The 40968-nt window shown below is 68.8% G+C and carries 34 protein-coding genes, 2 tRNA genes and 2 pseudogenes; 29 read left to right on the top strand and 9 right to left on the bottom strand.

Features of this window, described 5'->3' with window-relative positions:
- Window positions 1-138: 138 nt before the first annotated feature.
- Window positions 139-1665 (top strand): lysine--tRNA ligase, encoded by a 1527-nt coding sequence (gene lysS / locus IPV10_RS13340; protein WP_207484628.1) that lies wholly within the window; start codon window positions 139-141, stop codon window positions 1663-1665.
- Here lysS and IPV10_RS13335 read toward each other — a convergent pair.
- A complete protein-coding gene (locus tag IPV10_RS13335; protein WP_207484626.1) occupies window positions 1658-2788 on the bottom strand; it encodes a DUF4192 family protein in 1131 nt (376 codons plus the stop codon). The two genes, lysS and IPV10_RS13335, sit on opposite strands and share 8 nt — an antisense overlap.
- A gap of 110 nt (window positions 2789-2898) precedes the next feature.
- Between IPV10_RS13335 and IPV10_RS13330 the strand changes: the two genes are divergently transcribed.
- From IPV10_RS13330 to IPV10_RS13320, 3 genes are all read left to right on the top strand, one after another.
- Window positions 2899-3072 (top strand): hypothetical protein, encoded by a 174-nt coding sequence (locus tag IPV10_RS13330; RefSeq protein ID WP_207484625.1) that lies wholly within the window; start codon window positions 2899-2901, stop codon window positions 3070-3072.
- A gap of 99 nt (window positions 3073-3171) precedes the next feature.
- A complete protein-coding gene (gene cls / locus IPV10_RS13325) occupies window positions 3172-4632 on the top strand; it encodes a cardiolipin synthase (RefSeq protein ID WP_207484623.1) in 1461 nt (486 codons plus the stop codon).
- A 175-nt stretch (window positions 4633-4807) separates the two neighbouring features.
- The gene (locus tag IPV10_RS13320; protein ID WP_207484622.1) at window positions 4808-5539 is read left to right on the top strand and encodes a hypothetical protein; all 732 of its coding nucleotides are present in this window, start codon (window positions 4808-4810) and stop codon (window positions 5537-5539) included.
- A gap of 25 nt (window positions 5540-5564) precedes the next feature.
- Here the strand turns inward: IPV10_RS13320 and IPV10_RS13315 are convergent, their stop codons facing one another.
- Window positions 5565-6563 carry a diacylglycerol kinase family protein gene (locus IPV10_RS13315; RefSeq protein ID WP_207484620.1) on the bottom strand — a complete coding sequence of 333 codons (999 nt, stop codon included), beginning with the start codon at window positions 6561-6563 and terminating at the stop codon, window positions 5565-5567.
- Window positions 6564-6620: 57 nt separating this feature from the next.
- Here IPV10_RS13315 and serS point away from each other — a divergent pair, with 57 nt between their 5' ends.
- From serS to IPV10_RS13295, 4 genes are all read left to right on the top strand, one after another.
- Window positions 6621-7904, top strand: coding sequence for a serine--tRNA ligase (gene serS / locus IPV10_RS13310; protein ID WP_207484619.1), 1284 nt, complete (start codon window positions 6621-6623; stop codon window positions 7902-7904).
- Window positions 7901-8734, top strand: a complete 834-nt coding sequence (locus IPV10_RS13305; RefSeq protein ID WP_307861135.1) for an HAD family hydrolase — start codon at window positions 7901-7903, stop codon at window positions 8732-8734. The genes serS and IPV10_RS13305 overlap by 4 nt, the downstream gene beginning before the upstream one ends.
- Window positions 8735-8832: 98 nt before the next feature.
- Window positions 8833-8917, top strand: a tRNA-Ser gene (locus tag IPV10_RS13300).
- A gap of 51 nt (window positions 8918-8968) precedes the next feature.
- Window positions 8969-10204: an LCP family protein gene (locus IPV10_RS13295; protein WP_207484617.1), complete on the top strand. Its 1236-nt coding sequence runs from the start codon at window positions 8969-8971 to the stop codon at window positions 10202-10204.
- 23 nt (window positions 10205-10227) lie between these two features.
- Here IPV10_RS13295 and IPV10_RS13290 read toward each other — a convergent pair whose 3' ends face one another.
- A complete protein-coding gene (locus IPV10_RS13290; protein ID WP_207484615.1) occupies window positions 10228-10791 on the bottom strand; it encodes a TetR/AcrR family transcriptional regulator in 564 nt (187 codons plus the stop codon).
- A 95-nt stretch (window positions 10792-10886) separates the two neighbouring features.
- Between IPV10_RS13290 and IPV10_RS13285 the strand changes: the two genes are divergently transcribed.
- Window positions 10887-13175, top strand: a complete 2289-nt coding sequence (locus IPV10_RS13285) for a glycoside hydrolase family 3 C-terminal domain-containing protein (RefSeq protein WP_207484614.1) — start codon at window positions 10887-10889, stop codon at window positions 13173-13175.
- A 143-nt stretch (window positions 13176-13318) separates the two neighbouring features.
- Here IPV10_RS13285 and IPV10_RS13280 read toward each other — a convergent pair.
- Window positions 13319-13549, bottom strand: a pseudogene (locus tag IPV10_RS13280) (FGGY-family carbohydrate kinase); the annotation flags it as partial.
- Window positions 13550-13703: 154 nt separating this feature from the next.
- Window positions 13704-13985 (bottom strand): annotated as a pseudogene (locus tag IPV10_RS13275) (bifunctional rhamnulose-1-phosphate aldolase/short-chain dehydrogenase); the annotation flags it as partial.
- A 165-nt stretch (window positions 13986-14150) separates the two neighbouring features.
- Between IPV10_RS13275 and IPV10_RS13270 the strand changes: the two are divergent.
- From IPV10_RS13270 to IPV10_RS13245, 6 genes are all read left to right on the top strand, one after another.
- A complete protein-coding gene (locus IPV10_RS13270) occupies window positions 14151-15176 on the top strand; it encodes a LacI family DNA-binding transcriptional regulator (protein ID WP_207484612.1) in 1026 nt (341 codons plus the stop codon).
- Between the two features lie 110 nt (window positions 15177-15286).
- Entirely contained in the window at window positions 15287-16609 is a 1323-nt protein-coding gene (locus IPV10_RS13265) for an ABC transporter substrate-binding protein (protein WP_207484611.1), read from the top strand.
- A 70-nt stretch (window positions 16610-16679) separates the two neighbouring features.
- Window positions 16680-17606 (top strand): carbohydrate ABC transporter permease, encoded by a 927-nt coding sequence (locus tag IPV10_RS13260; protein ID WP_207484609.1) that lies wholly within the window; start codon window positions 16680-16682, stop codon window positions 17604-17606.
- Complete coding sequence (locus IPV10_RS13255; RefSeq protein WP_307861134.1) at window positions 17603-18499, top strand: carbohydrate ABC transporter permease; 897 nt, start codon at window positions 17603-17605, stop codon at window positions 18497-18499. The genes IPV10_RS13260 and IPV10_RS13255 overlap by 4 nt, the downstream gene beginning before the upstream one ends.
- 41 nt (window positions 18500-18540) lie before the next feature.
- Window positions 18541-19638: a glycoside hydrolase family 172 protein gene (locus IPV10_RS13250; protein WP_207484607.1), complete on the top strand. Its 1098-nt coding sequence runs from the start codon at window positions 18541-18543 to the stop codon at window positions 19636-19638.
- A gap of 115 nt (window positions 19639-19753) precedes the next feature.
- The gene (locus IPV10_RS13245; protein WP_207484606.1) at window positions 19754-22384 is read left to right on the top strand and encodes an AMP-binding protein; all 2631 of its coding nucleotides are present in this window, start codon (window positions 19754-19756) and stop codon (window positions 22382-22384) included.
- Between the two features lie 39 nt (window positions 22385-22423).
- Here the strand turns inward: IPV10_RS13245 and IPV10_RS13240 are convergent, their stop codons facing one another.
- The 3 genes from IPV10_RS13240 to IPV10_RS13230 form a co-directional block, all read right to left on the bottom strand.
- Window positions 22424-23563: an ABC transporter ATP-binding protein gene (locus tag IPV10_RS13240; protein WP_207484604.1), complete on the bottom strand. Its 1140-nt coding sequence runs from the start codon at window positions 23561-23563 to the stop codon at window positions 22424-22426.
- Entirely contained in the window at window positions 23560-25035 is a 1476-nt protein-coding gene (locus IPV10_RS13235) for an iron ABC transporter permease (RefSeq protein WP_307861133.1), read from the bottom strand. The genes IPV10_RS13240 and IPV10_RS13235 overlap by 4 nt, the downstream gene beginning before the upstream one ends.
- A gap of 77 nt (window positions 25036-25112) precedes the next feature.
- A complete protein-coding gene (locus IPV10_RS13230) occupies window positions 25113-26141 on the bottom strand; it encodes an iron ABC transporter substrate-binding protein (RefSeq protein ID WP_207484602.1) in 1029 nt (342 codons plus the stop codon).
- A 166-nt stretch (window positions 26142-26307) separates the two neighbouring features.
- Here IPV10_RS13230 and IPV10_RS13225 point away from each other — a divergent pair, with 166 nt between their 5' ends.
- From IPV10_RS13225 to IPV10_RS13210, 4 genes are read left to right on the top strand one after another with little or no spacing between them, the layout of a single operon-like run.
- Window positions 26308-26514, top strand: a complete 207-nt coding sequence (locus IPV10_RS13225; RefSeq protein ID WP_207484601.1) for a heavy-metal-associated domain-containing protein — start codon at window positions 26308-26310, stop codon at window positions 26512-26514.
- Entirely contained in the window at window positions 26514-27437 is a 924-nt protein-coding gene (locus tag IPV10_RS13220) for a heavy-metal-associated domain-containing protein (protein WP_207484600.1), read from the top strand. The genes IPV10_RS13225 and IPV10_RS13220 overlap by 1 nt, the downstream gene beginning before the upstream one ends.
- A gap of 46 nt (window positions 27438-27483) precedes the next feature.
- Window positions 27484-29766: a cation-translocating P-type ATPase gene (locus IPV10_RS13215; protein ID WP_207484598.1), complete on the top strand. Its 2283-nt coding sequence runs from the start codon at window positions 27484-27486 to the stop codon at window positions 29764-29766.
- On the top strand, window positions 29763-30089 hold the full coding sequence (locus tag IPV10_RS13210) for a metal-sensitive transcriptional regulator (RefSeq protein ID WP_207484597.1): 327 nt from the start codon (window positions 29763-29765) through the stop codon (window positions 30087-30089). The genes IPV10_RS13215 and IPV10_RS13210 overlap by 4 nt, the downstream gene beginning before the upstream one ends.
- 41 nt (window positions 30090-30130) lie before the next feature.
- On the opposite strand, the gene IPV10_RS13205 is transcribed toward IPV10_RS13210, so the two are convergent.
- A complete protein-coding gene (locus IPV10_RS13205; protein ID WP_207484595.1) occupies window positions 30131-30349 on the bottom strand; it encodes a hypothetical protein in 219 nt (72 codons plus the stop codon).
- Window positions 30350-30488: 139 nt separating this feature from the next.
- Between IPV10_RS13205 and IPV10_RS13200 the strand changes: the two genes are divergently transcribed.
- The 10 genes from IPV10_RS13200 to IPV10_RS17400 all read left to right on the top strand — a co-directional run bounded on the left by IPV10_RS13200 (window position 30489) and on the right by IPV10_RS17400 (window position 40748).
- Entirely contained in the window at window positions 30489-31496 is a 1008-nt protein-coding gene (locus tag IPV10_RS13200; RefSeq protein ID WP_207484593.1) for a LacI family DNA-binding transcriptional regulator, read from the top strand.
- Between the two features lie 184 nt (window positions 31497-31680).
- Window positions 31681-31772 (top strand) — tRNA-Ser (locus tag IPV10_RS13195).
- 426 nt (window positions 31773-32198) lie between these two features.
- On the top strand, window positions 32199-33374 hold the full coding sequence (locus IPV10_RS13190) for an ROK family transcriptional regulator (RefSeq protein ID WP_207484591.1): 1176 nt from the start codon (window positions 32199-32201) through the stop codon (window positions 33372-33374).
- Window positions 33371-34348, top strand: a complete 978-nt coding sequence (locus IPV10_RS13185) for a carbohydrate ABC transporter permease (protein ID WP_207484589.1) — start codon at window positions 33371-33373, stop codon at window positions 34346-34348. The genes IPV10_RS13190 and IPV10_RS13185 overlap by 4 nt, the downstream gene beginning before the upstream one ends.
- Window positions 34341-35162: a carbohydrate ABC transporter permease gene (locus tag IPV10_RS13180; RefSeq protein WP_207484587.1), complete on the top strand. Its 822-nt coding sequence runs from the start codon at window positions 34341-34343 to the stop codon at window positions 35160-35162. The genes IPV10_RS13185 and IPV10_RS13180 overlap by 8 nt, the downstream gene beginning before the upstream one ends.
- Window positions 35163-35220: 58 nt before the next feature.
- Window positions 35221-36471 (top strand): sugar ABC transporter substrate-binding protein, encoded by a 1251-nt coding sequence (locus IPV10_RS13175; RefSeq protein ID WP_207484584.1) that lies wholly within the window; start codon window positions 35221-35223, stop codon window positions 36469-36471.
- A 123-nt stretch (window positions 36472-36594) separates the two neighbouring features.
- Window positions 36595-37746, top strand: a complete 1152-nt coding sequence (locus IPV10_RS13170) for a glycoside hydrolase family 15 protein (RefSeq protein ID WP_207484582.1) — start codon at window positions 36595-36597, stop codon at window positions 37744-37746.
- Window positions 37743-39992: a TIM-barrel domain-containing protein gene (locus tag IPV10_RS13165; RefSeq protein ID WP_207484580.1), complete on the top strand. Its 2250-nt coding sequence runs from the start codon at window positions 37743-37745 to the stop codon at window positions 39990-39992. The genes IPV10_RS13170 and IPV10_RS13165 overlap by 4 nt, the downstream gene beginning before the upstream one ends.
- A 99-nt stretch (window positions 39993-40091) precedes the next feature.
- The gene (locus IPV10_RS13160; protein WP_207484578.1) at window positions 40092-40415 is read left to right on the top strand and encodes a nucleotidyltransferase family protein; all 324 of its coding nucleotides are present in this window, start codon (window positions 40092-40094) and stop codon (window positions 40413-40415) included.
- 102 nt (window positions 40416-40517) lie between these two features.
- Window positions 40518-40748 (top strand): HepT-like ribonuclease domain-containing protein, encoded by a 231-nt coding sequence (locus IPV10_RS17400; protein WP_207484575.1) that lies wholly within the window; start codon window positions 40518-40520, stop codon window positions 40746-40748.
- The last annotated feature ends 220 nt before the right edge of the window (window positions 40749-40968 follow it).

Genomic DNA, 40968 nt, shown 5'->3' with positions numbered 1-40968 from the left:
CGCGTAGGTGCGTCGAAGCGGCGATTTCGGGTACGCGATGGGAGGTGGATGAGGGCGCTCGGGCTACATCGAGCATCCGCCGCGAAGGCCGGGGACTCCACCTCGGTAAACTGGGAGCGACTTTCCAAGGAGCCCAGAATGACTGACGCGTCTGCCGCGCCCGAGACGACCATCGACGCCACTGAAGAGGACGTCCACGAGCAGAAGGCCGTGCGTCTCGCGAAGCGCGAGCGCCTGATCGCGAAGCGCGCGGATGCCGGAGGCGGGGCATTCCCCGTCGGCGTGCCCGTGACGCACTCGATCCCGGCGCTGCGCGCCGAGTACGGCGAGCTCGATGCGGGCGCCGAGACCGGCGTCGTCGTCGGCGTCGCAGGACGTATCGTGTTCAGCCGCAACACCGGCAAGCTCTGCTTCGCGACGCTCCAGGCCGGCGACGGATCGCGCATCCAGGCGATGATCTCCCTCGCGAACGTGGGGGATGAGTCGCTCGCGGACTGGAAGGAGTACGTCGACCTCGGCGACCACGTCTTCGTGCACGGCGAAGTGATCTCCAGTCGCCGCGGCGAGCTGTCGATCATGGCGGACGGCTGGGAGATCGCGTCGAAGGCGATCCTGCCGCTGCCGAACGCCTACTCCGAGCTCAGCGAGGAGGGCCGGGTCCGCAGCCGCTACCTCGACCTGATCGTCCGCGAGCAGGCGCGCAGCACCGTGCGTGCCCGTGCCGCCGTGAACGCGAGCCTGCGAGCCACCTTCGGCAGCCACGACTACCTCGAGGTGGAGACGCCGATGCTGCAGGTGCAGCACGGCGGAGCATCCGCTCGTCCGTTCGTCACGCACTCGAACGCGTTCGACACCGAGCTGTTCCTGCGCATCGCGCCCGAGCTCTACCTGAAGCGCGCCGTCGTCGGCGGCATCGAGCGCGTGTACGAGATCAACCGCAACTTCCGCAACGAGGGCGCCGACTCGACGCACAGCCCCGAATTCGCGATGCTCGAGGCATACCAGGCCTACGGCGACTACAACCAGATGGCGGCGCTCACTCAGGAGCTCGTCCAGCAGGCCGCGATCGCCGTCGCGGGCTCCACCACCGTGACCTGGGCCGACGGCACCGAGTACGATCTCGGGGGCGAGTGGGACCGCATCTCGATGTACGAGTCGCTCTCCGCAGCATCCGGACGCACCGTCACGCCGCAGGATGCGGTGGAGGACCTGATCGCCTTCGCCGAGCAGAACGACGTCGACCTCCCGGCACAGGCGACCCACGGCAAGCTGGTCGAAGAGCTCTGGGAGCACTTCGTGAAGGGCGACCTGGTGCGCCCGACCTTCGTGATGGATTTCCCGGTCGACACCTCGCCCCTGGTGCGCGAGCACCGCTCGATCGAGGGTGTCGTGGAGAAGTGGGACCTGTACATCCGCGGCTTCGAGCTGGCCACCGGGTACTCCGAGCTCGTCGACCCGGTCATCCAGCGTGAGCGTTTCGAGGAGCAGGCGAAGCTCGCCGCCCGCGGTGACGTCGAGGCGATGCCGGTCGACCAGGAGTTCCTGCGGGCGCTCGAGCACGGCATGCCGCCGTCCGGCGGCATGGGCATGGGCATCGACCGCCTGCTGATGGCCATCACCGGCCTCGGCATCCGCGAGACGATCCTCTTCCCGCTGGTCAAGTAGCGGCGGAGTCGGTCCGGCCCCGCCGGAACGCCCACTCCGGAAGCATCGCGGCGCCGATCATCGTCTCCAGGAGCGCCGCCAGGCCGTACTGCGGATCGATCTCCCGAACGAGCTCGAGATAGTGCCCGGCGTGCGTGGCGCGTCCGAGCGCCCACGACAGCCAGGCCGCGGCGGTCAGCGGGCCTCTGCGCGACATCCGCGGTGCCTTCGCGGCCGCGAGGCGGACCACGGCGAGCGCAAGCCGGAGCCGGTCAGGATCCGGGGCGGCACCCTTGCCGAGGAAAACGCTGCCGAGCTCGTCGGGGATCATCGTTCCGGTCTCGGAGAAGGCGAGCTGCGCGTCGAGAGTGCGCAGGCCTCCGGCGAGATCGGTCGCCCACTGGGTGAGGGCGACGTCCCGGAGCAGCGGCCTGTCCATGCACCACAGCAGCGCCGCGGTCGCGAAGACGGGCAGGTCCGCCGGTCGCTCCAGCACCGACTCGAGGAAGGCCGGGATGTCCTCCAGCATCACGAGCGCGGCGATCGCCTGCGGGTTCTCCCGGCCGGTCAGCCGCCCGTTCTCGTCGTGCTCCAGCAGCTCGGCGAGCTCGAGGAGCGCCCGGCCCACCCGTTCCTTCTCGGCCAGGTCCGCATGCGGAAGCTCGGTGCCGGCCAGCTGGTCGCCCGACACATCGCCGACACCCGGGACGACGGGCACCTCGCCGACATCCGCGAGCGGGCTGAGCTCGGGTTCGTCGTCGAGGTAGCTCGACCAGCCGGCGGGGGTCACGCAGAGCGCGTCGACGATGCGGAGCCCTGCCTCGTCGGCGCAGCCGAGAAGCTCGTCGACCTCGACGGCGAACGGGAGCACGAGTCCGTCTCGGGTCGGCTGCGGCGGGTCGTCCGTGTACAGCACGAGGGCCACGGCATCCGTCCCCTCGACGCGGGCGATGAGGCCGACCGCGGCATCCGCGTACTCCTCGATGTCGACCTCCGCCTGCGGGAGGTCGAGGCGCATCGCGCCGTAGGTGCGTTTTCCCTGGAACGGGAGCAGCACGACGCTCTGTCGCGGCGTGAAGCCGGCCAGGGCGGGAACGATGCTGAGGAACTCAGCGGAGTCGGAGGCTCGGAGGAGTGTTGTCATTCCGCGAGTGTGCGAGAACGGCGCCGCCGGTGGCGCGATTCCACAGCGACGGAGCCCGATTCCCGGGAATCCCGGGATGTGCAGGGAGAGTGGGCGCGTACCATGGAGGCATGGAGAACTTCTGGCTCGCAGCGGCATGGTCGATCCTGCCGACCATCGGCGTGAGCCTGGTCTTCTTCTTCGTGCTCCGCGGCATCCTGCGCTTCGACCGCACCGAGCGCAAGGTGCACGCGAAGATCGAGGCGGAGGAGCGGGCGGCTCGCGGCCTGCCGCCGCGCTCCTGAGCGACGTCCGCAGCATCGGTTACTGTGTAGCCAGCGCACCCTCAGCGGTGCGCGCTCCGGCGGCGGCTGTCGCCGCGCCGACTCGCCGAGAGGACCCGGATGACGCCTGACGCCTGGGGATGGTGGGTCGCGGCGTTCCTTCTCGTCCTCGACATCGCCATCCGCATCACGGCCGTCATCATCGTTCCGCGCAATCGGCGCCCCACGGCGGCGATGGCCTGGCTGCTCGCCATCTTCTTCATCCCGTTCGTCGGGGTCCTGCTGTTCCTGCTGATCGGGAATCCGCGGCTGCCGCGCGCACGCCGCCGCAAGCAGGACCAGATCAACGCCTACATCGCCGAGACGAGCGAGCATCTGCACTTCGGCACGCTGCGGCCGGAGGCGCCGAAGTGGTTCCCGCCGCTCGTCGAGATGAACCAGCGGCTCGGCGCGCTGCCGATCTCGGGAGACAACGGCGCGCACCTCATCTCCGGATATCAGCGCTCCCTCGACGAGATGGCGGACGCGATCCGGCAGGCCACCGACTACGTGCACGTCGAGTTCTACATCCTGCAGGCGGATGCCGCCACCGACAACTTCTTCCGCGCGCTGGAAGAGGTGGCGGAGCGGGGCGTCGAGGTGCGGGTGCTGATGGACCACTGGGCCAACCGCTGGAAGCCGCGCTACCGGCAGACCATCCGGAGACTGAACGCGATGGGCGCAGACTGGCACCCGATGCTGCCGGTGCAGCCGTTCAAGGGGCGGATGCAGCGTCCCGATCTGCGCAATCACCGGAAGCTCCTCGTGGTCGACGGCGACGTGGCGTTCGTCGGATCGCAGAACATCACCGACTCGACGTACAACCTCTCGAAGAACATCAGGCGAGGTCTGCACTGGGTCGATCTGATGGCGCGCTTCGACGGACCGGTCGTGCTGAGCGTGAACGCGATCTTCCTCGCCGACTGGTACAGCGAGACGGATGAGGTGCTGTCTGAGATCGACATCACCCATGCGCAGGTCGGCTCGGGCGACCTCGACTGCCAGGTGGTGCCGTCCGGGCCGGGCTTCGAGCTGGAGAACAACCTCCGGCTGTTCCTCGGCCTGCTCTACGCGGCCAAGAAGAAGATCATGATCGTCAGCCCGTACTTCGTCCCGGACGAGGCGCTGCTGCTGGCAGTGACCGCGGCGGTCGACCGCGGGGTCGAGGTCGAGCTGTTCGTCTCGGAAGAGGGCGACCAGGCGATGGTCTACCACGCGCAGCGCAGCTACTACGAGGCGCTGCTGCGCGCCGGCATCCGCATCTGGATGTACCGCAAGCCGTACATCCTGCACACCAAGAGCCTGACGATCGACGACGATGTCGCCGTGATCGGCTCCAGCAACATGGACATGCGCTCCTTCGGTCTCAATCTCGAGGTGTCGATGCTCGTGCGCGGCGAGGAGTTCGTCCGCGAGATGCGCGTCGTGGAGGACGAATACCGGGAGCTCAGCCGCGAGCTCACGCTGGAGGAGTGGCTGCAGCAGCCGCTGCGATCGACCATCCTCGACAACCTCGCCCGGCTCACCTCGGCGCTGCAGTAGTTGCTCGGCCGTTCGGCGCGGAGGATGCTGCGCGGCAAGGCGGATGCCGCGTCAACCGACACTTTCTGCGTGAGCCGCCATGCGCCGCACGGTGTCTCACGCGCGACCGGTGGGTTCACGCTGTGAATGTCGGTTCACGCCGGAAATGTCGGCCGCCCGCAGGTAGCGTGGCAGCATGACCTCCCCGACTCGCCTCGTCGCCGCACTCTCCGCGCTCGCCGCCGCTCTCCTGATCGCGGGCTGCACGACGACCCCCGGAACCGACAGCCCGACGAGCTCGGCGACGCCTTCGGATGCGCCGACATCGGACGGCGACGATGACGCGCAGGACATCGAGGGCGCCCTGCTCGAAGACGGACGCATGTTCGCCGTCGTCACCTGGGGCTCGTCGACGTGCGTGCCGCAGCTCGAGGAGGCGTCGGCCGAGGGGCAGACCGTGCGGGTGAGCGTCGTCGACCCGGAGGGCCAGGACGTCTGCACGATGGACCTCGCCCCGCGCGCGAGCATCGGCGCGCTGCCGGAGGGCGTCGACCCGACGAAGGAGATCACGCTTCAGGTCAAGTACGGGGACATCTCGGACGACGTGGATCTCGACGGGGATGCCGCGTTCGCCGGGACCCCGGGGTCTTCGACCGACTACGCGCCCTCCGCCGGGTGGATCGGCGACGGGACGCTCGTCCTGCTGACCTGGGGATCGTCGGGATGCCCGCCCGTGATCGAGTCGGTCGACGGCGCCGGGAACGCCGGGACGGTCACGTTCGTCACCGACGAGACGCGGATGTGCACCATGGACATGGCCCCGCGCGCCACTGTGATCGCGTTCGGCGATGACCAGGTCGAGGACGACGACTTCACGCTGACCCTGGTCGGCGACGGTCTCGACGGGACGGTGGCGGTTCGCGGCTGAGTTCCCGGCGACGAGAGCAGTCGAGTCAGAGGTTCGCGACCGGGTGCCCTGCCGGCAGCGCCAGCAGTAGTGCGCCGGGGTCGATTCGGCAGCTGATCTGCACCGCCGCCCCGAACTCGTCGCCGTCGAGCTCGATCGGAACCGGCTTGGCCGCAGCGGCCTCCGCCGCCCCGCCGTGGAAGTAGTGCACCGAGGCGTCCTTGCCGCGGCGCTCGAGGACCCGGCGACCGGCGCGGGAGCGCCGGAGCACCGAGTTGTCCCACCAGATCTTGCGCCAGACGCCCAGCCAGCCGAAGGCGCCGGTGGGCTGGATCACCGCGATGTCGAGCACGCCGTCGTCGATCGAGGCCTCCGGGATCAGCGCGATGCCGGCCGGCAGCGTGCCGCAGTTGGCGAACAGGATGCTCTGCACCTTCGTGGTGTGCAGCCGCCCGTCGTCGATCTGGAAGACCGCCCTGAACGGCTCGGCCGTCGCGAGCGAGCGGGCGGCGCCGTCGACGTAGGCGATCCAGCCGACAGACCTCTTCAGGTCCGCTCGCGTGTTCGCGATCATGTCGGCGTCGAGGCCGATGCCGGCGAGCACCACGAACGCGTGCTCCGCCTTCGTCCCGTCGGCGCGGGTCACGTGCGCCCAGCCGATGTCGATCGGATGCCGGAAGTCGCCCAGCGCCGCGCGCACCATCTCGGCCGGGTCCCCGAGAGGAAGCCCGAGGTTCCGCGCGAGCAGGTTGCCGGTGCCGCTCGGCAGGATCGCGAGCGGGACCCCGGTGTTCGCGATGGCCTCCGACACCGCTCGCACGGTGCCGTCGCCGCCTGCGACCAGCACGACGTCGACTCCTCTGGCGAGAGCATCCGCTGTCGCCTGCTGGCCCGCGTCGTCGAGCGTGGTCGGATAGAACGCCGGATACTCCCACCCCGCATCCTTCGAGAGGGCGCGCACCGTGGCCCGCAGCTGCTTCTCGTTCACCTTGATCGGGTTGTAGATGAGCGCCGCCTGTCGCGTGGCGGAGGGGCGCGTCGTCATGGCGCTACTCTAATCCCGGCATCCGGGCGCCTCAGGCGAACCTCGTAGAATCGATGGATGATCGACCTCGCTCTTCTCCGCGACCACCCCGAGATCGTCCGCCGCTCCCAGGCGGCCCGCGGCCACGACCAGCTCTCCGTGGACGTGGCGGTCGAGGCCGATCGATCGCGCCGCGCGGCGCTCGCCGCCTTCGAGGAGCTGCGCGCCGAGCAGAACGCGTTCGGCAAGCAGGTCGCCAAGGCGCCCAAGGACGAGAAGGCGGCGCTCGTGGCGCAGGCCAAGGACCTCTCCGACCGCGTCAAGCAGGCGCAGCAGGCCGCGCACGAGGCGGCGGATGCGGCATCCGCCGCGCTCGCGAAGATCGAGAACGTCGTGATCGACGGCGTTCCGGCCGGCGGCGAGGCCGATTTCGTCGAGCTCCGCCGCGTCGGCGAGGTGCCGGCCTTCGACTTCGAGCCGCGCGATCATCTGGAGCTCGGTGAGATCCTCGGCGCGATCGACATGGAGCGCGGCGCCAAGGTCTCCGGGGCGCGGTTCTACTTCCTCCGCGGCATCGGCGCGCGTCTCGAGATCGCGCTGATGAACCTCGCGCTCGACAAGGCGCTGCAGAACGACTTCATCCCGCTGATCACGCCGACGCTCGTCCGGCCCGAGATCATGCAGGGCACCGGCTTCCTCGGTGAGCACGCCGACGAGGTCTACCACCTCGACAAGGACGACGACCTCTATCTCGTCGGAACCAGCGAGGTCGCGCTCGCCGGCTATCACAAGGACGAGATCGTCGATCTGTCCGACGGCGCCCTGCGCTACGCCGGCTGGTCGACCTGCTATCGCCGCGAGGCCGGCTCGTACGGCAAGGACACCCGCGGCATCATCCGCGTGCATCAGTTCAACAAGCTGGAGATGTTCGTCTACACGACGCCGGAGGATGCCGAGGCCGAGCACCTTCGTCTCGTCGCCCTGCAGGAGGAGATGCTCACCTCCCTCGGCCTCGCGTACCGCGTGATCGATGTGGCCGCGGGCGACCTCGGCTCGAGCGCCGCGCGCAAGTACGACATCGAGGCCTGGGTCCCGACGCAGAGCGCGTTCCGAGAGCTGACGTCGACGTCTAACTGCACGACGTTCCAGGCGCGGCGGCTCGACATCCGGCACCGGCCGGAGGCGGTGGACGGCCAGACCGCGAAGACCCAGCACGTCGCGACCCTGAACGGCACGCTGGCCACCACCCGCTGGATCGTCGCTCTGCTCGAGACCCACCAGCAGCCGGACGGCTCCGTGCGCGTGCCCGAGGTGCTCCGGCCCTACCTCGGCGGACTCGAAGTGCTGGAGCCGCAGGCGTGACGGCGCCTTCGATCGACTCAGGGACCCAGTGGCTCATCGGGCTCGATGTCGACGGCACCATCCTGCTGCAGGACGAGACCATGAGCCCCGGCGTGCCCGAGGCCGTCGCGCGCGTGCGTGACGCCGGGCACGAGGTGACGATCGCGACCGGCCGAAGCTGGATGGCGACCAGGCGGTACGTCGAGGAGCTCGGCCTGATCGCCCAGTATGTGGTGTGCTCGAACGGCGCCGTGACGATGCGCCGGATGGACGACGGATGGGAGCGCTGGAACGTCGAAACCTTCGATCCCTCTCCCGTGCTCGAGCTGCTGCGCGAGCGCCTGCCCGACGCGAGGTACATGGTGGAGCTCGCCTCCGGTCAGCGGCTGTACACCCAGCAGCTCGACGACTGGACGCTCGACGGCGGTCGGCAGGTCGACTTCGACGAGCTCAGCGCGCTCCCGGTCTCGCGCATCGTCGTGGTCTCGCCCGGTCACGATGAGGACGACTTCCACAAGCTGGTGGCGGATGCCGGCCTCAACGAGGTCTCCTATGCCATCGGCTGGACCGCCTGGCTGGACATCGCGCCGCAGGGCGTCGACAAGGGCACCGCGCTCGAGCAGGTGCGTGTCGAGCTCGGCTTCGGCGAGGAGCGGGTGCTGGTCGCCGGCGACGGCCGCAACGACATCGGGATGTTCGGCTGGGCGCGCGGGCTCGGAGGGCGCGCCGTCGCGATGGGTCAGGCGCCCGACGAGGTGAAGGATGCCGCGGGGGAGATCACCGGCCCTGTCGAGGACGGCGGCCTGGCCACCGTTCTTGCCACGGTCCCCACGCCGGCACTGACCGACTGACTCACGGCCTGAGGCTATCGGGTCCAGGTCCCGCTCAGGTCAGCGCGGGAGAATGGAACTCGGCTAGACTCACGGCTTGTCGGCAGATGCGTCTGTCGGGAGGGTTGTCCGAGCGGCCGATGGAGCTGGTCTTGAAAACCAGTGGGCAGAGATGTCTCAAGGGTTCGAATCCCTTACCCTCCGCATCATGGAGTGCGGTGTCCCCGCACCCGCCGCAGACCTGAAGGGCCCCGAGTGAGTCAGAACCCCCGACGTCGTCGCACCATCGCACGTCACGGTCAGCTGCGCACTCCCACCCCGATCAGCCAGCTGCTGAAGTTCATCGCGATCGGCCTGGCCGTCGTGCTCGTCAGTGGGGTCGGCGTCGCGGCCTACGTGCTCTACGACCTCTCCAGCACCGTGACCGCGAACGCGGTGGAGCTCGACGGCACCGAGGACCTGCCGCCGGACATCGGCGAGTTCGAGGGCGGCTTCAACCTCGTCCTCACCGGCGTCGACACCTGCGAGGACGCGTACAAGCAGTACTTCGGAGCCCGCTGCACCGGTCCGGACTCCGAGGGCACGCTCAACGACGTCAACCTTCTCGTCCACGTCTCCGAGGAGCCGCGGCGCATCACGGTCGTCAGCTTCCCGCGCGACCTGCAGGTGCCGATCCCGGAGTGCGAGGACGCGGAGGGCGACGTCCACTCGGCGATGAGCAAGCAATCGATCAACGTCGCGTACACCGACGGCGGCCTCAACTGCGTCGTCAAGACGATCTCCGAACTCACCGGGCAGGAGGTCCAGTTCGCGGCATCCGTCACCTTCGGCGGCGTGATCGAGATCACCAACGCGATCGGCGGCGTCGACGTGTGCCTCGCGACCCCGATCAAGGACAAGTACACCAGCCTCGACATGGCGGCAGGGACGCACACGGTGCAGGGCATCGAGGCGCTCCAGTTCCTGCGCACGCGGCACGGTGTCGGCGACGGCAGCGACCTCGGCCGCATCGGCAACCAGCAGCAGTACATGTCGAGCCTGGTGCGCAAGATGATCAGCGGCGAGACGCTCGGCAACGTGCCGGTCATGCTGAAGCTCGCGAACACGGGTCTGCAGAACATGGAGACCAGCACCTCGCTCGCCAACAACCCGATGACGATCGTGCAGATCGCCCTGGCCGTGAAGTCGGTGCCGTTCGAGGACATCGTGTTCCTGCAGTACCCGTCGCTCACCGATCCGGAGAACGAGAACAAGGTGGTGCCGAACCGTGAGGCCGCCACCGCGATGTGGGACGCGATCAACCAGAACGCGCAGCTGCAGGTGACGCACGAGAACACCGAGACCGACGGCGTCGTCGTGCAGGATCCCGCGCCCGGCACTGTGGCGACTCCGGACCCGACGGCCACACCCGAGAACGTCGTGGCGCTGCCCGACTCGATCAAGGGCAACTCCGCCGCGCAGCAGACCTGCTCCAACGGCAACATCCGCTGACCCTCCCCGACGGTCGGGGCGGCTCAGTGTCGCGGATGCAGCGCGTCGATCAGCTTCTCGACGATGCCGGCCATGTCGACGGTGGGGTCGATCATCCACTGCAGCTGCAGGCCGTCTGTGACGGCCTGCACGACCCGCGCCGTGGTGTCGGCATCGAGAGGTCCTGAGTCGTCGCCGAGGTTCTTCGCGACCACCTCCCGCATCTGCGCGCTGCGCTCGAGGAAGTACTCGTGCGCCGGATGCTCGGGGTCCGCGGCGTCCACCGCGAGCCGGGAGAACAGTTGCACGAGACCTGGCACCTCGGTGTTGTGCCTGATCACCTCGATGAGGCCGGCGCGGGCGTCCTTCGCACCGATGGCCCCGTGGTCGAGCTCGTCCCTCTCGTCGCGCTTTCGCAGCACGGCGGTGAACAGCTCCTCCTTCGTGCCGAAGTAGTGCAGGAGCGCGGCGGGGGTCACGCCGACCACCTCGGCGATCTCCTTGAGGGAGGCGTTCTGGTAGCCCTTGCGGCCGATGACGTCGAGCGCGCTCTCGAGGATCTCCTCGCGCCTGGCGACGCCCTTCGCATATGAACCCCGTCTTGCCATGTCTTCGAGCGTAATCCTGAACAACGTTTGAAATCTAATACTTACCGGCATATAGTTTTCGCAGGACATCGCCGTCGCCCGCGAAAGGAACCCACATGACCGAGATCTCGGCATCAGACCTCACCCTCGAGGAGAAGGCATCGCTCACGAGCGGCGCGGACTTCTGGACGACCAAGGCCGTCGAACGCGCCGGCATCCGGTCGATCATGATGACCGATGGGCCGCACGGCCTTCGCAAGCAGGCCGGCGGCACCGATCACCTCGGCCTCGCGAGCAGCGTGCCCGCGACGTGCTTCCCGCCGGCGGTGGGCATCGGCTCCTCCTGGGACCCCGAGCTCATCGAGCAGGTCGGCGCGGCGATCGGCGTCGAGGCCGCGATCGAGGACGTCGCGGTCGTGCTCGGCCCCGGCATCAACATCAAGCGCTCCCCGCTGTGCGGGCGCAACTTCGAGTACTTCTCCGAGGATCCGATCGTCTCCGGCCTCCTCGGCGCCGCGTCCGTGCGCGGCGTCCAGTCGCAGGGAGTCGGCACCTCGCTCAAGCACTTCGCCGCGAACAACCAGGAGTTCGACCGGATGCGCGCGAGCTCCGACATCGATCCCCGGCCGCTGCGGGAGATCTACCTGCGCGGCTTCGAACGGGTGGTGAAGGATGCCGCGCCGTGGACCGTCATGTGCTCGTACAACCGGCTCAACGGCGTGTGGACCTCGGAGGACCCGTGGCTGCTCACCCGGGTGCTGCGCGACGAGTGGGGCTTCGACGGCCTCGTCGTCTCGGACTGGGGGGCCGTGAACGACCGCGTGACCGGCATCGCCGCGGGTCTCGACCTGGAGATGCCGGCGTCGGGCGGGCGGACGGATGCTCAGCTCGTCGCCGCCGTGCGCGCCGGCGAACTGGACGAGGGCGTGCTCGACACCGCGGCGTCCCGCGCGATCGACCTCGTGCACAGGGCGGCGTCGCGTCCGGCCGCGGACGGCCCGCTCGACGTCGACGCCCACCACGCGCTGGCCCGCGAGGCCGCAGGCCGCTCGATCGTGCTACTGAAGAACGACGGCGCGCTGCTGCCGCTCTCGGCGGACCGGACCGTCGCAGTGATCGGGGCGTTCGCCGCCGAGCCACGATTCCAGGGCGCGGGATCCTCCCTGATCAACCCCACCCGCGTGGATGCCGCGCTCGAAGCCCTCCGTGAGGTCGGCGGCGACCGGGTCGCCTACGCCCCCGGCTTCGCCATCGCGGGCGGCGCGGTCGCGGCATCCGGTCGCACCGCCGAGGAGCTGCAGGCGGAGGCCGTCGAGACGGCGTGCGCCGCCGACGTCGCTGTCGTCTTCCTCGGGCTGCCGGCCGCGGAGGAGTCTGAGGGCTTCGACCGCGATCACATCGACCTGCCCTCCGTTCAGCTCGCCGTGCTCGACGCCGTGCTCGAGGCGAACCCGCACACCGTCGTCGTGCTCTCGAACGGCGGCGTGGTCGCGCTGCCCTTCCACGAGCGCGTCCCCGCGATCGTGGAGAGCTGGCTGCTCGGCCAGGCAGGCGGCAGCGCTGTAGCGGACGTGCTGTACGGCGAGGTCAACCCGTCGGGCAAGCTCACCGAGACCATCCCAGTGCGCCTCGAGGACAACCCCTCGTACGGCAACTTCCCCGGCGAGTTCGGGCACGTCCGCTACGGCGAGGGGCTGCTCGTCGGGTACCGCTGGTACGACGCCAAGGGGCTCGAGGTGACCTACCCGTTCGGGCACGGGCTGTCGTACACGACGTTCTCGTACGGGACGGCCACCGCGTCGGTGACCGAGGCCGGCGACATCGCAGTGCAGGTCGACGTGACCAACACCGGCGACCGTGACGGCCGCGAGGTCGTGCAGGTGTACCTCGCGCCCGTCCGCTCGATCGCGCAGCGCGCGCCGCGCGAGCTGAAGGCGTTCTCGTCCGTGGCGCTCGCCGCGGGGGAGACCCGCACTGTCGGGCTCACCGTGCGCCGAGAGGACCTCGCCTACTGGGACATCCGCGTCGACCGGTTCGTCGTCGAGGGCGGCGACTACACGGTCGAGGTGGCGGCATCGAGCCGCGACATCCGCTCGGCCGTCGTCGTGCCGGTCGAGGGCGACGCGATCAGCCTGCCGCTCACGATGGACTCCTCGGTCGGCGACGTCGTCGCGCACCCGGTCGCGGGTCCGATCGTGATGGGTGCGCTCGGCGGATTCCTGGGCGAGCTGAACGCCACCGACTCGTCGGCGGCTTCGATGATGCCGAACGACGACGCGATGGAGAAGATGATGGCGTCGTTCCCGATCGGACGCCTCATCGGATTCCCCGGCATCGACGTGACCTACGAGCAGGTCGAGCAGCTGCTGGCCGCGGCGAACGAGGGCGTCGCGGTTCCGGCGTGATCGGCGGTGGGCGGCGCCGATGCGCGTAAGCGTGCCTTCGCCACGGCTCTGTCGGCGGAGATCACGGAATGTCGGTCGAGAGAACGATTTCTCGACCGACAATCGTGATTCCGGGCCGACGGATGCGCCGGCTGCCGGCGGTCTCAGCGCTGCGGGTCGAAGCGCAGAGGTGCGTGCGTGCGGGCGACCAGGGCGCGCAGCCCCTCGAGCGTCGCCGGGGCCGCGCCGAGCGCACGCGCCTGCACGAGCACGTTGCCGAGCGCGGTCGCCTCGACCGGCCCCGCCAGCACGGGGAGTCCCGAACGATCCGCCGTCGCCTGGCAGAGCAGGCGGTTGAGCGAGCCGCCGCCGACCAGGTGGATGCGGTCGAGCTCGAGTGAGTCCTCACCGACACGACCGATCATGACACGGCCGCTGGTCGCCCCGAGGTCGACGGCTGCGACGGCGGTCATCGTGAACTCTGGTCATGCGGACGAGAGGAGCGTTTCGTCTCGCTTCGCTCGCTCAACGACCGGGTGGGGAGGGGGGTCATAGGAGAAATGCGGCGGCGACGCCGGAATCGACCGGGATGTGCATGCCGGTGGTGCGACTGAGCTCGGGACCGGTCAGCACGTACACGGCATCCGCCGCGTTCTCGGGCACGACCTCGCGCTTGAGAATCGTGCGGTTCGCGTAGTACTGGCCGAGGTCCTCTTCGGCGACGCCGTAGGTCGCGGCCCGGTTCGCTCCCGAGCCGGAGGCGAAGATGCCAGAGCCGCGGACGACGCCGTCGGGGTTGATGCCGTTGACGCGGATGCCGAACTCGCCGAGTAGGGGTGGCTCCTGATTGTGCAAGGCCGGGACGAGACGGCGCCTTGATCACGTTCATGTAACAACGCTTTGCGTCAACGCGTTTGACGTCCGTACGGTCGCATCAAACGATTGACGCGACTTCAGAACCCGAGCGTCAAACGATTGATGTCGAAGGAGCCGTCCGTGATCACTCTGAAGGACCTCGCCGCTGCGGTGGGCGTATCCGCGTCCGCGGTCTCGCTGGTCCTCAACGATCGTCACGCGGGACGGGTGAATGCAGCGACGGCCGAGCGCATCCGCACGACCGCGGCAGAGATGGGCTACATCCCGAACGTGCTCGCCCGCGGGCTGAGAACCAAGCGCACGCACACGATCGGGCTGCTGTCAGACGGCGTGGCGAGCATCCCCTTCGCGGGAAGGATGCTCGAGGGCGTGCAGACGGCCGCCTGGGATGCCGGCTACCTCGCGATGATCATCGACACGACCAACCGTCCCGAACTGATCGCCCAGTCATCGAAATCACTGCTGCAGCGTGACATCGAGGCTATGATCCTGGCCGCGGAATATCATCGGGTAGTCGAGCTGCCACCTGTTCCGCCGACGATCCCTGTCGTGGTGCTCGACGGCATCCCCGATGATCCGCAGGCGGCGGACAGTGTGGTGCCTGACGAAGCGGGGGGAGCACACGCCGCCGTCAGCCGGCTGATCGCCGCCGGACACCGCCGCATCGGCTTCTGCACTGTCGGGGGTGACCGTTTCATCGCCTCGCGCCTGAGGTGGGACGGATACGAGTCAGCGCTGGCGGAGCAAGGAATCGACCTCGATCCGAAGCTCGTCCTCGCGCTTCCGGACCCGAGCACCTCCCATGCGGTCGAGCCGCTGCGGGAGTGGCTCGCGTCATCCGGCCGTCCGACCGCGCTGTTCTGCTTCTCGGACCAGATCGCGTTCGCGGCGTACCAGGTGTGCGCCGACCTCGGCCTGCGCATACCTGAGGACCTGTCGATCATCGGCTTCGACGACCAGGAGTTCATCGCCGACGCCATGCGGCCGGGGCTGACGACCGTGCGGCTCCCGCATCGTGCCATGGGCGCCTGGGCGGCGCAGCGCGCGATCGACCGCATCCACGGTGACGCCTCTGGCCCACCGGTATCCGTCCGTATTCCGTGTCCGCTCGTAGAGCGAGCGTCTGTCGGCCCGCCGGCCCACTGACCTCACCCTTCCCGACTCCCGGAGACGCACCCGTGTCACCGGTATCCGGCGCGCCCCGGCACGCCACCCCACCGCTCCACCCATCCACCAATCCACCAACGGAGGAAAGCATGGCAACCATCACGCGCACGGCGCTGCGGGTCGCAGTCGGCATCGCAGCAGCTGCCGTCGCAGCGACATCCCTCGTCGCCTGCGGCTCGTCTGACGACGCGGCAGGCGGCGACACCTTCACGATCCTGCAGTACGAGAACCCCGAGACGGCCCAAGGGCAGGGCTGGCAGCTCGCGCTGGAGATCTTCAAGAAGAAGCATCCCGATGTGAAGGTCGACTTCCAGACCACGAGCTTCGACGCGATGCGGCAGAACGCGAAGATCACTCTCACCGGCGACGACGTCCCCGACGTGATCGAGTTCAACAAGGGCAACGCCGACGGCGGCCAGCTCGCCGGGCAGGGGTTGCTCAGCCCGCTCACCGAGCAGGTCGAGAAGTACGGCTGGGACGAGAAGGTGAAGGGCTCGATGCAGGCCTTCGCCCAGTACGACGAGAAAGGACTCGCCGGCTCGGGCGACTGGTACGGGGTCCCCAACATCGGCGAGTACGTGATGTTCTACTACAACAAGGACCTCTTCGCACAGGCGGGAATCACTGCGGAGCCGACGAATCTCGATGAGTTCGAGGCGGCGATGGACAAGCTCCTCGCCGCCGGCGTCACACCGATCTCGTCATCGGCATCCACCAGTCAGGGCTTCAACCAGATGTGGATCTGGTACTCCCTGGTCGCCGCCGAGGCCGATCGCACCGCCATCGACGACTTCATGTTCCTGCGCGAGCCGGTCGACTTCTCGAAGGCGCCCTGGAAGACCGGCGCCGACCGCTTCCAGCAATGGATCGACAAGGGCTATGTCGGCGAGCAGCTCGGCGGCCTGAACTTCGAGCAGGCGACCGTCAACTTCCTCAGCGGGGAGAAGGCGATGCTGATCTGGAACCAGGGTGAGTTCTTCCGTATCCGCGAGCAGGCGACCTTCGAGTGGGACTACTTCACCCTGCCGGGCGCGCACATGCAGATGGGTTCCAGCGGCCACCTGTGGGGCGTTCCCGCGAACGCGAAGAACAAGGAGCTGGCCTACGACTGGATCGACATCACCCTCAGCGAAGAGGTCCAGAACAAGATCGGCCAGCTCGGCGGTCTTCCCCTCGCCGGCGATGCATCGAGCATCGAGGACGAACTGACCCGCGAGTACACCGAGCGGTTCAACGAGCTCGTCGAGGCGGACACGCTGGCGTTCTACCCGGACTACCCGGTACCCGGCTTCCTCGATTTCATCCAGTCGCACATGCAGGCGACGGCGAATGGCAATGAGACCGCCGACGAGTACACGGAAGACCTGCAGAAGTTCTACGACGAGGGCCGCGAAGCCGCGCTCGCAGGCTGATCGCCCGTGGGGCCGCCGGATGAACGGCGGCCCCGCACACTCGCTGAGACCCATTCCGAAGGAGACCTCGATGTCGACGACATCCGTCAGACGCCGTGCACTGGAGCGGCGCGGCACGTACTGGCTCTATCTGCTCCCGCTGGCAGGCGGCTTTCTCGCCGTCGTCGCCGTTCCGTTCGCGATGAACATCTACACGAGCCTGTTCCATTGGAAAGGCGGCCTCGCTCCGATGCGCTGGGCAGGGCTCGAGAACTACACGGACCTCTTCACGGACGACTCCTTCTGGCGCTCGTTCCAGAACACCTTAGCGATGATCGTGGCGATCACCGTCGTCCCGACCATCATCGGGATCCTGCTCGCCGCCCTGCTGTTCGACTACCTCGGCCGCAGGTTCGGCGACAACGTCATCTCCGTGCTGCGCGCGACGTACTACCTGCCGCAGGTGCTGCCCATCGCGGTCGCGGGCTTTCTGTGGGCCTGGATCCTCGACACCCAGAACGGCTCCATCAACCTGTTCCTCAAGTCGGTCGGGACCTCGAGCCTGCCCGACTGGCTGGGCGACTCCCGCCTGGCGATCTTCGGCGTCATGCTCATGCTCATCTGGTTGCAGATCGGCTACCCGGTGGTGATCTTCATGTCTGCGCTGCAACGCGTCGATCCTGAGCTCTACGAGGCGGCCGAGCTCGATGGAGCCGGCTGGTGGCGGCGCTTCGAGGCCATCACGGTCCCGCAGATCCGTCCGGAGATCTTCGTCGTCGTGCTGACCGCGACGATCGCGGCGCTCAAGGTCTTCGCCCCCGTCCTGATCCTGACAGGCGGCGGTCCGGAGGAGTCCACGATCGTCCCGTCGTACTACGCCTACCGGAACTTCTTCGAGCTGTCCCGTGTGGGGTACGGCTCGGCGATCGCCACCGTGATGTCGGTCGTGATCTTCATCGTCGCTGCGGTGATGCTGTGGTGGCAGCACCGCGATAACCGGAATGAGGGCCGATCGTGAGCACCACCCGCGCTGTCATCACCTCCGCAGGCACGAGCTCCCGCATGCCTGATGCCGAGAGCAGGCGCGTCCGGCGCACGCCGATGAACTGGCTGATGCTGGGTCTCGCGATCGCGGTCGCGGTTGCGATGGCGTCGCCGTTCCTGCTGCTCGCGCTCAACGCGTTCAAGACCGGTGCCGACTACTCCACGCATGGCCCGCTCGCCTGGCCCACGACGTTCACGTTCGACGCCTTCGCCAGCTATCTGCAGCGCGTCGACTTCCCGCGGGCGCTGTGGAACTCGATCCTCAGTTCGGCGGTGATCGCCTTCGCCGGCACCGGCCTCGCCCTGCTGGCCTCGTACGCGATCGGGATCGGCCGGATCAGGGCGAACACCGCCATCACCGCCATCCTCCTGATCGCGACGATGATCCCACATGAGGCTCTCATCTACCCGCTGTTCTACGGCGCTCAGGCGACGAAGACGCTCAACACGATCTGGTCGATCGTCATCGTGTTCACCCTGCTGTACGCGGCATTCGGCACGTACATCCTGTCCAGCGTCATGTCGACGTTCCCGAGGGCGCTGCTGGAGGCCGCGGCGATCGACGGCGCGGGGCGCTGGCGGATCCTGTGGCAGGTCGTCTTCCCGATCGTGCGGCCGACCCTCTCGGTGCTTGTCGTCTTCATCTTCATCTGGAGCTGGAACGAGTTCTACATCCCCCTGATCCTGCTGTCCGATCCCGCCTCGCAGACCGTTCCGATCGCCCTGTCCACCCTGCGCGGGCAGCATTCGATCGACATCACCGTGATCAACGCCGGGTCGCTCCTGTCGCTGCTGCCGACGGTCGTCTTCTTCTTCCTCTTCCAGCGGACCATCAGCCGCGGCGTCTCCGCCGGCGCGGTGAAATGACCGCGATCCACCCTTTCAGAACCACAGAGAAAAGAGAGAGAATGCTCACGCAATGGAACCGTCTGCGCAATGACGGGAAGCTGCGCAGCCGCGCGATCAACGCCGAGAACCCGAGGGGCCAGGCCGGCGCAGCGGGCTCCGCGAGCTCGAACCTCGGCCCCGGACGCAAGGGCAGCGCGTGGTACGAGCTCCCGGCCGGGGCGACGCTGACGCTGGCCGACATCGACGGTCCTGGTGTCATCCGGCACATCTGGATGACCGTGACCGATCGCACCGCGGCAGGGCCCTTCGTGCTCCGCGACCTCGTACTCCGGGCGTACTGGGACGGTGCCCCGCATCCGCAGGTGGAGGTGCCACTCGGCGACTTCTTCTGCAACGGGTTCGGGCAGCGTGCGCTCGTGACCTCGGAGCCGATCGTGGTCGCGCCGACCGGCGGCATGAATTCCTACTTCCCGATGCCGTTCCGGACCGGAGCGCGCATCGAGATCGCGAGCGAGCATGGCGCCGCGATCGGGCACGTCTTCTTCCAGATCGATTACACGACCGGAGACGACTTCGACGACTGGCCCGGATACTTCCACGCCCAGTGGAGACGGAGCAACGGGACCACCGCTCTCGGCGAGGACCACGTGATCCTCGACGGCGTCGAAGGCACCGGAACCTACATCGGAACGTACGTGGCCCTCGCCTCGCTCCAGCGCTACTGGTGGGGTGAGGGCGAGGTGAAATTCTTCGTGGACGATGACAGCGACCTGCCGACCCTGTGCAGCACCGGCCTGGAGGACTATGCGGGCGGGGCGTGGGCGTTCCAGGATGCTCTGCGCGCCGAGCCGGAGCCGCAGCCGATCAGGTTCAGCGCGCCGTACTTCGGGTACCCGTTCGCGAGCGGGAAAGACGAGACGAAGGCCTCCGAGTTCTGGACGCCCATGCTTCCGATGCACGCGGTGTACCGCTGGCACCTGCCCGACCCGATCTACTTCCACGAGCGGCTCAAGGTCACGGTGCAGCAGATCGGCACTTGGGACCACGGGCTCTTCGAACGCACCGATGACATCGCGACGACCGCCTACTGGTACCAGACAGAGCTCGGCGGTCGGTTCCCCGACTTGCCGTCGGCTCGTGAGCGCATTCCGCGCTGAGGGGCGGTCCGAGCCGGGGTAGCACTCCGACATCTTCAGGGAGCCGCATCCGCTTTAGGTTATGCTTACCTTGCTTTGCTCGAAGCGCTGTTCACCCCCGAAAGCATCAGCAGCCATGCTCCCGAAGCCGCTCACCCGTGGTCTCTCCCTGCTCGGCGGTCGCCCCGACGCGACCGCGCTCGTCGTCGACGGCATCCCGCTCACCTATGCCGACCTCTCGGATCGTGTCGCCGAGCGCGCAGAGTTCCTCGGCGAGACTCGCCGGCTTGTCATGATCGAGGCGGCCAACGCGCTCGAGCCGATCGTCACCTACCTCGCCGCACTCGAGGGAGGACACCCGGTGCTGCTCGTCGCGGGTGGCGACGACGAGGCGAGCCTCGCCCACCGGGCATCGCTCGCCGCGCGCTTCGATCCCGATGTCATCGCGCACGACGCGACAGGCGACTGGGCGCTCGAGGAGCGCCGGTCCGGCGGTCGGCACGAGTTCCACCCCGAGCTCGCGATGCTCGCCAGCACCTCGGGGTCGACCGGTTCGCCGAAGCTGGTCAGGCTGTCCGGCGAGAACCTGCGCAGCAACGCCGCGGCCATCGCCGAGTACCTGCGTCTCGGGCCGGCCGACCGGGCCGCCACCACGCTCCCGCTGCAGTACTGCTACGGGCTCTCGGTCGTGAACAGCCACCTGCTCGCCGGTGCGAGCCTGCTGCTCACCGATCGCTCCGTCGCCGACGAGCAGTTCTGGTCCGAGGCCGCCGCGCACCGGATCACGTCGTTCGCAGGAGTCCCGTACACGTTCGAGCTGCTCGAGGCCGGTGGCTTCGCCGGGCGCGATCTGCCGAGCCTCCGCTATCTCACGCAGGCAGGCGGCCGGCTCGCGCCGGAGGCGGTGCGGCGCATCGCCCGCCTCGGCGAGGAGCGCGGGTTCGACCTCTTCGTCATGTACGGCCAGACCGAGGCCACCGCGCGCATGGCCTATCTCCCGCCCGAGCTCGCTGTGACCTCGGCCGGCGCGATCGGCATCCCCATCCCCGGCGGCTCGTTCCGGATCGACGCGGGAGACGGAGCGGATGCTGCGCCCGGAAGCACGGGCGAACTGGTCTACGAAGGGCCCAACGTGATGCTCGGCTACGCCGAGACGCCGGAGGACTTCGCGCTCGACCGCACTGTGCACGAGCTGCGCACCGGCGACGTCGCGCGCCTCCGTGAAGACGGACTCCACGAGATCGTCGGCCGGATGAACCGGTTCGTGAAGGTCTTCGGGCTCCGCCTCGACCTCGACCGCGTCGAGCTGCTCCTCGCCGAGGAGGGCATCGACGCGCGCGCCGGGAGCGCCGGCGAGCGGCTGCTGCTGTTCGCCACCTCGGAGCGCACCGCGCAGCGTGCCCGTGAACGCGCCGCCACGCTGCTCGGAATCCCGGCCCACGTCATCGGCGCGTACGCCGTGAGCGAGTTCCCCCGAACCTCAAGCGGGAAGCCCGACAACGCGGCCCTCGTCCGGTTCGCCGAGCTGCAGGACCGCTCGGCGGCCGAGTCTGCGACGGCATCCGCACGGCGCTCGCAGAACGCGCCGACGCCCGACATGGTGCGCGAGCTGTTCGTCACTCTGCTCGCCCGCCCGGATGTCGGGCTCGACGACTCGTTCTCCGGACTCGGCGGCGACTCCCTCAGCTACATCGAGGTGTCGCTGCGCCTCGAGTCTCTGCTGGGCGCGCTCCCGCGCGACTGGCCGACACTCACGGTGCGCGAGCTCGCGGCTCTGGCGACTCCCTCCCGCGACGCCGCCGCGCCGTCGGGGAACTCGGATGCCGGGAAGGCCGGCCGACCGACTCCGCCGACCCGCCGCCTGGTGCGCATGGAGACCCCCGCCGTGCTCCGCGCGATCGCGATCGTACTGATCGTGGGCACGCATGCCGACCTGTTCATGATGAAGGGCGGCGCCCACCTGCTGCTCGCGGTGGCCGGGTACAACCTGGCGAGGTTCCAGCTGGCCCCGGTGCCCGGATCGACGCGGGTGCGGCGGCTCGTCCGCAGCGCCCTGCAGATCGCGGTGCCCGCGGTGCTCTGGATCGGCGCGGTCGCACTCGTCACGGCCCAGTACAGCCCGACGACGGCCCTGCTCGTGAACAACCTGGTCCCCGGCGACGGGCGGTGGAACGAGCAGTGGCAGTTCTGGTTCCTGGAGGCGGCGATCTGGAGCCTGCTCGGGCTCGCGGCGCTGTTCGCCGTGCGGTGCGTAGACCGGCTCGAGCGGCGTGCGCCGTTCGGCTTCGCGCTCGCGGGGCTCGCGATCGCGCTCGCCGTGCGCTTCGCGCTGTCCGGCCTGCACGCCGAGCACGTGGAGCGGTACGCCGCTCCTGTCGTGGTGTGGCTGATCGCGCTGGGCTGGCTCGTCGCCCGTGCGGACACCACGGCCCGCCGGTGGCTGGTCTCTGCGATCGCCGTCGCCAGCGCGTTCGGGTTCTTCGGCGACCCGCTGCGCGAGGGCATCGTCGCCGCCGGCATCCTGCTCCTGATCTGGCTGCCGACCATCCGGATGCCGCGACTGTTCGTGCCGGCGATCGCCACCCTGGCCGGCGCGTCGATGTTCATCTACCTCACGCACTGGCAGGTGTACCCGCCGTTCGAGCAGAGCGCACCGTGGCTCGGCACGCTCCTCTCGCTCGCCGTGGGCATCGCCGCCTGGCGCGTGCACGCGTTCGCGAGCAGCCGCCTTGCCCGACTGCGGTCGGGCCGGGTCGCCGTCGCCTGACATCGGGCGGCGCCCGGCCAGGGCCGCGGCGGGGCGATTTCAAGGCGTGCGGGTGCTTTCGGCTGGTCCGTCGGCCTCGGACCGACGAGATGCATCCCCGGCAGCCCAGCTGGGGCCGGAATCCCCGGCGGGCTCCGCGGGATACAGCACGGCGCCGCCGTCGACCGACACGTGCGCCCGGCCGCCGATCGTGAACCGGGCCGCCGCCCGCCCTGGCACCCGATGGGTCACCTCGGCGTCACCGAGCCTCAGAGTGAGCTCCGCCACCGCGCCCGTCGTGCGGATCTCGAGCACGCGAGCATGCGCAGCGGCGTCGGCCTCGCCGTCGGTCGCCGGAGCCACGCGCAGCTGATCCGGCCGCAGCATCGCGACGACGCCGGCGGAGCCGCGGCTGAGGTCGTGCCGCACCGGGAGACGCCCGAAGGCGCAGTCGACGGCGTCGCCCGCGCGCTCCGCGGGCACGACCACGACCTCACCGAGGAACGCGGCCACTCCCGCGTCGACGGGCGCGTCGAACACCGCCGAGGGCTCGCCCGCCTGCACCAGGCGGCCGCCGGCGAGCACGCCGACCTGCTGGCCGAACGACAGCGCCTCCTCCTGGTCGTGCGTCACGAGCACCGCCGTCACGCCGCTGCGCTCGAGCACATCGATCACCGAGCGCCGGGTGTGCGCCCGCAGCCCCGTGTCCAGTGCGCTGAACGGCTCGTCGAGCAGGATCACCTTCGGGCGCTGGGCGAGGGCCCTGGCGAGCGCGACCCGCTGCTGCTGCCCGCCGGAGAGCTCGTGCGGCATCCGCGCGGTGAGTGCCGGATCCAGCGAGGCGAGCTCCATCAGCTCGCGCACCCGCGCGACGGTCCGAGCAGCGCGGGGCAGGCCGAACGCGATGTTGCGCGCGACCGAGAGATGCGGAAACAGGGCGCCGTCCTGCGCGACGTAGCCGATGCCCCGGCGATGGGCGGGCACCGCAGAGTGCGGCCCGGAGAGCTCCCGGCCGTCGAGCGCGATCGTGCCGGCATCCGGCTGCTCGAATCCGGCGATCAGGCGCAGCAGCGTGCTCTTGCCGCTTCCGGAGGAGCCGACCAGTGCCAGGCGCGTGGAGTCGGCCACCTCGAGGGCGACCTCGCGGAGCACCTCCGTGCCGCCGAACGCCTTGGAGATCCCCCTGAGAGTGAGCGTCATCGGAGACTCCGTCCGGTTGCGTGGGCGAACATCAGGGCGACCGCCGGGATCGAGAGCAGCATCAGCACCAGCGCGTACGGGGCGGCGGCGGGGTAGTCGAGTGAGGATGCCGCAGACCAGAAGCTGGTCGCGACAGTGCGGGTGCCGGTGGGTGCGAGCAGCAGGGTCGCGGTCAGCTCGTTCGCCGCACCCAGCGCGACGAGAGCGGCGCCGGCGCCGATCGCGGGGAGCAGCAGCGGCAGCGTCACCCGCAGGCGTGCCCGGAACGGGGCGACGCCGAGAGACCGAGCCGCCTCCTCGAGGGATTCGGGCACCTGGGCGAGCCCTGCTCTCAGCGGCACCAGTGCCCGCGGCAGGAAGATCACGACGTACGCCGCGACCACCGTGAAAGCGGTCTGGTACAGCGCCGGCGCGACGGCAAGGGTGGTACCGACGAGCGCGAGGGCGACGATGATCGCCGGCAGGCTGCTCGCCAGGTAGGCCGCGCCCTCGAGTGCGCGGGCGAGGCGGCCGGAGTGGCGCACCGACAACCAGGCGATCGGCAGCGCGACGAGCACGGCGCACAGCGCTCCGGCGACGGCGAGGCCGAAGGTCTGTCCCGTCGCCGAGGCCAGGGCGCCGAACTCCGCGGCATCCGCGCGGAGCAGCCAGCGCACGACGCTCGCGAGCGGAACGACGATCGCCGCCGCGAGCAGGGCGATCGAGGCCGTGACCGCGAGCCACGAGGCTCTGCCCAGTGCCAGTCGGGCCGGCGGATGCGGTGAGCCGCCCCCCACGCGCGCATAGCGGGAGCGGCCGCGGGCCAGGGACTCGGCACCGAGCAGCACGAGGCAGAGCAGGACCAGCACGATCCCGAGTGCGGCGGCGTTCGGGCCGGCGAACGTCGCCTGATACGCCACCACGATCGCGGTGGTGAAGGTGTCGAACCGGAGGAACGCGAAGGCGCCGTACTCGGAGAGGAGGTGCAGCGCGACGATGAGCGCGCCGCCGAGGACGGCGAGGCGCAGTTGGGGCAGCACCACGCGGAAGAAGACCATCCAGGAGCCGAGCCCGAGTGCGCGGGCCGACTCCTCGAGCGCCGGATCGAGTCCGCGGATGGCCGCCATCGCGGGGAGATACACGAGCGGGAAGTACGCGAGCACGGCGACCAGCAGCCCGCCCCAGAGCCCGTTGATCGACGGGATGGCGCTCGCCCAGCCGTAGCTCGCCACGAAGGCCGGGATCGCGAGCGGCGCAGCGAATGCGACCGCGAACACCCGCCGTGCGGGCAACGCGGTGCGCTCGACGAGCCACGCGGCGCCCACGCCGAGCACGACGGCGGCCGGCACCCCGATCACGACGAGCAGCGCCGTGTTGACGAGCAGCTCGCCGACCTTGGGGCGGATCACGAGCGTCGCGATCTCGGTCCATCCCATCGCGATCGCGGCGTGCACGACGTAGCCCACCGGGACGAGCGCGCCGGCCGTGAGCACGGCGACGAGCGCGACGAGGCCCCCGGGAGCGCGACGCCTACGCGTCGCGGCGACCGGTGCCAGGGTCGCGCGTCTGCTCAGAGGAGTCCGGCTTCCGTCATGAGATCGATGACCTGCGGCCCGTTCAGCGTCGACGGGTCGATCACGGGTGCGTTCAGGCTGTCCAGGGGCGGCAGCTCGGACTTGGCCGGGATGCCGGACGCGACCGGGTACTCGAAGCTGTAGCCCTCGCCGAGGATCTTCTGGCCCTGCTCCCCGGCGATGAAGGCGAGGAACTGCTGCGCCTCGTCCGGGTGCTGGGCGTTCTTCAGCACTCCGCCGCCGGAGACGCTCACGAAGGCACCCGGGTCCTGGTTGCCGAAGTAGTGCAGCTTCGTGTTGCCGCTGTCCTCTGCCGCGGCATCCTGATCGCGGTACCAGTAGTAGTGGTAGATGACGCCGACGGGCACCTCGCCCGCGTTGACCGCCTTCATCGTGACGATGTTGTTGCGGTACTCGGTGGCGTTCTCGGCCATGCCCTCGAGCCAGTCGCGGGCGCCGTCCTCGCCCTGCGTCTCGAGCACGGCGGAGACGATGGCCTGGAAATCGGCCTTGGCCGGGGCGGCGCCCCAGCGGCCCTTCCACTCGGGATCCGCGAGGTCGAGGAGCGACGCGGGCAGCTCGGCCTCGGAGATCAGGTCGGGGTTGTAGACGACGACGGTCGAACGTGCGGCGATTCCGGTCCATGCCCCGGATGCCGGGCGATACGCCTCCGGCACGAGAGCAAGGGTCTCCTCATCGACGGGTGCGAAGAGCCCCGCCTCCTCGACCAGCGACATCGCGGGGGAGTTCTCGGTGAGGAACACGTCGGCCTTGGATGCCGCGCCCTCCTGCACGAGCTGGTTGCCGAGCTCGCTGTCGTCGCCGTTGCGGAGCACGACCTCGATGCCGGTCTTCTTGGTGAACGCGTCTGCCCACTCCTGGGTGAGCTCCTCGTGCTGCGCGTTGTAGACCACGAGCGCATCGGCGTCGCCGCCGTCGCCCTCGGAACCTGCGGCGCAGCCGGAAAGGAGCAGGGCGGACCCCGCGAGGACGGCCAGGGTCGCGTGACGGACGTGCGCAGGCATGGAGACGAGCCCTTCGATCGGATGAGGAGGTAAGGCAATCCTAAAGCAGGCGTCGTCGGGCGCTGATCTCGAAGTCGTCAGAAGTTGCCGGAATACCCCACTGGGGTATATCGTTATTGTCATCGAGATACCCCGATAGGGTATTCAAGACGGGAAGGATCGGATGATGGCTGTCAGCGAGTACAAGGTGACCGGAATGACCTGCGGGCACTGCGAGATGTCGGTGCGCGAAGAGGTTGAAGGCCTCGGCGGGGTCGACGAGATCCAGGTGAGCGCGCAGAGCGGCAGGCTCGTCGTGTCCGGCTCGGACGTCGACGACGCCAGCGTGATCGCGGCCGTGCAGGAAGCGGGCTACTCGGCGGTGCGGGTCTGATGAACGCGGGCGGGCGCCTCGGCGTCTACGGCGCAGGGCTCGTGGTCGCGTTCGGCGCGGCCTTCGGGCTCGCCGCGCTCGTCGCCCCCGAGCGACCGGCTGAGGCAGGACAGGAGAGCAGTGAGATGAACGGGCACGGACACGACGAGGCGCCGGAGACGGCTGCACACGACGACGCCGCGCACGGAGGCGCCGACCTGAAGGGTCTCTCGCTGAGCGCAGCCGGATACACGCTGTCAGAGGTCGAGGCGCCCGCCTCGGTCAGTGAGGCGGGCACGCTGGCCTTCCGTATCCTGGACGATCACGGGGATCCCGTCACGGAGTACGTCACGGAGCACGACAAGGACCTGCACCTGATCGTGGTGCGCTCCGACGGGTCGCGCTTCCAGCATGTGCACCCCGTCCTCGACGTGAAGACCGGCGTCTGGTCGCTGCCGTGGCAGTGGACGGATGCTGGCAGCTACCGCGTCTACGCCGACTTCACGGCCGAGGGCGCCGACGGCCTCACGCTGACCCGTACGGTCGAGGTCGCGGGCTCCTATGCGGCGATCGTGCCGCAGTCCGCGACGACCGCGCAGGTCGACGGCTACACGGTGTCGCTCGAGGGCGAGATCGTCGCCGGCTCCGCGAGCGAACTGACCCTGTCGGTCTCGCGCGACGGCCAGCCCGTCACGACGCTGGAGCCGTACCTGGGCGCCTTCGGGCACCTGGTCGCGCTGCGTCAGGGCGACCTTGCGTACCTGCACGTGCACCCGGAGGGAGCAGAGCCCGCGGACGGCGAGACCGGAGGCCCGGACATCGCCTTCGTGGCGCAGGCGCCGACCGCCGGACGGTACCTGCTGTACCTCGACTTCCAGATCGATGGCCAGGTGCGCACCGCGCCGTTCGTCGTCGATGCGGCATCCGCCGCGCACGCGCACTGACGGCATCCGTCGTCTCCCGGCACCCAGCAACAGGAAGAAGAAGGACATGAGCAGCACGGCGACGCACGCCGGCGGGACGGGCATCGAGCTGGAGATCGGCGGGATGACCTGCGCCTCCTGCGCGAACCGCATCGAGCGGAAGCTGAACAGGCTCGACGGCGTGCAGGCGAGCGTGAACTACGCGACCGAGAAGGCGCGGGTCACGGTGCCCGACGGCTACGACCCCGCGCTGATCATCGCCGAGGTCGAGAAGACCGGGTACACGGCCGCGCTGCCCAAGCAGCCAGCCGGATCCGGCGACTCGGGGGCGGATGCCGAGCAGCCCGACCTCGAGCTCGTCTCGCTGCGCCAGCGGCTGATCGGCTCGGTCGTGCTCACTCTCCCGGTGATCGCGATGGCGATGATCCCCGCGCTGCAGTTCACCTACTGGCAGTGGGCGTCGCTCGCGCTCGCCGCACCCGTGATCCTCTGGGGCGCCTGGCCGTTCCACCGTGCCGCGTGGCTGAACCTCCGTCACGGGGCCGCCACCATGGACACGCTGATCTCGATGGGCACCGCCGCGGCGCTGCTGTGGTCGCTGTACGCGCTGTTCTTCGGCACTGCGGGCGAGCCGGGGATGACGCATCCGTTCTCGCTCGCGATCGGGCCGTCGGACGGCGCCTCGAACATCTACCTCGAGGTCGGCGCCGGGGTGACCATGTTCATCCTCGCCGGCCGCTACTTCGAGAAGCGGTCCAAGCGCCAGGCGGGAGCGGCGCTGCGCGCGCTGCTCGAACTCGGCGCGAAGGAGGTCGCGGTGCTCCGCGACGGCGTCGAGGTCAGGATCCCGACCGGTGACCTGCGGGTCGGCGACGAGTTCGTCGTCCGCCCGGGGGAGAAGATCGCCACTGACGGCGTCGTGGTCTCCGGCACCTCGGCGGTGGATGCCTCCATGCTCACGGGCGAGTCGGTGCCGGTCGAGGTCGGCGAGGGGGACGCCGTCACGGGCGCCACCGTCAACGCCGGCGGCCGGCTGGTGGTCCGCGCGACGCGGATCGGCGCCGACACGCAGCTCGCGCAGATGGCGAAGCTCGTCGAGGACGCCCAGAGCGGCAAGGCCGAGGCGCAGCGGCTCGCCGACCGCATCTCCGGGGTGTTCGTGCCGATCGTCATCGCGATCGCGGTCGCGACCCTCGGCGCCTGGCTCGGCGCCGGGTTCCCCGCCGCCGTCGCCTTCACCGCCGCGGTCGCCGTGCTCGTGATCGCCTGCCCGTGCGCGCTCGGCCTCGCGACGCCCACCGCCCTGCTCGTCGGCACCGGACGCGGCGCCCAGCTCGGCATCCTGATCAAGGGGCCGGAAGTGCTGGAGTCCACCCGCCGCGTCGACACCGTCGTGCTCGACAAGACCGGCACCGTCACGAGCGGGCGGATGACGCTGGTCGATGTCGTCGCCGAGCCCGGCGTCGACCGCGACGAGCTGCTGCGGCTGGCCGGCGCTGCGGAGCACGCCTCCGAGCATCCGATCGCCCAGGCCATCGCGAAGGCGGCCGCCGCAGCGAGCCCGCTGCCGGAGATCGAGGATTTCCAGAACATCGAGGGCAAGGGCGTGCAGGGCATCGTCGACGGCCACGCGATCGTGGTCGGCCGGGAGTCGCTGCTCGCCGACTGGGCCATGCGCCTGAGCGCCGAGACCGCCTCGGCCAAGGCCGGGGCGGAGGCCGAGGGCAAGACCGTCGTCGCCGTCGGCTGGGATGGCGCAGCGCGCGGCATCCTCGTCGTGGCCGACACCGTCAAGCCCACCAGCGCCGAGGCGATCGCGCAGCTGAAGGCCCTCGGGCTCACGCCGGTGCTCCTCACCGGCGACAACGAGGCCGTCGCCCGGCGGATCGCGGCCGAGGTGGGCATCGACGAGGTCATCGCCGAGGTGCTGCCGCAGGACAAGGTCGATGTCGTCTCCCGCCTGCAGAGCGAGGGCAAGGTCGTGGCCATGGTCGGCGACGGCGTCAACGACGCACCCGCTCTCGCCCAGGCCGACCTCGGCCTCGCGATGGGCACCGGCGCCGACGTCGCGATCGAGGCATCCGACATCACCCTGGTGCGCGGCGACCTGCGGGCCGCCGCCGACGCCATCCGGCTGTCCCGTCGGACCCTCGGCACGATCAAGGCGAACCTGTTCTGGGCGTTCGCGTACAACGTGGCCGCGATCCCGATCGCCGCGCTCGGCATGCTCAACCCGATGCTGGCAGGAGCCGCGATGGCGTTCTCGAGCGTGTTCGTGGTCGGCAACAGCCTGCGCCTGCGCGGGTTCCGGAGTCTCAGCACCTCCAAGACGAAAGCGGTGAACTCATGACGACCGTCGAGCCCCACGCGGAGTCGGTCTGCGAGCAGAACCAGCACGGCTACGTGCAGGACAAGGACCGCTACCTCAACCGGATGAAGCGGATCGAGGGCCAGGCCCGCGGCATCCAGCGGATGATCGAGGACGACACGTACTGCATCGACGTGCTCACCCAGATCAGTGCGATCACGTCGGCGCTGGAGAACGTCGCGCTCGGCCTGCTCAAGGACCACCTCGCCCACTGCCTCGCCGACGCCGTCCGCGAGGGCGGCCAGATCGGCGCCGACAAGCTCGAGGAGGCGTCCGCCGCGATCGCCCGCCTCGTCAGGTCCTGAACCCCTAAGGAAGGAAAACCCATGGAGAACACTCAGACCACTCAGGCTGCGAGCTGCTGCAGCACGGTCAGCACCGCTTCGCCGATCGAAGCCGAAGGACGGACGGATCTGCTCGGCTCGGCGGCCCCGGGGGCTTCCGGATGCTGCGGCGGAGCCTCTGCGGACACGGTGAGGGTCGCCGCAGCGATCGCGTAGCGCCGCGCGCCGCGGCGCCGGCGCGTGACCCCGCGCCGCCTGCGCTCGACCGACAGATCCCGCATGAGACGTACGCACAGGCGTGGTGGCTCGCGCGGGATCTGTCAGTTCAGCGGGCCTCGTGATCAGCGTGAGCGCGCCCGCCGTGAGCGCGCGTCTGTGAGCGGGTACACTCGCGGCATTGCGTGGGAAGAGGTCCAGCGGGTGGCAGTGAGTGTGCGAGAGGTCGCCGCGACGGCGGGTGTGTCGGTCGGAACCGTCTCGAACGTGCTGAACCGGCCCGACAAGGTGGCCGACGGAACCGTCCGCCGCGTGCACGATGCGATCGAGCAGCTCGGATTCGTGCGCAACGACGCGGCGCGCCAGCTCCGTGCGGGGCGCAGCCGCAGCATCGGGCTGATCGTCCTCGATGCAGGCAACCCGTTCTTCGCGGACGTCGCCAGGGGTGCCGCGGCGCGCGCCGACGAAGACCGGCTGTCTGTGCTCCTCGGCAACAGCGACGAGGATCCTGTGCGTGAGGACGGGTACCTGGACCTGTTCCGCGAGCAGCGCGTGAACGGCGTGCTGATCACGCCGGCGTCGGACGACGCCGAGAAGCTGCGCCGCATGCAGGCGGCGGGCACGCCGGTGGTGCTGGTCGATCACGAGATCCCCGGGAGCGGCTATTGCTCGGTGTCGGTCGACGACGTCGAGGGCGGGTACCTGGCAGTGCGGCACCTGCTCGAGATCGGACGGCGCCGGATCGTGTTCGTCGGGGGCCCGTCCGCTCTGGCGCAGGTGGCTCATCGTCTCGCGGGCGCGCGCCGGGCGGTGGGTGAGGTCGCCGACGCGACCCTCGAGGTCATCGAGATGCCCGCGCTGACCGTGCTGAACGGCCGCGCGGCGGGCGAGCAGATCGTCGTTCGTCCGGCCGGCGCCCGGCCCGATGCGCTCTTCGCCGCCAACGACCTGCTCGCCGTCGGCCTGCTGCAGGCCGTGACGATGGACGGCACGCTCCGGGTGCCCGAGGATCTCGCCCTGATCGGCTACGACGACATCGACTTCGCGGAGGCCGCGGTCGTCCCGCTGAGCTCCATCCGCCAGCCCGCGCGTCTCATCGGTCACACCGCCGTCGACCTCCTGCTGCGCTCGATCGACGATCCAGACGGCGAGTACGACCGCAACGTGCGGTTCCGGCCCGAGCTCGTCGTCCGCAGGTCGACCTCGGGCTGAGCATCCCTCCGGGTCGCGTCCGCGATCGTCTCCCGATCGCCGTCTGCCCCGCGTGCGACGACGAGCACATGTCGACGGCCGCGTCCCGCCTGTCGGAAGCCGACCACCTGAAAGCGCCCGGTTCGTGCCTGCTCGCCAGAGGCGTTATGCTTGCAGGGAGCGCCCGATCTTGGGGTCGGCGCCTGGAGACGTCGCATAGTCCGGCCTAGTGCACCACCCTGCTAAGGTGGAGTCCTCGCAAGGGGACCGAGGGTTCAAATCCCTCCGTCTCCGCCAGAAAAAAGCCCAGATCAAGCGATAATTCCGTTTTCGCGAGGCTCGATTTGCGAACACTTTCTGTTCGCAAGTTCGGTGGCGCGCGCCGGCTTCCGGCCTTCTCGGTTCCCTTGCAACCGCAGGTCAGAAGGCGATTCTGGTCGATCATCCGGCCTTTGCTGTGGAGGGATTCGCTCCCTCGCGCATCCCACTCCAAACCCGGCCGGCGAGGCGAGTGTTCGATAGGCCTGCGGTGGGGGCTGAGGCGATCCTGGCGCCAGGGGCCTGACGCCTAGCGTCGTGGCCATGAGCGCCGTTCCGAGGTTCCTCCGGAGACCGTTCGGGCCGGGTGCTTGACATTCTCGCAAAGTTAGTTCTAAAGTTTATTTAGTCCTGAACTAAGTGAGGCCTTCGATGGTGAACCGCCCGACAAATCACCGTACCGACGTGAACCGGTCCGCCATCCTGGCGCACCTGGGTGCCACCGGTCCGGCATCGCGCGCCGAGCTCGCTCGTGCGCTCGACATGTCGCCGGCGCTGATGACGCAGCTCACGAAAGACCTGCTGACAGAGCGTCTTCTCGTAGAGCTCGAGCAAGCGCCCTCAAGCGGTGGTCGTCCCGCCCGGATGCTCGGCCTTGCCGCAACCGCCGGCCGGGCGGTCGGGGTGAAGGTGACCGCGGATCACGTGGCGTTCGTCGAGGTGGGTCTTGACGGGCGCGTGCTGCGCTCGGCCAGCGAGCCGTTCGACGCGCTCGCGAGCACCTACCTTACGGATCTCGTGACGAGGATCCGGCACTTCCTCTCCGGAGGTGGCAGCGCTCCGATGCTCGGTGTCGGCGTGGGTGTGCCCGGCTCCGTCGATCAGCCCGGATCGGGTATCGTGACGGCGCCTCAGCTCGGCTGGAACTCCGTCCCGCTGGGCGAGTCGCTTCGCGCCGCACTCGACCTGCCGGTCATCGTGGAGAACAACGTCAACGCCCTCACAGTGGCGGAGCGCCTGTATGGCAAGGGGCGCGGCCGCGACAATTTCCTGGTCGTCACGATCGGAACCGGGATCGGAGCCGGCATGGCGATTGAGGGAGCCGTTATGCGCGGGTCGACCGGGGGAGTGGGCGAGGTCGGTCACATGCCCGTCTCGGAAGGCGGACCCCGCTGCCGGTGCGGCAACGAGGGCTGCCTCGAGGCGCACATCAGTGAGGCTGCCCTCGTCGACTCAGCGCGCAAGGCGGGCGTCGTCGGTCCGTCGGCAGGAATCGACGTGCTGCGCGCGGCCGCCGATGCGGGCGACAAGGATGCCGTGGCGATCTTCGGCCGTGCCGGACACCTGCTCGGGCGCACGCTGGCGGGCGTCGTCCACCTCGTGGACCCGGCGCTGGTCATCATCCTCGGGGAGGGAACGGCCGCCTGGAGCCACTGGTCGTTCGGGTTCGAACCGGCGTTCCGCTCACACCTCGTCGCCCACCGGCGGGGCATTGCGGTCGAGATCGAGACCTGGCAGGACGACTCGTGGGCCCAAGGTGCGGCAGCGCTCGTCCTCGCGACGCCGTTCGATGACGGCGTCTCGGGCGACCAGGGCCGGCTCATCCGTGAACGATTCGTCGAGAACGCAGGCCGGGCATGAGTACGCTCGGCCAGGCCGGGGTGGCCCGCGCGGGTTCCGCGATACTCCTGGAGGAGCAGGAAGCGGCACCCCCCGCCCGCCGCCCCTTTCGCCGGAGCCGCACGACCAAGCTGCGCTACACCCTCACCGTCCTCGCATTCCTGCTGCCGAGCGCCATCCCGCTCACGCTCTTCGTGATCGGCCCGATGATCGCGGCGGCGTGGATCAGCCTGACGGAGTGGAACCTGCTCACCCCCGCGACGTGGGTCGGCCTGGACAACTACGCGAGCCTGCTGACCGACCCTCGGACGGCAGAGGTCTTCCTCCACACGATCTACTACATCGTCGGGTACCTGCCGCTGGTGTACGTCGGCGGTCTGCTCATCGCGCTCGCCCTCAACACGGCGCTCAAAGGCCGCACGTTCCTCAGAGGCGTTTACTTCCTGCCGGTTGTCACGAGCTGGATCGTCGTCGCGCTCGTGTGGCGTTGGCTGCTCAACCCGAGCAACGGTGTGGTCAACACCGTGCTGGGGTTCTTCGGCATCGACGGCCCCGGGTGGTGGACGGATCCGGCCTGGGCGATGCCCTCCATCATCTTGGCGTCCGCGTGGAAGGACATCGGCTTCGTCATGGTCATCCTGCTCGCGGGTCTGCAGGCGATCGATCGCGAACTGATCGACGCATCGAAGGTGGACGGCGCCGGGCCGTGGCGACGCCTCTTTTCGGTGACCCTTCCGCTGCTGTCACCCGCCACCTTCTTCGTGCTCGTGATCTCGCTCATCAACGGCTTCCAGGTCTTCGACCAGGTGTACGCGATGACGGGTGGGGGACCGGGCGGTGCGACGCAGGTCGTCGTCCAGCAGATCTACGACCTCACCTTCCGCTACGGCGCCGCCGGCGAGGCATCCGCCCTGTCATGGCTCCTGTTCGTCGTCATCCTCGCCGTCACCGTCGTGCAGATCCGCGGCCAGCGGAAGTGGGTCAACTATGGCTGAGATCACGCGTACGCGATCGATCCTGCTCCACGCGGCCGTCATCATCGGCGCGCTAGCTATGTTCTTCCCCTTCTACTGGACGGTCGTCACCTCGCTGAGCCCGGGAACCGGTCTCACGTCGGCTCCTTCGCTCATCCCGGCCGACCCCGGGCTGGAGGCCTACAACCAGCTCTTCTCACAGCTCCCCTTTGCACGCGTCGTCGGGAATAGCCTGCTGCTCGCCACGATCACGACGCTCGTGCAGTTGATCACGAGCGCGACGGCGGCCTACGCGTTCAGCCGTCTGCCCTTCAGGGGCCGCAGCGCCGTCTTCGGTGTCTATCTCGCGACGATGATGATCCCCCTCCAGGTGCTCCTCGTGCCGCTTTTCGCGGAGATGAAGGCGCTCGGACTCATCAACACCTATCTGGGTGCGTTGCTGCCGACCTTCGCCGCCGCGTTCGGCATCTTCCTGCTGCGACAGGCGATGAACCAGATCCCGTTCGAGCTGGACGAGGCCGCGACGCTCGACGGTGCCGGCCACTTCCGGGTGTTCTGGTCCGTGATCCTGCCCAATATCCGCCCCGCACTCGCCACGCTCGCGGTCTTCGCGTTCATGGGGAGCTGGAACAGCTTCCTGTGGCCCCTCGTGATCCTGCGGGCTCCCGAGCTGCAGACCCTCCCCGTGGCTCTGGCCGGCCTGCAGGGCCAGTTCACGACGCAGTGGGACATCGTCATGGCCGGGTCGGTCGTCAGCATCCTCCCGATGCTTGCGCTCTACCTCTTCGCCCAGCGCTACATCATCCAGGGCGTGGCCAACACCGGGCTCAAGTGAGCCGCTCCGCAGTACCCGAGATACAACCCCAACACCTATCAAGGAAGACAGGAACATCATGAGAACCACAGCATTAGCCACTGTCGGCTTCCTGGGCGTCGCTGCCCTCGCCGTGAGCGGCTGCTCCGCCGCCGGCACACCGGAAGATGACGGCGGAGACGTCACCATCAGCTACACGAACTTCATCTCGAACGGCGGCAACGAAGAGAACCTTCAGGCGATCGTCGACGCGTTCGAGGACGAGAACCCAGGCATCACCGTCGATGTCACGACGCTGCCCTATGCCGACTACGGGACGGCGCTGCAGACCGACCTCGCCGCAGGCACGGCGTCGGATGTGTTCGACGTCGAGTACTCGAACTACGCGTCGTATCAGGCGAACGGCGTTCTGGCACCGCTTGAGGTATCGGATACGGGGGTCTACCGGCAGTCGGTGCTGGAGGCGTACGCCACCGACGGCACGCAGTACGCGCTGCCGAGCTCGTTCTCGACAGTCGTCATGTTCTACAACAAGGACATGTTCGAGGCGGCCGGTCTCGAGACGCCCGCCGACGGCTGGACGTGGGACGACGTAGAGTCCGCCGCCGAAACGCTGACCGACGAGGCCGCCGGGGTCTGGGGCGCCCATCAGCCGGTGAGCTTCTACGAGTTCTACAAGGTGCTCGAGCAGAGCGGCGGCAGCTTCCTGGACGAGTCCGGAACCAAGGTCGCCTTCAACACGCCCGAGGGCGTCGAGGCCGCCGAGTGGCTCGTCGGCAAGAGCGGAACCGTCATGCCGACCATCGAACAGGGACAAGGCACACCCGACTTCGACACCAACCTGTTCACCGAGGGCAAGCTCGCCATGCTCTACACCGGCATCTGGATGTTCGGCGCGTTCGCTGACGTGCCGTTCGGGTGGGACATCGCGGTGGAACCCGGCAACACACAGCAGGCCAGCGCGCTCTTCTCCAACGCGGTCGGCGTCTCGGCGCAGTCCGAGAACGGCGAGGCCGCGACGAAGTTCGCCGAGTTCCTCACTTCCAGCGATGTCATGGTGGACACGCGTCTCGAAGCCGGCTGGGAGCTGCCCGCCATCTCCGACGACGCGAAGCTCGAAAGCTACCTGACTCTTGGCAACCCCGACAACCGCCAGGCCGTCTTCGACTCCCTTGAGAACGTCGCACTGCCCCCGGTCGTCGCCGAGGGTCAGCAGGAGATGCAGGACATCATGACCGAGGAGCTGATCGAAGCGCAGTCCGGCCGCAAGAGCGTCGAAGAGGCGCTCGCGTCGGCGGAGGAGCGCATCAACGCCGCAATCGGCGGCTGATCTCGCGGTGGCGGGTCCGGCCCCAACCGGTCGGACCTGCCACCTACCCAGAGGCCACTCGCGGTCCCGAACACCCCCGCGCTGCGCTTGAACCTTTTCCATCTATCCCAGAGAGACGCACGCATGCCTCCCACTACGGATGACCACCGCCTTACGGCGCTCGCTGAACAGAGCGCGGCGCTGATCTCGTCGTTGCAGACGCCGGAAGGCGCCTATCCGGCGAGCCCCACCTTCTCGGCCTATGTCGGCTACAGCTGGTTTCGAGACGGCGCGTTCATCGCCGACGGGATGTCGAGCTGGGGCGAGGCGGCATCCGCGGAGCAATTCTTCGACTGGTGCGCACGAGTCCTCGAGGCACGCTCAGACCACCTGGAGCGCATCGTGGAGGCAGCCTTAGCGGGCCGACCGGTGCCCGACGAGGCCATGCTCCCGACTCGCTTCACCTTCGACGGTCGAGAGGGCGACGATGAGTGGTGGGATTTCCAGCTCGACGGCTACGGCACCTGGCTCTGGGCAGTCGGTGAACACGTCGGCCGGCACGGCGCCGACCCCAGCCGGTGGCGCACTGCGGTCGAGCTCAGCGTCGACTATCTCGTCTCCTCGTGGGATAGACCATGCTACGACTGGTGGGAGGAGCACCCCATGCACCGGCACGGGTCGACCCTCGGCTGCATCGTCGCAGGCCTGCGTGCCGCGCTCGGACTCGGTGTGCTAGACGAGACGCGGGCCTCGGCAGCGACTGCCGCGGCAGCCGCTGCCGAGGCACGCCTCAAGGGTGAGGCTGTCTCCGACGGTCATCTCGCGAAGTGGATCGGCTCGAGCGAAGTCGACGCCAGCCTCGCGGCCGTCGTCGGACTGCTGAACGTCGTGGGTGCCGGGACCGACATCGGCCGCCGCACGATCGACGCCGTCGAGGATGACCTGACCAAGGACGGCGGCGTCCACCGCTACCTGGACGACACGTTCTACGGCGGAGGCCAATGGCCCTTGCTGTCGTGCATGCTCGGACTCGCCCATGCACGGGCAGGGAGCACAGCGCGCGCCCGCGAGCTGCTCGACTGGGCGGCATCGACGGCGGCGACCGACGGCTCGATGCCGGAACAAGTCGACCGCCACTTGCTCGCCCCGACGCGAGTCGACGAATGGGTGGACCGTTGGGGCAGCGTCGCCCAGCCGCTCCTTTGGAGCCACGCCATGCTCATCCGACTCGTGGTGGAACTCGGGTTGCGACCCGATGCCGACGTCCGCCGCGCAACGTCGGATGCCCGCGCATGATCCGCCACCGTCCACTGGGCTCGGGTCACCCCTATTCCATCGACACCGAGCAGCGGTCGCCGATCGACCCCGTCGCAGGCGAGCCGCTCACGATCGGCGCTCGAACGACCCCTGATGTGGAGCGTGTCGACTGCGAGCTCACGGTGGTCGCGCCCGACGGTGCGAAGACGACCCGAATCGTTCCGCTCGCACGCGTCGCCCGCACCTCCCGCGGCCAGACAGTTGATGGAGGTCACCTGGCCTCCGCACAAGCACGTCTCGCGCGCAAGGCCGAAGGCTGGGCGGCGACCATAGACGCACCGCCCGCTGGTAGCCATTTGAGCTACCGCCTCGTGGGCTTCGCCTCGGATGGCGGCGAGCAACACACCCGCTGGTTCCAGACGACGGTATTCGCGTGGCGCTCCGCGTCTGATGACGCCGTCGCCGGCGACGGCAGGCGCCGTGTCATCCCCGGGAGCGTGAGAGTCCTGTCGGATGGCGTGCATGTCTGCCGCGTCCGCTTCGCGCTTCCACTCCGTCCGGGCGAGCACGTCACGGGACTGGGGGAACGCTATGACGCACTGGACCACCGCGGCACGAGCCTTGACTCGGTCGTGTTCGAGCAATACAAGAGCCAGGGGGCGGAGCGCAAGACCTACATGCCGATGCCGTTCGCGCACGTCGTCGGCGCCGATGGCTGGGGCTTCCACATCCGCACATCGCGCCGAGTGTGGTTCGACATCGGCCAAACCGAGCCGGACGCCCTCTGGGTCGAGGTCGAAACGGCGGCGGAAGACGGTGGCGTCGCAGCATCCATCGCCTTCTACGACGGCTCGCCGACCCGCGTGCTCGAGGCATTCCTGGACGAAGTCGGTCGCGCCGAGGAGCTGCCCGAGTGGGTCTTCGAGCTGTGGGCGAGCGGAAACGAGTGGAACACACAGGAGCGCGTCATGCGCGAACTGGACGCACATCGCGAGCACGACATCCCGGTGGGGTCGGTCGTCATCGAAGCGTGGAGCGACGAATCGACGTTCACGGCGTTCCGCGATGCGCGCTATGAGCCTTCATTCGACGGTGCGCCCCATCGCCTCGCCGACTTCGATTTTCCGGCAGAAGGTGCGTGGCCCGACCCGAAGGGCATGGTCGACGACCTGCACACACGCGGTGTGCGCGTGCATCTGTGGCAGATCCCGCTGATGAAGCTGCGACCGCACCCCAAAGGACAGGCAGCAGCCGATGCCGCGGCCGCCGTCGAAGCCGACGTGCTGATCCGCGAACCCGACGCAAAGGGACACCTGCGCCCATACCGCAATCGCGGCTGGTGGTTCCCGCTGTCGTACATGCCCGATCTCACCGACGAGAGCGCAGCGCAGTGGTGGACCGAGAAGCGCCGTTACCTCGTAGAGGAAATCGGCATCGATGGGTTCAAGACTGACGGCGGCGAGCACGCGTGGGGGCGAGAGCTCGTGTACCTCGACGGATCGCACGGCGACGAGGCGAACAGCCGCTTCCCAGTGGCATACGCCAAGGCCTACGGCGACCTCCTCCGCTCGGCCGGTAAAGCGCCCGTCACGTTTAGCCGAGCCGGCTACACGGGCTCACAGGCCCACGGAGCGTTCTGGGCTGGAGATGAGAACTCGACGTGGGACGCCTACCGATGGTCGCTCTTCGCGGGGCTGTCCGCCGCAGCGTCTGGCATCGTCTACTGGGGCTGGGACATCGCCGGCTTCTCCGGCCCGGTGCCGAGCGCAGAACTCTACCTGAGGGCGAGTGCAGCGTCCGCGTTCGTGCCGATCATGCAGTACCACTCTGAGTTCAACCACCACCGGACGCCGTCGCACGACCGCACGCCGTGGAACATCGCCGAACAGTCCGGTGACGATCGGGTTCTTCCGGTCTTCCGCCGATACGCGAAGCTGCGTGAGCGGCTCGTCCCATACCTCGCCGCGGAGGCGCGCGAGTCGATCCGCACTTCCGCGCCGCTCATGCGCGCGCTCTACTTCGATCACCCCACATGGTCCGGCGCCTGGACGCATCCGCTGCAGTGGATGCTCGGCCGAGACCTCTTCATATCGCCGGTCGTCGATGAGGGTGCGACTGCGCATCAAGTAGCGCTCCCGCCTGGGGAGTGGATCGATGTATGGACAGATGAGGCTGTTGCCGGCGCGCAGATGCTGCGGCGTACAGTTCCCATCGACGAGGTTCCCGTCTACTGCCGCGCCGAGGCATGGGCGCGGCTTGCTCCGGTTTTCGAGGATCGCGAGTGACCACGGTCACAGCCCGGCTGTGGCCCCCTGGCACGACGGGATCTTCACCCTCCACCGCAGATCTGCTCGCGCGCGGTGCTCGCCCGGTACCCTGAAGGTATGGGCGTCACGACCAGGTCGAGTCTCGCGTTGCGCGAGGTAATCGACGCGCGCCGCGGCGAACTCGACGCCCTACTTTCGAAGTACGGCGCGAGGAACCCTCGACTGTTCGGGTCCGTCGCTCGCGGCGATGCTGCTGAGGGTAGTGATATCGACATTCTGGTCGAAATGGACCCCGCAGACGGGAACCTCCTCATGAGAGCGAGCGGGCTCATGGAAGAGACCCGGCAGCTGTTCGGCCGAGACGACATCGACATCTTCCCAGTGCAATTGCTCAAGCATCCGATTTCAGAGTCCGCGCTCGTCGACGCGATAGCCCTGTGAGTCGCGGAACCCAGCAACGGATCGCCGACATCCTCCAGGCGATCGACCGATGCAACCGCTACCTCACGTCCCCTGACAAGCCAGGACCGCGACCTCGTCGACATGGCCGAAGATGCCGTTGAAAGAAACCTGCAGATCATCGGCGAAGCCGTCGTCCATCTCCCCGCGGAGATCACCGACACGCATCCAGAGATCGCGTGGCCCCAGATCCGCGGGTTCCGGAACATCCTTGTTCACCAATACTTCGGAGTGGATCCCGACACTGTTCGGGACGTGATCGAGTCGCATCTGCCGGCGCTGGAAGCAGCGCTTCGTGAGCATGCCACGGACTGAGCAGCTGGCTCGATCGCAGTGCAAAGTAGGCGGGTTCACGTGCGAAGAATCTGCGAACAACTGAACACCCGTGTAAGTAAGTGAACCTCCACCAACGAGACCGCAAACCGCGTCAAATCAACGTGAACACACGCGAACCCACCTGAGCGCCATCGCCTGGCTCGGGTTCAAATCCCTCCGTCTCCGCCAGAAATCTCCTGGTCGGTGACTCGCCCCGGTG

It is taken from the genome of Microbacterium sp. SD291 (genome assembly GCF_017355365.1).
GTDB lineage: Bacteria > Actinomycetota > Actinomycetes > Actinomycetales > Microbacteriaceae > Microbacterium.
Note: the sequence above shows the minus strand (reverse complement) of the source record. Positions and strands in the feature narration are given on the sequence as shown.

What these genes read in the sequence shown, in the direction of transcription:
- lysS (WP_207484628.1), top strand. Translation starts at nt 139, where the DNA reads ATGACTGACGCGTCTGCCGCGCCCGAGACGACCATCGACGCCACTGAA.
- IPV10_RS13335 (WP_207484626.1), bottom strand. Translation starts at nt 2,788, where the DNA reads ATGACAACACTCCTCCGAGCCTCCGACTCCGCTGAGTTCCTCAGCATC.
- IPV10_RS13330 (WP_207484625.1), top strand. Translation starts at nt 2,899, where the DNA reads ATGGAGAACTTCTGGCTCGCAGCGGCATGGTCGATCCTGCCGACCATC.
- cls (WP_207484623.1), top strand. Translation starts at nt 3,172, where the DNA reads ATGACGCCTGACGCCTGGGGATGGTGGGTCGCGGCGTTCCTTCTCGTC.
- IPV10_RS13320 (WP_207484622.1), top strand. Translation starts at nt 4,808, where the DNA reads ATGACCTCCCCGACTCGCCTCGTCGCCGCACTCTCCGCGCTCGCCGCC.
- IPV10_RS13315 (WP_207484620.1), bottom strand. Translation starts at nt 6,563, where the DNA reads ATGACGACGCGCCCCTCCGCCACGCGACAGGCGGCGCTCATCTACAAC.
- serS (WP_207484619.1), top strand. Translation starts at nt 6,621, where the DNA reads ATGATCGACCTCGCTCTTCTCCGCGACCACCCCGAGATCGTCCGCCGC.
- IPV10_RS13290 (WP_207484615.1), bottom strand. Translation starts at nt 10,791, where the DNA reads ATGGCAAGACGGGGTTCATATGCGAAGGGCGTCGCCAGGCGCGAGGAG.
- IPV10_RS13285 (WP_207484614.1), top strand. Translation starts at nt 10,887, where the DNA reads ATGACCGAGATCTCGGCATCAGACCTCACCCTCGAGGAGAAGGCATCG.
- IPV10_RS13265 (WP_207484611.1), top strand. Translation starts at nt 15,287, where the DNA reads ATGGCAACCATCACGCGCACGGCGCTGCGGGTCGCAGTCGGCATCGCA.
- IPV10_RS13260 (WP_207484609.1), top strand. Translation starts at nt 16,680, where the DNA reads ATGTCGACGACATCCGTCAGACGCCGTGCACTGGAGCGGCGCGGCACG.
- IPV10_RS13250 (WP_207484607.1), top strand. Translation starts at nt 18,541, where the DNA reads ATGCTCACGCAATGGAACCGTCTGCGCAATGACGGGAAGCTGCGCAGC.
- IPV10_RS13245 (WP_207484606.1), top strand. Translation starts at nt 19,754, where the DNA reads ATGCTCCCGAAGCCGCTCACCCGTGGTCTCTCCCTGCTCGGCGGTCGC.
- IPV10_RS13240 (WP_207484604.1), bottom strand. Translation starts at nt 23,563, where the DNA reads ATGACGCTCACTCTCAGGGGGATCTCCAAGGCGTTCGGCGGCACGGAG.
- IPV10_RS13230 (WP_207484602.1), bottom strand. Translation starts at nt 26,141, where the DNA reads ATGCCTGCGCACGTCCGTCACGCGACCCTGGCCGTCCTCGCGGGGTCC.
- IPV10_RS13225 (WP_207484601.1), top strand. Translation starts at nt 26,308, where the DNA reads ATGGCTGTCAGCGAGTACAAGGTGACCGGAATGACCTGCGGGCACTGC.
- IPV10_RS13220 (WP_207484600.1), top strand. Translation starts at nt 26,514, where the DNA reads ATGAACGCGGGCGGGCGCCTCGGCGTCTACGGCGCAGGGCTCGTGGTC.
- IPV10_RS13215 (WP_207484598.1), top strand. Translation starts at nt 27,484, where the DNA reads ATGAGCAGCACGGCGACGCACGCCGGCGGGACGGGCATCGAGCTGGAG.
- IPV10_RS13210 (WP_207484597.1), top strand. Translation starts at nt 29,763, where the DNA reads ATGACGACCGTCGAGCCCCACGCGGAGTCGGTCTGCGAGCAGAACCAG.
- IPV10_RS13205 (WP_207484595.1), bottom strand. Translation starts at nt 30,349, where the DNA reads ATGCGGGATCTGTCGGTCGAGCGCAGGCGGCGCGGGGTCACGCGCCGG.
- IPV10_RS13185 (WP_207484589.1), top strand. Translation starts at nt 33,371, where the DNA reads ATGAGTACGCTCGGCCAGGCCGGGGTGGCCCGCGCGGGTTCCGCGATA.
- IPV10_RS13180 (WP_207484587.1), top strand. Translation starts at nt 34,341, where the DNA reads ATGGCTGAGATCACGCGTACGCGATCGATCCTGCTCCACGCGGCCGTC.
- IPV10_RS13175 (WP_207484584.1), top strand. Translation starts at nt 35,221, where the DNA reads ATGAGAACCACAGCATTAGCCACTGTCGGCTTCCTGGGCGTCGCTGCC.
- IPV10_RS13170 (WP_207484582.1), top strand. Translation starts at nt 36,595, where the DNA reads ATGCCTCCCACTACGGATGACCACCGCCTTACGGCGCTCGCTGAACAG.
- IPV10_RS13165 (WP_207484580.1), top strand. Translation starts at nt 37,743, where the DNA reads ATGATCCGCCACCGTCCACTGGGCTCGGGTCACCCCTATTCCATCGAC.
- IPV10_RS13160 (WP_207484578.1), top strand. Translation starts at nt 40,092, where the DNA reads ATGGGCGTCACGACCAGGTCGAGTCTCGCGTTGCGCGAGGTAATCGAC.
- IPV10_RS17400 (WP_207484575.1), top strand. Translation starts at nt 40,518, where the DNA reads ATGGCCGAAGATGCCGTTGAAAGAAACCTGCAGATCATCGGCGAAGCC.